This is a genomic window from Stenotrophomonas sp. Sm6012, assembly GCF_030985895.1.
GTDB classification, from domain to species: Bacteria; Pseudomonadota; Gammaproteobacteria; order Xanthomonadales; family Xanthomonadaceae; genus Stenotrophomonas; species Stenotrophomonas forensis.
The window spans coordinates 1-57671 of the sequence record NZ_JAPTFX010000010.1; the positions used below are offsets into that span (position 1 = coordinate 1).

Consider the following 57671-nt stretch of genomic DNA (forward strand, 5'->3'; position numbering starts at 1 on the left):
TGACCCACCGGAGCGGTATGCTCCCCAACCTGGACTCTACTAAGTAGCTAGTGGCCCTGAGAAAGGGGGCAGGTCAGCCCCTCTCTGGACAAGCGCATGCACTTGAAAGCGCAATCCGCTTCTGCGAGTCAAGCAATGAAAGTGAATAAGGCCGAGATGGCATTTATCGAAGCATTTGAGCGCCTGAAGGCGGGCAAACCCATCAAGTGCTCTATTGGAACAGCAGTATCTCAGGCCAGCGTCGCTCGCGAGGCAGGCGTCACTCCGTCAGCGCTCCGAAAGTCTCGCTTTCCGCGAGTTGTAGCCATGATCCAGCAATGGATTGATGCAAATGCACTACCGGATAGGCCGACATCCGGCTCCACGCTTCTGCAGCGGCAGAAGGCTCGAAGCCTTCGCAGGCGGATCGAGGACCTTACACAGCAGCGCGATAAGATGGCCGCGCTTCTACTAGAGGCAGATTCTCAAGTACTCCGACTGACACTGGAGTGCGAGAGACTTCGGGCCCTTGCCCCCAATACCAACATCACGGCTTTCCCACAGAGACCACGTGCCAGCAAGGATGAATGACAACGCTACTGGACCATGGCGACCGACGCCACCCTGCATTCTCGGGCCCGGCGGCTAGAGATCGGCAATATGGAGCAGGCTGGACGCCGATAGCCCTAAGGCATCGGCAAGCCTTATGACGGTGGAAAGCCGGCAATCCTTCTTCCCCTGCTCAATATGGCCAAGTTGAGTACGGTGCATGCCCAGTTCAGCTGCAAAATCCTCTTGAGACACACCCAGCGCCATCCGTCTCGCCTTCACGGCGGCTCCAAGAGCTTGCTGGGGCTTGGGGATGGTCACCCCCTAAGCTTTAGTTTTGTAGTATTTTTGGTCTACAGTACTTACGGTAGCGCTCCTGGCAGCGTCACGAGCCCGCACCGGCGGTGTGGACCACTTACAGACCTTGGCAGGCGGGAATGAGCTTCTTCTTAGTGGATGCTGAGTCAGAGTTCGCCTTGGAGCTGTCTCTCAGCCAAGAGTCAGCGCAGGACCTGCGACGCCAAATCGCAAAGCTCCAAGAGAGCACGGACGCGGAAGGGCTTTCAAGGCGCCTTGCTGCGGAGCTCTCTAGATTGGTGCCAGAGATGCTTGACTGGGACATCAAAAGGCCCACAAAGGCGCAGATCGCCTATGCACGTACGATCTGCTACCAACGAAAGATTGAACTACCGCAGCAAGCGATGGAGTCCCGTCAGGCCATGCATCTGTTCATAGCCTCCCGTGGCAACTGGCCATGAAGCTGTTGCCTTTGCGCTGCCAGTCCTTCTGATTGGTCCAGGCGCCACACACTAGCGTGGGATGACGATTACAAATGATAGCTACGACGCGTCGGACCAGCCTCACCCACCCGTTAAATATTGCTGCGTTGCCAGTGGGAGCGAATGGTGGGGCGATTGGTGTGACGTTTGCTCCAGGGAAGTTTCAAGAAAACGCCATGACAGGCGCTTGGGCGCGCGACCTCGATGCAGACTTGGCGGCGATTCATTCTTGGGGCGCCCGACATCTGATCACGCTACTTGAACCACACGAGTTCGACGAACTCAGGATCTCCTCTCTGCCAACTCAGGCCAGCGATCATGGCTTGATGTGGTACGGGCTTCCTATTACGGACGGCAATGCACCAGACAAACGCTTCCTGTCACCGTGGAAAGAGCTAGGTCCATATCTGATTCGCGAACTGCTCGACGGGAAAAGGGTGGTCGTGCATTGCAAGGGAGGATTGGGCCGTGCAGGAACGGTTGCTTCGCTTCTTCTACTGAGCACTAAGACGAGCAGCGATGCAGAGAGCGCTATGCTTGCCGTACGAACGGCGCGTCCAGGGGCTATAGAGACCCTCGAGCAGGAGTGTTTCGTCCGCAAGTGGGCTAAGGCGCTGGGTCAGTAAAGGATGGAAGGCGGATGGGTCTCGGTCCGCTCTCTACGACCGATCGAAGAACCTCTTCGAGGACTATCGGCTAACCGATATCACCGGGATCAAGAACTGGCAGCACAAACTTTGTCCATTCATCATCGCAGTTCAACGTCGGAACCATACGTCGCCAGCTAGCTTCTCTACGTCTCTAGCCACTTTGAGCACATCGGCTTCCCAACAGTGAGAAAGCGAGTCTAGAACGGGCTGGAGCTCTGGCACTCCATTGCCAATTGCATGGCGCTTGCTGAACGGAGCGTCCGTCTCCGTAAGGGTACGACTTGGGCCCGCCGCACGTGCTATAGATTGACCACGCGCGGTGCTTAGCAAATCCGCGTTGACCGATATGATGGCTCCCAGATCGAGAGCGCGTCGAAGCTCCGTCATTGATCCCGTGAACCAGTGAAAGATCAAGGTGTTCCGCTCGTGCACTCTTGAGCTCTCGATCAGGTCGAGAACGGCGGTGGCGGCTCGCAAACTATGCAGTGAGAGGGTTCTCCCCCCCACCTCGTTGCACACGGAGAAGACCCGCTGAAGTACTTTGGTTTGCTGCGCAATGCTACCCCTGTGCGCCGGCGAACCATCGAGACCAACTTCACCAACAAACGGACTTTCGGGAATTCCACGCTCAAGGGCGACGAGTTCAGAGACACGATCGTGTACCACCTGGGGGTGAAGTCCAATCCCAACGCGAACGTACCGATACTCGCGTACCATCTCCCTCTCGACTTGCCACGCCCGTGGCGTGGTCGTCACAGCAAAAGTGAACTGCTGCCTTGACTCTAGGAACTCCAAGGTCTCCTGCCACTTCGGTAGCAGGTCGACGTGGCAGTGGGCATCTACGAGCCTAAAGCCGCTCACTGAGGCACCTCCAGACCTGCGATGTCCGCCACTTCTAGCAAGCCGCTGCGTACGCAGCGCAGGAGCTCCTGCGTATGTCCTTCGACATCCGTCAATGGTGCGACCGTCGCCAAAGCCCACCGGAGTTGATCGTCTGGTAGACGCAGAATATTGAGGCCGTACTGGATCGAGCGAATAACATGCCCCCTAGCTCCTGGCTCTGTGTCTAGGTAGTCCAGTCCTTCAGTGACGTACTTCGTGGGATCTGAACGCGTCGGGTATGCATGCTTGATCGCTGCCCGCCTGATCAGGCATGGCCAGCACGTTCCGCAGTGGCTTGTTCCAAACTCCGCGCGATACCGCCGCACGAACTTCGGTTTTGAGCATGAAACGGTCAGGTCAAGGCCGTCCCAAAGCAGGCTCAGGTCCTCGCACTGAGCGAGCATTTCACCTTTAGTCTTACCCTGAAATGGATTCTCGAGGCGCGCGGGGAGACCGAGCTCGTCAAGGAGGTCATTGAACCTCGCGATGACGAATGGATGGGTAGTCCGGGTAGTCAGTGCACCCAGCCGCCAAGGATCGAGCGGAACGTTGAGTGAAATGAAGCCGTTCTCGGGTACAAGTACGCGAGCGCTCTTCCAGGCAGAAGCAACTACAGCGCTCGCTGCGAAGAAGAGGAATGATCTGGCTCGCATAGTCAGCTCGCCCTGCCCAGAGAATCCTGGGCCAAAGTCTGCTGCGCGCGAGGAAACAGCCCACTTAACAATCTCTACCGGGCGTCCCGTGCGCGTCGTAAGAAGCTCTGTCAACGACTCAACGGTCTGAGAGTTGCCGCCATCGACCTGGCTAACGAATACTGGGGCATGAGGCTCACGCCCGTAGGCGTCGATTGCGCCCGCGAAGCTATCCAACCCTCCTGAGAAAAGCGCAACAGGTGGTGCGGCTGCATCCAGCGAATCCTCGAGCGAGAGTCTCTCTGCATAGACCCCCATTTCGGGAGATGCGGCGTAGAAACTGATCGACCAGATGTCACCGCTTAGAGTACCTAGCAGGCGGCATATAAGCCGCGCACAACTCTGCCAGCGCGCCACATTGCGGACGGGAACTAAAAGGTGGATGTTGCGCGTCCAGTTGTCCTCTGAGTGCTGCTGGCGTGACAGCCGCGTATCAGCAAGCCATACGCCGAGCGCGACTAGAGCAAGCTCAAACGCTTGCGCACTTGGCTGTCGACCGGTGCGCAGCACTGTCTCCAAAAATTGATGCAGTCCGAAGCGAGGATTCCCACGGCGGTCGGTAAGCGTGACGCGCAGAGAATCTTCAGCAGTGCCTCCTGCAACGCTACTACCGTCCCATGAAAGAACGATTTCCAATCGGCTCATTCGTGCGCTCCCCAGTCTCCAACGGCGGTGATGGCTTCTCTGAGGGTATGACTGACGATCGCGTCAAAGCGGCCTGCATCGATCTGAGCTGGAAGAAATCGGCTTTGGCTGGCGGACAGGCGTTGACGTACTTGCACCACGACGAACGCCCTCAACGTAGATAGGTGAGTGAACGCGGCTGCGGCGGACACGCCGTTCTGCTCAAGCAAACTGCCGCCGTCCTGTGAAAGGCGCTCCAAAACGCACTCACCAATGAAGCGCTCAAAAAACGCAGATAGTTGCTCGGAGTTTGCCTCCAACAGATCGTCCAAGCCGTTCTCGATCTCAAAGCGCAGGGTTTGAAAGAAGGCGACGCGAACTATGGATTCGTCGATCGACGCGCCGTCTGAACAGACGAACTCAGCGAGTCGGTCCCATACTTGCGTGGTGGACAGACCGGCTAGTGAGTCTAGGCGCAGCACCCGTGCGAGCGCTTGCCCGCCGCCGGTAGCGAGAGCGCTGAACGCCTGCACCATACGGTCACCGGCGCGGCGAGCTGAGCCCATGCGACGGGTGCCCCTTTCGCCCCCTCCCATCGCGCTACTGGCGAAATGGCGGGCTGCTGCGCGCATGGCGCTGTCGTCAGATCCACCGGCTCGCGCGGAGCGGCGCACCGCTCTGCGCAATGGGGTAAGTCGTAGCGGGTCGGAAGCAGGCTCCGGTTGGACGCCGTCGCCACGAGAGTCGGCTTCAGCCCCCCCCTCATCGGCAGACTCGGCTCCTGCCTCGCCTGGAACCTCTCCCGGTAGCGGCAAGTCAGCCCAAGAAGGAATCAATGGATTGCTGCCCCTCGGGCCGGAATAGCTTGCAGAGGTACCCATCGTTACGAGCCCCGGCTCTGGAGGAGTGCTTGAATGAGGGTGACCAGCGGGCGCGGAGCATCCTCATCAAGAACCCGTTGCAGCCAAGCCCTGAGATTGTTGCCCGACTTAGCCAGCTCGCTGAAATGGGACAGCCACGTGCCGGCAGCGGCTGTCGGCATGCTGACGAAGCCGCGATCAATGATACCCGCCACCCCTTCGGCATCGAGGCGTAGTAGGTCGCCAAGGCTTTGGGCATAAGAATCTCGACGACCGTGATCGCTGGCTTGGATCAATCGCGTGATCAGTTCGGATGCAAGTAGCCCACGCCCCTCAGTTGACAGCTTGAGCACCTCAGCTTTGCGCGCAAGCAAGGACACTCCGCTTGCAGATGCAGCAAGCAGCTCGCCGACGTCATCTGGCAGCCCGGAGCTCGTCACCAGGCGCGCATCCCGAATAATGAAGAGATACGGACGCAGGTCAGTGCCCTCCAGCTTTGGCTCAAGTTTTGCCCACCGGGCGATCTTTGGATCATTTATGAAGTCCGTGGAAGGCTCCGGCTCTTCACCCTTCGTCTTTGAAGTTCGTACCTTAGGCGCCGCCTTTGGTGCCGGCGCGGGGCTCTTACTTCCCTCGAGCTGGCGCAGCAACGGACTATCACCGTTGCCATCGCGGGATTCCGATGCAATAGCATCGAACAGGTCTGGGTGGAAGTACTCAGCAAGCATCAGTTTCATCAGCGGAGCTACGGTGATGTCGTCCAAGCCGCGCGCGTGCGCTGCACGTAGGCGGACGAACACCGCATTGACGAAGCGCTTGATTTGGCGCGGATTTCCGTCAGTGCCCGCAGCTAGGACCGGCGCAATGCCCAGCATCAAGGATTGAAGAGGCTGCAGGGATCTATCTCGATCCATACTTCTCTTGACTGGCTTCAGATCAAGCTCTTGTTTCAGCCACGGCTTTTTCAGCAGCTCCTTGGCCTGGGCCAGCACCTGCGCGAATCCGGGATCGGAACTTCCTAGAACTCCCTCAAGGAGGAGAAGCTGAACGTAATGGCCAACTTCGACTGGCCCCAGAATGGGTAGCACGAAAGGCACTTGGATCAGTTTGTCCAAGTAGTTCCGAGCGTACTCGTCGGCCTTCAGTCCGGGACGTGCTGGAAAGTGCTCGCGAACCGCGTACTCGATCATTTGTCGGTCACAGCCAAGCACGAAAACAGTCCGCGGTCCCGATAGGAATAGACGTATCGCCTCTAGAGTACCAATGGCTGTCTGCGGCAAGCATCGATCCAGATCGTCCACCAGGACCACAAGTTGCTTAATCGCGGCCTTGTCCAACAACTCATTGAAATCACGGCGGAATCCGTGCAGATCTAAGGGATCATCCGCTGGATCGTCCTTGCCTAGAACGTCGGAGACCTTATCGAAAGTCTCTCCCGCTGCATCCTTCGATAGCAGTGTTGGCAGTAGCAGCGCCAGTCCGGCGGGACCAGCAACCATTGCACCGACGCCCGCGACCACGCCAGCCCTAGCCAGCTTCAGATAGTCGATCCGCTTGCGCAGACGACGGAACAAGTCCTTTGCCTTGGAAACGAAGGTCTTCTCTTGCTGAAGATGGCGAACGATACCTTCAAGGATTGCGATCTTGGCATCTTCGAATCCTTCATACTCCCAGCCATTGAACCATAGGGTGGTCACCCCCGACTGGTCCTTCAGTGAGCGCTCCACCAATGACAGCACTGTGGACTTGCCAGCCCCCCAGTCGCCATGCACTCCAAGCACTAGGCCATGGTCGGGATGGGCGCGAATCACTTCGGCGATCGTCCGAGCCAGCGGCTCAGCGTGCAGCAGATCTACGACTGCAACGTCGTCTGGAAAAATCAGCAGTCCTTGCATGTCCCCCCCCTGGGGCTAATAAGGCCGACTCCACCTATGCCATACGGCAGGCGTTCCCGTGCCTACTCGCGATTCAGATTGCTATAGATAATGCCCTATTGCAACCCTTGTAAAGGTCACGCCTGCGGAACTTCAACTGTCCAAGCACACCCTCTCCGCAAGGAACCGGAGGCTCAATAACGCCTGCTCACAGCTCAGCGTTACAAATAGCCAAGTTCACGCGAGGCCAGGCCCGCCTTGTACCACCTGCAATTGGGACCGACCACGGACGTTACCGCTTAGGCGTTCTGGCTCGATGTGCTTGTGCGACAAGGCTGGAGGTCGCATGGGACTAGCTCATCTTCCCGGAGGCCGCATTGAGCTCCTCAACGCGCTCAAGGAGGCGCCCAGAGGCCACGCTGAGCCCATCATCACTCATCGCGTAGGGAGAGGCGAACAGTGGAACTTCAACCCAGAGGTGCTCCTGTCCTAGATGGACATAGGGAGCGTAATCATCCAAAAGCAACGCATCACCGATCCTCTTTGATACGAAGCTGAGATCCTTGGTCTTTCCTGACCATTGGACGAAGTGAATATCTGCGAACCACTCCGGGGCGCTCCGCTCACGCACCAAGAGTTCCGCGATGCTCCGAAAGCGCGCTTCGGGAACCGTCGTGAACATCACCAGCGTCTCAAATTGAAGCCGCGCGCCGGCAAGGAATTCAGCCAGTCCAGGCCTTGCAATCTGACTAATAGCATTGGATATGAGCGTACCCTCAAGATCCATTGCGAGAATTCTCGGGCGCATAGAGTCATTACAGGTCAGGGCAGTAGTGCAAACACCATGCTCGCAACAGACGGCTTTGTCTACATCGTGAGCCTACTGGTGCAGCTTGTGAGCCTACTGGTACGGCCATGACGCGACAACGAAAAGCATCGTACTGCTGGCCACTTCTGAAAACCTCGAGAATACGAAAGGCAGACCGCATTTAACCGCTCCTAGCCCGCATCTATGCATGCATCCCAAGCAATGAGCAGCGCTGAGATACTATTGGACCCCAGAAAACCATGGCAGGCGTGCACCGCAGTGCGGCAAGATTGTTGCAAAGCTGTCCTCTTAGCACCGACGAGATTAGGAAGTCACAACGTCACAGATTCGACTTGAGCAAGCGCCATTGGTTCGATGTCCTAGTCAACAACTCGTTACCTTCGCTGTCGAACACCGACTCTAGGGATCGACCCTAATCACCCTCCATCCGTTTGACTCAAGTGCAGCAAGGTGTGCAGTACTGACGCGGTCCTTGTGAGTTGCAATTGCCAATAGGGTCGTCGGACGTGACATGCCAACGTAGAGACCCCGGTAAGCCGACTTGATGGACTTTGGCTTGCTTGGGATAGGACTCCCTAGTGCAATGCTGTCCATTGCGGCTCCAATATCGTGCCTTCTCAGATAGTGAACCATCGAATCAAGAACGAGCGTAGCAAGGTGCGTCTCACCTTTCACGGATGCAGTCGTCGCTATTTCAATCGACACAGAGCGGTCACCGTCATCAACCCGCATAACGTTGTCCGGGATGGAATGAGCCAGGCCGGCACCGGCACCGTCCTCCAATGCCGCAATGAAAGCTGCCTCGTCCACACCATCATCAAGATATGACCGCAACGTGTTGAACAGATGCGACATCGTGCCTTGCCAGCTATCTGTTCCGGCAAGACCGGTTGAGGTGACGAGGTGATGACGCAGACGACGGATAGGCTCTAGATCCACACCTTTGCTCTCTAGTGCTCGTATGAGCCGATTCGCATCTCGCAGGTCCTTCACTAGGGGACTGTTGCCGGCTCTCAGACCGAGGAGTAGTGCACGGGACACGTCCCGGGTACGTGAGGCCAAACCCAAAGGAGCGTCACCCCATCCTGCAGGGTCCGTCAGGAGGGTCCTGATACTCTCCTTCCCTCCACTCGTTGGGGATTTCATCGCATACACCGGGAAGTAGTCACCGACATGTCGGCCTAGCCCCGATCCAGAATCCCCCGCCTTGCGGGCGCAGATTGCCTTGACGGGCGCGCTCGCGAGCTGTGTGTCAGTCAGTTCTTCAAGAACAAGCCTCCCGAATCGCTCAATGACATTGGTGACTGTCGCATCATCGTAAAGAATGACCGTAGGTGGCTGCTCAGAAGGACGATGGGATACCACACTTGCGGGATAGTCCTGAACCGATGAAACGACAGAGGCGATGTCGGTCGGAAATCGCTTGGTCGAGCTGACAGTGAGAGCCCCATCCCTGGGGAATGTAAGCTTAGCCTCTTCCTTTCCGCCAGACAGGATGCGCTGATTCCTGTCACCGAAGCGTTGAACTATCACCTCGTCGCCGAAGATGGAATCGAGCATTGCCTCTTGCTCCGCATCCGTATCCTGCATTTCATCAATTAGCACCAGCGGAAACCTAAAAGATGCGGCGACACTGACCGCAGGGAAATCCCGCAGCAGACGGGTGGCGAACGCAAACATATCTGCGTGACGGAAGATCCCGCGCTGAGACAGCTCCCTTTTGATCTCACTCGCCTGCTTCCACGTCGGAGAATCCTTGCTAGGAAGCTGCCCTTTCTCGGTGCCAATCGCCAGATCCGCACCCACATGGATGAGCGTTCTGACGATTTCTTCACCGTTAGCCTGCCTCTTCAGCCAAGCACGAAGCGCCGGCTTCTTCCACATCAGATAGAGCGCATTCTTTCCGAATATTTCATTGTCGATCGAGTCAACATCGGTGCCCTGTGATCGAAGAAACGGCAGTGCGAGATGGGTATTTACAAATGAGTGAATAGTGCCAATGAAATGTGGGTGCCCCAAGAGGGACGCACCTTGCGGACTGCCAGCCAGACGCTTGGAGATCTCCGCTGCAGCCACATTGGTATGGCTGATAACACAGACTCCTCTATTGGAATGCTTCCACTTCGAAGCAAGCAGGGTCAACTTCGCTGCGAGAAGTGTTGTTTTGCCGCTGCCAGGCGCAGCCTGGACATCGCAGGACCCCATCATACGAAGAACTGCAGCCCTCTCTGGATCCGTGAAGTCCAGACCCGGCATCGCTTCCGATAACAGCGCCAAGTCTTCGTCTGAGATCGTTGGTAAGCTCATACCGCTGTCCCCTCATGCTCGGGCTCAGCGTCACCGGCCCTACCTACCCCGGAGGCATCGTCTGTCAAGGATGTCACGTGGACAAGCGCATGCCGAAGGTACGCCGGAAGTCGGTCGAGCAGGTCCCTGCCTTTTCCGTACTTCCCGCTCGCCAAGAGGCGGGCGGCAAACTGCGCCGTAACAGCCTTTGATGCATCCCCCGCGTACAGCGGCTCGTAGATCTCACACGCAAGGGCCACTGGCTTACCAACATGCTTCGCGCTCAAAATCATCCATTCTGCAGCGGCGTTTGCCACCATTTCATCGATCTTGGAATCGTCAAACCTTTCCCCTTGCGAGCGCTTGATGCATGCCAGCGCAATTGCCGTGAAGATGAGCTCCGAGCAGCCGCTGAGTGCAAGGTCATACTCAAGTGTCCAGTGATCAGAGACAAAGACCCTTACTGCATCGTCGCTGGCGATCTGAACCCTATCGACCTTCTTTTGGACAGCTGCAGCTGCTTGAGCAGAATCGTAGTCGTGCTCAAATCGCTTTACGCTCTTCTTCTTTGGCACGGCGACATAAGAGGCCATTGTTGGAACGATATCCCGGTCCGTAATGCACGCTACTGGCATTCCGATAGAGACCGCGCCCTCAGCTCGCTGAAAAATCCTAGCGTAGTGATAGAGGCCGACATCACCCACATTGACAATCGAGACTCCGTGGGCGGAGAGGGAGAGGCCAGCTGCTTCAGCAAGGGCGGGAAGAAGCAGCGCCTCGCCCGGCCCCTCAACCACCAGGACGCCCCGGGCGAAGAAGAGGTTAGCCTTGGTCGCATCCAAGAAGCGCTCAAGGTACTCGTAGTCCAGCCGGTCAAGACGCGTATCGGCTTGGCGGAGCGGATACGTCCGCGCCTTCCGTACCAGAATGAGCGACTCCAGCGGCGCAGTGGTCGCCAAGGATGGGCTGTGCGTAGACATTAGAATCTGAACTGGTGAGTCGACATCACCACTCTTCGCTTGCATCAGCTTGAGAACGCGATCCTGCAGTTGCGGGTGTAGATGAGCCTCCGGCTCCTCAATAAGGAGAAGCGGAAGCCCTTCGTCATCCCCGCTCAGCAGCACGAGCTCGGTGGCCATGAAGAGCGCGTTGTTGTACCCCAGCCCGCGCCCGCACTTCGCATCCTGATCAACTGTCGTGGGCGGAGTCAGGGACAGCTCAAATCGCTCGAGGATCTGCGTCAGGTTGCTTGAGCCGGCGATGCGAATCCGGGATGTGAGTTCCTCCCCGTCAAAAGACATCTTTGAGAGATAGTTACTATTGATGTCGTCCTGGACAACCCCGATTGTCGCGTGACGTTGAATGTCATACTGAGCCCGGCTCATCATGCCTACTAGAGTCTCAGGAGGGTCGGTCGCAGCGGGGTCGAAGTCGTTCCTATCTTGCGCAACCATTGATTTGTGCGCTCCCAGTATCTGCGAAAGACGCGACATGCGACCTGGCCGTAGCTCTGCTTCGGCATCCCGGAGAGGGCGCAGGTACGTAGCACGCACCAACTCTCTCACAGCGGTGCCGATCTCCGGCCCTGCGCCGCCAACGCCGCTGTGTGTGACCGCAAAGACCCTCGCGCGCTTTCCGGGTGTTACGGGTATGCGAGTAGCCTTAAGGTGAAGAATCAGCGATCTGGTTCCGTCACTCTCGTAGGTCAACCATTCGAGAACCGCTGCCTCCTGTGGAACAGACAGCCCCTTTAAACAGGCCTCGATGGTCAGAGTATCAACCTGGGACGTGCCGTGGGCATGGAAATCCGACTCTTGCAGCCGAACGTTCTCGTAGCTGGTCGTCCAGAGGAGTAGACGTATGGCATCTATGATCGTGGTCTTCCCAGCGTCATTCTCTCCGATCAGAAGGTTCAGGCCTTCGTTGAGAGTGAGATCCAAGCTGGGTGAGGCCGCTGTTCCCCCGAACGCTCTGAATCCTTTCGCCTTGATGCGGTGCAGGTGCATTATTCCGTTCCTTCTACGGCCTGTTGTACGAAAGAGCGTCAGCTGTTGGCGGTGCTAGGCGGTGGTTTATGGCCAAGTCGCTCTGCAATCTTCCGCTGCTGGGATGTTAGGGAAGGCCAGATGAGATGCACCCTGCCGGTCTGCATGACCCTGAGGTCTTCCTTGTGCTTGTCGGTTGCTAGCGATATCTTGAAAAAGCTAGGGTTGTGATCGATGTCGTGCGCTTTCAGACGCCAAAGCACGACGAAGGCATACTTCGGGGTCAGCCTTCCGTTCTTCCGATAGTAAGCAAGTGCATTGGACAGAATGTCCTCTTTGCCACTTTTGCCCTTTTGTTCTGCGTCGCTAACACGCTGCAACTGCTCAATGCAGCTATCTTGTCGCATCTTTTCAGTCAGCTTGCTGAGCTTGGCCCGCGCCTCCACCTCGCTCAGCCTTCGACCTTCGTCGTAGACGGCAACTTGGAAGCGAAGTATGCACGTGGAACCCACGAGCATCTTGTTCCCATTATGCTCGTTGGCAATCTCGAACTGATATCGAAGCTGCTCCTGTTCACACAGCTCGCAAGTTTCGGATGGCTGCTCGTGATCGTATGTGTTCTCAGTGAATCGCCACTCCTGGAACGCAATCGGGAGACTCTTGGCGACAGACAGGGGGAGGATGTTGTCCCTAACACGTTCAATGAACTGCTGCATTCAATGCCCTCCAATATCATCGCAGGTGACGTCTGGTGCGGAGTTAGATTCAGCTATGCGATCTGAGGCACTACATATCCAGTTCAGGCTCATCCCGTGAGGGCTCTGGCGAGCAACGTCGCGTTACCCCTTTCCCCCTTGATGGCGAGCTGTACCCTCGATTAGCAAGCTTGCTAAGCACATGCTGAGGACCTCGGTCATAGTCCGTCATGGAGACGACCACCACGTAGCTAGGCAGCTCAGTTGCCCCGCCGGAGCTAAGCACGTCTAGCGCGTCTTGCTCAGGTAGGACATCTTGCCCCAGGCCCTCCCCAAGAGGCCTGCACAGTCCGAAGGCCACGAAAGATGCCAAGTCTGAGCCTCGCGTTCGAGTGTCGACCGGAATGTGTTCTCGCGCCATCCCCGCCTCGTCGAGATTGTAGGTCTCTATAAAGTGACGCACTGGGCTGACGGTGGGGAGCATGGCCGGAGAGCCACTCTTCGCGATGTGATAGAAGAGGAAGTGGTCTTTGCTTGCGTTCGTCAACTTCTGCAACTGAGTAAGTTTACGCGCGCCAGAGGGCTTGCTTCCAATGTTGGCCTTCCCACGCTCACTAATCTTGGCTTGCAGTAAAGCTACCTTGTGAACGCGCAGGTCCCCGACGTCTACTTGCACGATGACGCCAAGATCGGCTCCAGTCTGACGCTCGCCCCGCGTACCGGCGATCTGGACCAATTCCAGCTCGGCCTTTGCTCGGGGGTAGCCGAGATCCTTCAGGCGATTTTTGGCCCAACCTCGCAGCTCTTGCCTAAGCATTCCGGTGACAACCCCGGTTAGCACGTCCTCATTGGCAATGGAATCATGCAGATCCTCGGTGAACACTTGGGTCTGACTCAGAATTGCCCAGTAGAGAATCCACTGCACGGGATCGGCGAGATGTGCAGGCGAGAGAAGACATCTTGGGATCGCATGCCAGCGATCCGACCAATGTTCGAATTCTGCCATTGAGGCCTCCCAAGGTGGTCCCGGGCAGCCTTTCTGAATGATTTCTAGCGTAGTGCTTACCAATCCCCGGAATGGCGCGATTGCCGAGAAGCCAGGTCGCAAGTGCTCCATCCTGACAATGAGTTCCTCTCGCTCTTGTGCCCATGCACTCAGCGTTGACTCAGTGGGAAGTCGTTGGTATTGCGCACTTCCAAGCAGTTCAAGTGCATTGTTGAGCAGTCCCTTTTTCATCTCGCTATTGACTTGGGCTAAGAGATTCCCCAGCCCTGGCGCAATCCATGCGTTGCGTTCGATCGCATCTGCTAGCGGCTCAATCAAAGTTCTTAGTTGAACCTGAAACTGGCTCAATATAGCGAGTTTTGTGGCCGCCTCCTTAGCAGCCTTCTTACGACTTATATGGAGCGCGTGCTGATCTCGCATGCCGGCCGCAACCGCCTCTCTTTGGGCCGTGACTTCGAGCTGGGTGGCGTGCTCGTACCGCTCGTTGAATTTAGCTTTTGCCTCACTTAGTGCCCGCTTCGCCTTAAAGGCCGCAATTGGGCGGCGCAGCAGGCTAGCCTCGCCACTGGAACGCACAAGTTCTTGCGCGGCAGTCAGTTCCTTCCGCGCTCCACTGAGGAACTCCTCCAGTAGCTCTTCAGCTGATTTGAGGTTAGGAACGCTTGGTGCGTTGCATAGATCCTGTCTCGCGATTTCATGCGCGCCACGGCTGCGTGCCACCGCCTGCGATGTCGCGTCCAGCATCGATTTTAGTTGCGCCCCGTAGCCGCCACGACCGTGTTGTGGTACTTGGTCCATCAAGGCAGTTCCTTTGTAGTCTCTATTCACCCGTATTGGTTACATAGCGGCAATGCTCATTAGTTCTGAAGCCTACACTCTTCTACAGGTAACAGCTTGCAGCATCCCCAGTATTCGCCCGCTGTCTGCTTTGTTCGCGCTAAGGGCTCCCACTCTGATGCAACGCTGGCAAGCTTGCGTCGAATTTCAAACTATACGTAATCCCGTAGAGTCCGAAGCGAGGAGATCCTCATGAAAAGCGGCATCCATTCCAGAGGGAAATCACCGGCCAGACCACGGAAATGTGGCTAAGACTGTCCATCAGAAGTCTGCCCCTGCAGTGGACACAGCGGGTGTTACATAAATAACTGATTTATAAGATCATTTCCTGGCGTCTATGCAGCGACTGTTACATGTGCACAAGTGGCTGGGCCGGTGACCGCAGCAACCGCTGCCTGTGCACGGATGAACGCATCACCCGCTATCGCGCGCGGGTGTCAGGGCCGCTGCTGGACCGCATCGACCTGCATATCAGCGTGGCCAGGATGGATGCAGTGGAGTTGCGGGAGAGTACGCCGCTGGGCGAGCCCAGTGCATCGGTACGTGAGCGGGTGGAAGCTGCGCATGCCCGGCAACAGGCGCGTGGCGGGCTGAATGCCCATCTGCCCCCGGCGGCGCTGCGCGCCTGCACGAAACTGAGTGAAGCCGATCAGGATTTGCTGGAGCAGGCGATCGAGCGCCTGCAGCTTTCGGCACGGGCGATGCACCGAATCCTGCGGGTGGCGCGCACGATTGCGGACCTGGCGGGTTGTGAAGCGATCCAAACGGCGCATCTTTCTGAAGCAATCGGGTACCGGCAGTTGGATCGGGGGAAGCCCGGAGGTTGAAAGAACTCCCAGCGTCTCACTTTGGATCAAGTGCAAAACATGTCGCTTATGCCCTCCCTTTCTGTCAGGAGCAGGCATGTGGGGCAAGACGAGCGCACCGCCATATGCAGCTCACGCCCCAATTGCATTCCGGCGATAGTTCAAGAGGACCGTTCCAGCGCTCACTGCGCCATGCCTTCGTAGTCGCCAACATTGAACTACCGCCGTTTGCAATCAGCGGGGCAACAGCACGTGTACTCTTGATCATTCAAAGACTCCTGCCTTCCCGGCCAACCTAGGAGTTCTTTGAATCTTACGGAGATGCGTTGTCACTTCGCAGAAAGAGCATGGTAGAAAAAGCCGTCGCAGCCGGCAGTCACGACAGAGCTATTAATTGATCTCGCTCCGAAATGGAACTTCGCATTTTTACAATGAGGTTGCGACGTGTCACTGGACCAGCACCTTGCTTCTCGCACCATCACTATAATCACGACGCACGAATTCACCACGGAGCGCCGGCAGTTCCGTTTCGAGTCGCGGCCATCGCAGGACTGCAGAAGCCTGGCCTCAGCACGAGCTTCCAGATCTCCTGGAGCCAACGCCAGGCTTCATTGAGAAGTCGATCGGAATCAGCCAGGAGGCCTGAACACATGCAGTGCACCATTCCCGTTACTCTGTTCAATCGCGGCGCGCTTCTCCAGGAGCTTGCCCCAGCAATCATCCTCTTCATCTGCGCCATAGGCCTCGCATTCCATGGCGGCCTGGCCCCGAGGAAGAAGGCGGCTGCAATTGCCATCCTTTGCATGATCGGCGCCGCAACTTCAGCCTCCACAGCAATGCTGGCGCTGCGTTCGAAGATCGTAGTCGAAGGGGATACTTCCACTTTGCAGGCGGGCTTCTGGAAGGCCGAGCTGCCAACGGTCGCGCTGGTGGGTATCGGCGCAACTGAACCGGTGGGTGATTCACTAGGGAAGCGCAGGAACGGTATGAGCTCGCGCGGTGTCAATGTGGGCTGGTTCGAGGATCCGAGCGGGAGGCGTGTCTTCGCCCTGTCCGCTGGGCGTAGCCCCGTTCTTCTGCCCATCAGCGGCGGCTTCAGCGTGGTGTTGGACCAATCGACAGTTGATGATCTTTTGCAGTGTGATCGCCGCATACCAGCTCGCTAGGTCCGCAGCCGGACCGAGTCCCATGATGCCGTGATCATGAGGAAGTGATTGCCAACCGAGATCAACCACTGGAGGAACCGGCCCAGATTCTGTTGGAAGCGAAGCCTGGTTGGCGGGTTTTGTCGGCGTCGGCGGTGTTCCGCCGGGCATGGCCCGGCGCTACCGGATTGCAGACATTGTGGGGGATGCCTCAGAACGCCATCGAGGTACTGAACATCAGCTGCCGGGGCGCGCTGCGCTGCAGGGTCTGGTAATCCCCCGAGAACGACGAGCCGGCGATGGTGGCGGTGCCGATGTTGTGGCGGTTGAACAGGTTGCTCACGTCCAGGCGCAGCTCCAGGCCGGGCACGGCGCTGTCCGCACCGAAGCGGTAGGCGGCATAGGTGTTGACCTGCCAGAAGGTCGGCACGCGGATGTCGTTCTCGTAGGTGAATGGCTGGCGCAGATAGGAGGTGCTGGTGGCACCGAAGCGCCAGTCACCGAAGTGCGCGGAAAGATCACTCACCAGCGAAATCTGCGGGTAGCCCGGCTGCGCGTTGCCCTTGATCGGGTACACCGTGTCGCCCACCACGAAATCGCTGTCGTAGTACGAACGGGCCACGGCCACGCCTTGGTAGAACTGCAGGTGGTCGGTCAGGTCGGCGGTGATGCCGAGGTCGGCGCCGATCACGTGCATCTTCGGCATCAGCCGCACGGTGTTGATCTGCGCGAACTGGGTACCGATGGCGGCCGACAGCAGGCGGTTGCGGATGTCGTTGTAGAACACATCGCCGGTGATCGTCAGCCGGTCGAAACGATGCGACGCGCCCACGGTCAGGTTCCAGTTCTTCTCCGGGCGCAACGTGCCGGCCACGCGGTCGAACTCTTCCTGGTCGGTGATGGTCCACGCCGAGGCGGTGTAGCCGATGTTGCCGCGCTGGGCCACGCGGTAGCCGTTCATGGTGTTGGCCAGGTCGATGAAGGCATCAGTGGATTCAGTCGGGCTCCAGAACAGCGAGACGTGCGGCAGGAAGTTGCTCTTCGCGCGCAGCGTGCCGTTCACCGGCCGGTCCTTGGCATCACCCAGGCCGCCGCCGCTGGTGCGGAAGTCCACGGCCTTGAAGCCGACGCCCAGCTTCAGCGTGTCGTTCAACACGATGTCGTCCTGCAGGTAGAACTGGCGCGAGCGTGTGATCCAGCTCGACGCGTTGTCGGTCTTAAACGCGGGGCCGTACACATCGAACGGACCGGTGGCCTTCAGCGGCGGGCCCTCGCCCAGCAGCGGCTGCTGGTACCACTCGGTCTTGGCCGCGGCCTTGCTCTTCTCCTGCCAGAAGCCTGCGGTGAAGGTGTGCGCGCCGGTCTCGAACTGCAGGTTGAGCATGCCACCCAGCCGATTCACGCGCGGCGTCTGCACCTGTTCGGAGAACGGTGCGCCGTTTGGCGACGGCACGGTCGGGTCGGTCAGCGTGGCCTGGGTGTGGCTGTTGGCGTTGTACAGCTGCACGTTGCCGCTCAGCGCCGGGCTGATCTGGAAGCGATGGTTGATCGAGGACACGCGATCGCGAGTGGTCTGGCCGGTGTCGTACGGAATCAGTTCGGACAGCTCACCGCAGGTGTAGGCACCGCAGGATTTGTCCGCGTTTTCCGGCGAGGCCACGTACCAGGCCCACGCGTAGTCCGGATAGAAGATGTCGGCCTTCCAGCCCAGCTTGCGGATCATGTCGAAGGAGATGTTGTTGTAACCCCAGACCTTGGCCTTGCTGTCGGACAGGAACACGGTGAAGTCGCCCCAGGCAACGTCCTGCTGCAGCTTCAGGTCGCCGCGCAGGAAGTTCTGGGTGCCCTCGCCCTGGTACTTGTCGGCCGAAACCCTCTGCAGGTCGACCAGCACTTTCGGGCCGTGCTCGCCGAGCTGGCCGCTCTGCCCGGACACGGTGGTGACCAGCGTGCTGTTGCTGCCCACGCCCTGCTTCACACGCAGGCTGGGCGTGTCCTGCAGCTCGCGCAGGCGGTATTCCAGGCTGCCGCCGTTGACGCTGCTGGAAAACACGCTGACCGGCGCACCACCGGGGCTGACCGTGATCGCGCCGATGCCATCGGGCACGCCCACATTCACCACGCTGGTGCCGGTGAGCGAGAGGAAGCCGTTGTCGTTCAGCGGCACGCCTTCGAAGGTGATGCCCATTTCATTCATGCGGAAGCCGCGCACGAACAGGCTGGTGGCCGAGATGTCCAGGCCCAGGCCGTCGGTGGCGGTGTAGCTGGCGCCGGGCACCTGCTTGAGCATGGCCAGGCCGTTGTTGCCGGTGACCATGGCGTCGAGGTCTTCGGCCTTGATGATGTAGCGGTTCGGGCCGACCACCTGGGTCGGCGCGACGGCGGCGCCACGCGGCGTGGCGATCACCTGCAGCGCGTTCAAGGTGGTGGGCGTGTCGTGCGCGGTGTCGTGGGTCTCGGCGGCATACGCAGGTGCGGCGATGGCGGTGATGATGGCCAGGGCGAGGCGCGGCGTGGGTGGGGTGTTCATGGGCAGATCCAGGTGCAGGGAGAGAGCGGCGCAGGCGCACGCCCAGCGCGACGCAGCACCGGTGTCGGCGCCCTGGCTGGCGATGCGATTGCGTTGAGGGAGTGACGGCGCAGCGCGCGCCGGTCAGCAGACGAAAGCGATCATCTGCCGTGGAGTTCGGTGGGGTGATTTCGACGTGCGAAATTCTTGCATCGCACTGCCGCATCCGCCATTGCGCGGTGGTACAGCGGCAATGGCAATGGGGATGGGTGCGCTATACGTGGGTATAGGCCGGCGCGTGCCGATTGCGTGTGCCAACCAATGTTGGCACCAACCGGGGCACGGGGACGTGCGGTTACTGCAGGACGAAATGCTCGATCGCACGCGCGACGCCTTCGTCGGCGTTGCTGGTGGTTTCAAACCGCGCCACCGCCTTCACCGCATCGATGGCATTGCCCATCGCCACACTGGTACCGGCGTACTGCAGCATGGTCAGGTCGTTTTCCTGGTCGCCGATGGCCATCACGTTGGCGCGGTCGATGCCGAGGTGCTCGGCCAGCTTCTGCAGGCTCGGCCCCTTGCCGGCGCGGTGGTCGAACACCTCCAGGAAGAACGGCGCGCTCTTCAGCACCGCGAAGCGCTCGGTCAGTTCGGTGGGCAGGCGCGCGATGGCGGCATCCAGCACGTCGGGCGCGTCGATCATCATCAGCTTGATGAACGACATGGACGGGTCCATGTCGGCCACGCGGCGATAGGACAGCGGCATCCGCGAGAGATGCGAGTCGGCCACGGTGTAGTAGCTGATGTCCTGGTTGGGCGTGTACATGCGCCGGCTGTCCAGCGCCTGGAAGTGCACGCCCAGTTCGCGGGCCACCTGCTCGCAGAACAGGAAGTCGTCGAAGCTGAGCGGATACTCGACCACGGTTTCGCGCGTGCCGATGCGCTGCACCAGCCCACCATTGCAGGCGATGCAGTAGTCATCGTCGCCGTCGATGCCCAGTTCCTGCAGGAACGGCGTCAGGCCGGGAACCGGGCGGCCACTGGTCAGCACGATGTGCACGCCCAGCGCGCGCGCCTGCGCGATCGCCTGCCTGGCCCGGGCGGTGAGCTGGTGGGCTGGATCCAGCAGGGTGCCATCCATGTCGATGGCGACCAGTTCGATGGTCGATTGCCTGCGGCCCATGTCCATTGCGTTCAACTCGTGCGGGGCACGCCAGTTTAACCCCTCATGCCCGGTTCACCTCTTTGCCGGCGTTGGCCGGGATACTGAAGGACCCTGTGCGTCCCCCACCGCAGGACGGCCCGCTGACCGCCCTTCCCTGGAGAACCTTGCGACGCATGACCTACCGTGCCCCCGAAACCAACGACAGCGCGCCGCTGGCCCAGCAGATCGAGCAGATGATCGACGAGCTGCCCGGCGACCAGGTGAGCGTCGGCACCCTGCTCAGTGCGCTGGGCGATGAGGGCCTGCTGCTGATCGTGATCCTGCTCTCGGCCATCTTCATCATTCCGGTGTCGATTCCCGGGCTGAGTACGGTGTTTGGCGCCTCGATCCTGCTGATCGGCCTGAGCCGGGTGCGCAACCGCCCGCTGTGGGTGCCGCAGAAGCTGGCACGTCGCGAGATCGCCACCGACAAGCTGAAGGCCAACCTCGGCCGTGCGCTGAAGTGGGTGCACCGCATGGAGCGGTTGTCGCGGCCGATGCGGCTGGCGGTGATGGTGCGCTCGAAGAAGATGATGCGGTTGAACAACCTGATGCTGGTGTTCGCAACCCTGCTGCTGATGGCGCCGGCCGGGCCGATTCCCTTCAGCAACACGCTGCCGGCGCTGGCGCTGATGTCCTTTGCGATCGGCTTCATCCAGCGCGATGGCGCGGCGGTGGCGGCGGGCTACGGCTTCGTGGTGGCCACGGTGGTGTATTTCGGTGTGCTGCTGGGCGGCGTGGGGTTTGCCGCTGAGTCGGTGTTCAGCGGGTTGCGCGCGGCGCCGTCGGAAGTGTAGCGCCGAGGCGATGCTCGGCTGATTCAGGCTTTTTGTAGAGTCGAGCCATGCTCGACTGCTCCTTGCAAAAGCAGTCGAGCATGGCTCGACTCTACAAAAGCCAGATCCACAGCGGTCGAGCATGGCTCGACGCTACACAGCTATTTCGCGGACACCCGCCACACCACATCACCCACGTCGTCGGCCACCAGCAACGCGCCCTCGGCATCCATCGCCATGCCCACCGGTGCGCCCATCAGCGTCTTCTCGTCCTTGGAGGTGAAGCCACTGACCACGGTCTGCGGCCGACCGGTCGGCTTGCCGTCCTTGAACGGCACGTACACCACTTCGTAGCCGCTCAGCGGCGAGCGGTCCCAGCTGCCGTGCTCGCCGATGAAGGCGCCACCGTGGTACTGCGCCGGCAGCGCCTGCCCGGTGTAGAACAGCAGCCCCAGTGGTGCCACGTGCGAGCCGATGGCGTAGTCGGGCACGATCGCCTTGGCCACCAGATCCGGCCGCTGCGGTTGCACGCGCTCATCCACATGCTGGCCGTAGTAGCTGTAGGGCCAGCCGTAGAAGCCGTCTTCCTTCACCGAGGTCAGGTAATCCGGTACCAGGTCGGCGCCGATCTCGTCGCGCTCGTTGGCCACCGCCCACAGCTTGCCGGTGCTCGGCTCCCAGTCCAGCCCGGTCGGGTTGCGGATGCCGGACGCGTAGATGCGGCTGCCACGGGTGGCCACGTCCACTTCCAGCACCACCGCGCGGCGGTACTCGACCGCCAGGCCGTTCTCGGTGATGTTGCTGTTGGAGCCCACGCCCACGTACAGCTTGCTGCCATCGCGGCTGGCCAGCAGTTCCTTGGTCCAGTGGTGGTTGATGGTGCTGGGCAGGTCGGTGAACTCGCGGCCCTTGTCGGACATGCGGGTTTCGCCCGGCACGTAGTGGTACTGCATGATGTTGCCGGTGTTGGCCACGTACAGCGTGTCACCGATCAGCTGGATGCCGAACGGCGAATGCAGGCCTTCGATGTAGACATGCTGGGTCCAGGTGGTGGTGCCGGGCGTACGCCGCAGCAGGGTGACCCGGTTGCCGCCCTTGCCGGCCTTGCCCGAACGGGCCTTCACCTTGCCGGCGATCCACTGCTTGGGCGTGGTGACCGGCTCTTCGCCGGGGCCGTTGCCTTCCACCACCAGCACGTCGCCATTGGGCAGGGTCAGCAGGCGCCGCGGGTGCATCAGGTTGGCAGCGATGCGCTCGATCTTCAGGCCGTCGGCCACCGCCGGTGACTGGCCTTCGGCCCAGCCGACGCCCTTGGGCACCTGCATTGGCGGCATCAGGAAGTTCTTCGGCGCCGGCAGCGGCGGCTTCGTACCGGACTGGTCGGCGGGGTGGTACTCGGCCTTTCCCGCACAGGCCGACAGGGTGACGGCCAGTGCCAGGGCGGCCACGGCGGGCAGGATGTGCTTAGCCATGACGGCCTCCCTGCAGCACCGGCGGCTGCAATGACAGCAGGATCAGGCCCAGTGCGATCAGGGCCACGGTCAGCGCGGACAGGATCGTGCCCGGTACCGCAACGGCATAGGCATCACGGCTGTGCACGAAGGCGTTCCAGATCGCCAGCAGCACGGCCACCAGGTTGAGGAAGAAGTCGATGCGGTCGATGCGGGTGGCCGTGCCGTTGCGGCGCCAGACCGCGAACAGGTTGATCAGCCGCGGCACGATGGCGATCAGCAGGCCGAAGGTGATCAGCCAGGCCGCGGCCTTGCCCCACATCACCTCGGCGCTGTTGAGGTAGATCGCGTCGAAGATCAGGGCGCCGACGAAGAAGCCGAACGGTATCGGGTTCAACAGGCTGAACAGCGTGGTGCCGAGGCCGCGATGGGCCTGGGCCAGGGGGTTGACCATCTGGGTGCTCCGGTACGGAAGGGTGCACGGGCCGTAGTAGCACAGGCGGACGTGAGGGCGCGCGATGACGCAGGTTCCAACCAGGGTTGGCATCTGCCGGATGCGGGCAGCAGATCCACGCCATGCGTGGATGCGAGTGCCAGCCAAGGTTGGCATCCCTCAGATGCGAGCCAACACCGTCGTCATTACCCCACGGCATAAGTGTTTGTGACGCAATTGGCACATCCGTATATTGCTTGTGTGAAGAGGTAGGGGGTTCTTCGTTGTGTCGCGTTTGGCTCGTTGCGATGGGGCAGTCCCGCCCCGCCGTCTGCCATGCCGATTCACAACAGAAGGATTCGTGTATGAAGCGACACACGCAACGCTCCGCGCCACCGCGCTCCGCGCGCCTGGCCCTTGCCACTGCCCTGGTGCTGGGCAGCCTGGTGGCCACCGCCCAGGCCCAGCAGGCCGATCCGCTGGCGGGACGGCAGTGGCACCTGCTCAACACCGGGCAGGCGGTGCTGGGCGATACCCTGCCGGTGGCCGGCAACGATCTCAACGTGGATGGCCTGTTCCGCAATGGCATCCGCGGCCAGGGCGTCACCATCGCCATCGTCGATGATGGCCTGCAGATCGCCCACCCGGACCTGGCGGCCAACGTAGCGGCAGTGGCGGGCAAGAACTTCGCCAACGGCTCCAACAATCCCACCCCGTCCAATCCCGACGTCGACAATCACGGCACGATGGTCGGCGGCATCGCCGGTGCGGTGGGCGCCAACAATCTGGGCGTGCGCGGCGTGGCCTCGGCGGCCACCCTCAAGGGCTTCAACTTCCTGGCGTCCAACGCGCAGGGCAATTCAACGTCCAACATCGAGTATTCCTGGTGGGACGGTGCCGAAGTGGCCGACGTGCAGGTGTTCAACAACAGCTGGGGCTCCATTCCCGGCAATCCGAACCTGCCGCCGGCCTACAGCCAGAACGAAATCGCTTCCTATGAGCAGGCGATGTCCGGCACCCGCGGCGGTCGCGGCGGCATCTATGTGAAAGCGGCCGGCAACAACCACGACAACGGTTATCGGCCGGACGGCAGCGATATCTGCTCGGCTGACACCAAGAACCGCAACACCGGCTGCGTTCCGGCTGGCCGTGACCCGCGCAACAACCTGTTCACTGTGATCACCGTGGGCGCGGTGCGTGCCGATGGTGTGCGCTCCTCGTACTCGTCCACCGGCTCGGCACTGTGGGTGTCCGGCTTCGGCGGCGAGAACGGCTGGCAGCGGCAGGTCGTGCCCGGGCAGCTGGCGATCCGCTACGATCCGGCCATCCTCACCACCGACGTCACCGGCTGCCTGCAGGGCAGCAACAAGAACTCCAGCCTGCGCAACACCCTGGACGGCGCGCAGTCCGCCATCGACCGCACCTGCAACTACACCGGCAAGATGAACGGCACCTCGGCCGCCACGCCGATGGTCTCGGGTGTCGCGGCGCTGGTGCTGGAAGCCAATCCGAACCTGTCCTACCGCGATGTGAAGTACATCCTGGCCACCACCGCCACCCGCAACGACCCGAACCGGGCAGCGGTGACGCTGGCTGACGGCCGCGTGCTGGTACCGGGCTGGACGGTGAACGCCGCTGGTCGCGCGTACAGCAACTGGTACGGCTTCGGTGTAGTCAATGCCGCACGCGCGGTGCAGGTGGCGGAGAACTTCCAGTCGCTGGGCGCACTGGTCGACAGCGGCTGGCGCACCACTACGCGCACCGTGGCCATCGGCAACACGCCAACGGCCGCAGCACGCCTGACCTTCCAGGTGGCCAACGGTGCACGCAACATCGAGAGCGTGCAGCTGGGCTTCCGGGTCAACCACAGCAACACCCGCCAGCTGCAGTTCGTGCTGGTCTCGCCCAGTGGCACCCGCAGCGTGGTGCAGCCGGCGTTCACCGCGATCGGCTCGGGCACCGGCGGCGTGCAGCGCAACTTCACCAACTGGGACCTGCTGTCCAGCAATGCCTTCCTGGATGAGAACGCCACGGGCACCTGGACGCTGGAAGTGACCGACCTGGGGCAGGCCGCGAACGCTGCATCGCGTGGCAACCTCGAATCCTTCAAGATCCGCGTTCTGGGGCACTGATGATGAAGAAGACCATTCTGTTGAGCAGCCTCGCCCTTGCGGCGATGACCACCACTGCCTGGGCCCAGAGTTCCGGCCAGGCCCCTGCCACGAGGACCCTGTCGACCGTGGATGCACAGGCGTTGAAGGCGGCGGCTACCGGCCGTTCGTTCGATGTAGGCGGTTCGCGATTCCAGCTGGCACCGTCAGCAACCGTGCAGCCCGCCAGCGGCGGCCAGTTCAAGATCACTCCCGCGGCTGATGCCGGGGCGGCGGCCACCAGCACGCGCAGCAAGCGTTCCACCGATGCCAGCGGTGCCGGCGCCGCAGCGCGCGTGGATGCTGGCGCCAGCAAGTTCGCTGCCGCCGTCTCCAGCGACGGCGCACCGGTGGTGGCGACCTCGCGGGTCAAGGTGTTCTTCACCGACGCGGCCTCGGCGCAGCGCGCGGCCACCGCAACCGGTGGCACCGTGGTGAAGGTGTCCAAGGCCGCGGGCCGGGCGATCGTCGAGTACCCATCGGTGAACGCGGCACTGGATGCGACCACCAAGCTGTTGTCCACCGCCGGCATCCGTGCGGCCGAACCGGACGTGGTGCAGTGGGAAGAGACCAAGTAAGGCGTTGAGTGGTGCCCCCGGCCGGTTGGCTCTCCTGGCCGGCCGGGGGATCAGGGGTGTGCCAACCAAGGTTGGCACCCACCCGCGTCAGCGAGCGGCGAGGGCGCCGTTGTGGGACAGGCTGCAGCTGGCCAGCGGGTCGCTGCCGGCCGCCGGGTGCGCGGGCTCGAGCAGCAGGCGCTGCACGTCGGAGAACAGCTTGTCCACCGGCATGCCATACGGGGCGAACAGCCGCAGCCGGCCCTGGCGATCGAACACGTAGCCACCGGCAATGTGGCTCATCGTGTAGGTCTGCGGGATCGGGCCGGGTTCCTTTTCATAGAACGCCTTGAAGTCGCTGGCCATTGCGGCCAGCTGCGCTTCGTTGCCGACCAGCGCGATTGCCTTGGGGTCGAACGCTTCCACGTAGGTGCGGGCGACCTCGGGCGTATCACGTGCCGGATCGACGCTGACGAACACCACCTGCAGCTGGTCGGCATCCTTGCCCATCAGGTGCTTGACCTGGCTCAGCTCGACCATCGTGGTCGGGCACACATCCGGGCAGCTGGTGAAGCCGAAGAACAGGTAGGTCACCTGCCCCTGCAGATCCGCCGGGCCACGCACGGTGCCGTGGCTGTCGGGCATCGACCAGTGCTGGCCGAGCTCTTCGCAGGCGATGTCCTTCGCGTAGAAGTCCATGCGCGACTGCGCGCTGCAGCCGGCCAGCAGGCCGAGCAGCAGGCCTGCGGCCAGCCGCAGGCCACGATGGGGGAACGCAATGCCTTTCACGGTGCGCAGGCTCAGTTGATCATCATGTGGTAGTGCATGCTCCAGATGATCCAGACCGACAGTGCGACGACGATGAACAGGATCACCAGGGTGAACACGAAGCTGGCCAGGTTCCAGCCGCCTTCGGACTTGCGGTCCATGTGCAGGAAAAAGACCAGCTGCACCAGGATCTGCGTCACCGCGAAGCCGACCAGCAGGAACAGCGTGAGCGGCCGTGACAGCACCGGGTTCATCACCAGTGCGAACGGCACCACGGTCAGCAGCGCGCACAGCACGAAGCCGATCAAGTAGGACTTGGTGGAGCCATGCGCATTGCCGGCGCGCGAGGTTTCGACGTGGGCCATGTCAGAAGGCTCCGATCAGGTAGACGAAGGTGAAGACGCAGATCCACACCAGGTCCAGGAAGTGCCAGAACAGGCTCAGGCACGAGACACGGGTGATGTTGGTGGGGGTCAGGCCACGGCGGTAGACCTGGTGCATCACCACCGCCATCCAGATCAGGCCACTGGCCACGTGCAGGCCATGGGTGGCCACCAACGCGAAGAACGCTGACAGGTAGGCGCTGGTGCTGGGGCCCGCGCCTTCGTGGATCAGGTGCGAGAACTCGTAGATCTCCATGCCGATGAACGAGGCGCCGAGCACGAAGGTCACACCCAGCCAGCGCAGCACTGCCGAAGCGTCATGGCGGTGCATTGCCAGCACGGCCTGGCCGTAGGTGATGCTGGAGACCAGCAGCAGGAAGGTCTCGGCCATCACGAACGGCAGCGAGAACAGCTCCTTGCCGGTGGGGCCGCCGGCGTAGGCGGTGCTGAGCACCGCGTACGAGGCGAACAGCGAACCGAACAGCACCAGGTCGGACATGAGGTAGACCCACATGCCGAACACTTTCATGCCGCCCTGCTCGTGGCCATGGTCGTGTGCGTGGTGGTCCTGGTGCGCCTGCGTATCGCTGGCCAGCTCCGGGCGGGTCAACAGGTTCATGCGCGTACCTCCTTGAGCTTGGCCAGGTTGGCCGCTTCGGTGCGCGCCACCTCTTCGGAACTGACGTAGTAGTCCACGTCCTCGTCGTAGGACCGCACGATCAGGGTCACGATCATGGCGATGAAGCTGGCGGCGGCCATCCACCAGATGTGCCAGACCAGGGCGAAGCACAGCACCAGGATCCAGATGTTGAGGATCAGCGGCACGCCGGTGTTCTTCGGCATGTGGATCGGCGCGTACTTCTTCGGCGGCGGCGGCAGGCCGCGCTTCTTCGCTTCGTGGAAGGCGTCCAGCTCATCGGCCTTGGGCACCACGGCGAAGTTGTAGAACGGCGGCGGCGACGGCGTGGCCCATTCCAGCGTGCGTGCATTCCACGGGTCGCCGGTCAGGTCCAGGTTGCGCTTGCGGTCGCGCACGCTCACGTAGATCTGCACCAGCATCAGGATGATGCCGGCGAACACGAACAGCGCACCGATGAAGGCAGCAATCAGGTACGGCGTCCAGGCCGGGTTGTCGTACTGGTTCATGCGCCGGGTCATGCCCATGAAGCCGAGCATGTACAGCGGCATGAAGGCCAGGTAGAAGCCGATCACCCAGCAGGCGAACGACCACTTGCCCAGGCGCTCGTTGAGGGTGAAGCCGAACACCTTCGGGAACCAGTAGGCAAAGCCGGCCAGGTAGCCGAACAGCGCGCCGCCGATGATGGTGTTGTGGAAGTGCGCGACCAGGAACAGGCTGTTGTGCAGCAGGAAGTCCGCACCCGGAATGGCCAGCAGCACGCCGGTCATGCCACCGATGGTGAAGGTGACCAGGAACGCGATGGTCCACAGCATCGGCACGCTGAACTCGACGCGGCCACCGTACATGGTGAACAGCCAGGTGAAGATCTTCACGCCGGTAGGAATGGCGATGATCATCGTCATGATGCCGAAGAAGGCATTGACGCTGGCACCGGAGCCCATGGTGAAGAAGTGGTGCAGCCAGACGATGAACGAGAGGATGCCGATCGCCAGCGTGGCGCCCACCATCGACTTGTAGCCGAACAGCTTCTTGCGCGCGAACGTGGCGGTGACTTCAGAGAAGATGCCGAACGCCGGCAGCACCAGGATGTACACCTCCGGATGGCCCCAGGCCCACACCAGGTTCACGTACATCATCGGGTTGCCACCCAACGTGTTGGTGTAGAAGTTGAAGTCCAGGTAGCGGTCCAGGGTGAGCGCGCCCAGCGCCACGGTGAGGATCGGGAAGGCGGCGATGATGATCACGCTGGTGACCAGCACCGTCCAGGTGAACACCGGCATCTTCATCAGGGTCATGCCCGGCGCACGCATGCGCAGGATGGTGATGAACAGGTTGACGCCGGTCAGCAATGTGCCGATGCCCGAAGCCTGCAACGCCCAGATGTAGTAATCGACACCCACCCCTGGACTGAACTCGATACCCGACAGCGGCGGATAGGCCACCCAGCCGGTCATGGCGAATTCGCCAACGCCCAGCGAGATCATCATCAGCGCGGCGCCGACCACGAAGATCCAGAAGCTGAAGGCGTTGAGGAACGGAAACGCCATGTCGCGCGCGCCGATCTGCAGCGGCACGATGATGTTCATCAGGCCGACCACGAACGGGGTGGCCACGAAGAAGATCATGATCACGCCGTGCGCGGTGAAGATCTGGTCGTAGTGTTCCGGTGGCAGGAAGCCGTCACTGCCCGGGCCGGCCGCGGCCAGCTGCGCGCGCATCATCAGCGCATCGGCAAAGCCACGCACCAGCATGACCAGCGCCACCACCACGTACATGATGCCGATCTTCTTGTGGTCCACGGTGGTGAACCAGTCACGCCACAGCGGGCCCCACAGCTTGAAGTACGTCACCGCGCCGAGCAGCGCGAGGCCACCCAGCACCATGGCCGCCAATGTGACCACCACGATCGGCTCGTGCAGCGGCACGGCCTCCCACGTCAATTTACCCAACATGTTCGTTACTCCTGGGAAACCTGGGCACCACCGGCAACGCCCGCCGGGGTGGCGGCAGCGGTGTTCTCACCCACGCCGATGAACTGGTCGATGACCTTCTTGAACAGCAGCGGCTCGACACTGGAGAAGTGCTGTACCGGTGCGTTCTTGGTTGGTGCGGCCAGCGCCTTGAACTGATTGAAATCCAGTGCCTGCGGCGCGCTGCGCACCTCGGCCACCCAGCGCTCGAAGTCTTCGTTGCTGCTGGCGGTGGCGATGAACTTCATGTTCGAGAAGCCATGCCCGCTGTAGTTGCCGGACATGCCGCGGAACTGGCCCGGCTCGTTGGCGATCAGGTGCAGCTGCGTGCGCATGCCGGCCATCGCATAGATCTGCCCACCCAGCTGCGGGATGAAGAAGGTGTTCATCGTCGAGTTGGAGGTGATGTTGAACGCCAGCGGGCGGTTGGCCGGGAAGTTGAGCTGGTTGACCGTGGCGATGCCCAGGTCCGGGTATACGAACACCCACTTCCAGTCGGTGGCGATCACGTCCACGTGCAGCGGTTCGCCAGCCACGTCCAGCGGCTTGTACGGGTCCAGTTCGTGGGTGGACTGCCAGACGATCACCGCCAATACCGCGATGATGACCAGCGGCACGCCCCAGACCACGATCTCCACCTTGGTGGAGTGCGACCAGTCCGGCGTGTATTTCGCCTTGGTGTTGCCGGCGCGGAAGCGCCACGCGAATACGAAGGTCAGCACGATGGCCGGTATCACCACGATCAGCATCAGGCCGATGCAGATCAGGATCAGGTCGCGCTGGGCGAGCCCGACCATGCCCTTCGAATCCAGCAGCACCCAGTCACAGCCCGACAGGCCGACGCAGGCCAGGGCGACCAGCGCCAGGCGGATGCGGTTCCAGCAGATATTCATTGGAGGTCAACCCTGTTGAAGAAGCGCACTTGACCGGCTCGCCTGCGCGCAGCGCCCGGGCGTGGAGCGGCTACACTGTGGGTACGAGGTCACCTACAAAAAGGCGATCCACTCCAATCAAGCCCATACAAGATACATTATTGTATGGACTTGTGCATCTGCACGTATGGAAAAATCTGACCGATGACGCCTCCTGCCGCCGGCCGCCGCCTGAAACACCCCAACCGCACCTGGGTTCGCCCCTTCCGCGAGGGCGCCGGCCCGCTGTACCTGCAGATTGCCCAGCAGGTGCGCGAGGCGGTGGACGACGGCGTGTTGCGCCCGGGCGACCGCCTGCCGCCGCAGCGCGACCTGGCCCAACAGGTGGGCGTGGACCTGACCACCGTCACCCGCGCCTTTGCCGAGCTGCGCCAGGCCGGCCTGCTCGATGCGCAGGGCGCCGGCGGCACCTTCATTGCACTGTCGGCCGGCAACCGCAGCACCTCGGTCGACCTGAGCATGAACATCCCGCCGCTGCTGGGCAGCGCGCCGTTTGCACAGGGCATGGAGGCGGGCTTCCAGCACGTGGGCCAGCAGCTGGGCCAGGGCGAGCTGATGAGTTACCACGTCGGTGCCGGCACCCGCGAGGACCGCGCCGCCGCCGTGCAGTGGCTGGCACCGATGCTGGGCACCGTGGGGGCCGACCAGGTGGTGATCTGCCCCGGTGCGCAGACCGCACTGTGCGCATTGATCCTGGCCCGTACCCAGCCGGGCGAGCTGATCGCCGCCGAGCAGCTGACCTACCCCGGCCTGCTGGCCGCCGCGCGCGTGCTGCAGCGGGGCGTGCTGCCAGTGGCGATGGATGCCGAAGGCATGCTGCCGGACGCGCTGGAAGAAGCCTGCCAGCTGCGCCGCCCGCGCCTGCTGTACCTGGTGCCGACCATCCAGAACCCGACCACGGCGACGATGTCGGCACAGCGCCGGCAGGCGCTGCTGGCGGTCGCGAAGCGCCACGATCTGACCGTGATCGAAGACGATCCCTACTGGTTGCTGGCCGGGGACGCCGCGCCGCCGCTGGCCGCCCATCGCGACGCCGGCTGCCCGGTCTACTACATCTCCACCCTGTCCAAGTGCCTGGCGCCGGGCCTGCGCACCGCCTATCTGGTGGTGCCGGCCGGCGAGCCGATGGAGCCGGTGCTGGATGCGCTGCGCGCGATCGCGCTGATGCCGACCCAGTCAATGGTGGCCGTGGCCTCGCAGTGGATCCGCAGCGGCCAGGCCCAGGACATGGTGCAGCGCTTCCAGCAGGAACTGCGCGAACGCCAGGCGATTGCCGCGCAGTACCTGCCGTCGCGTGCCCGTGCCCATCCGGCCGGCCTGCATGTCTGGTTGCCGCTGCCGCCACGGCTGGACCAGTACCGGCTGATCCAGGCCGCGCAGGAACAAGGCCTGGGCATCGCCAGCTCCGGTGCCTTCAGCGTGGAGGAACCGCCACCGGGCAACGCGATCCGCCTGTCGTTGGGCGGCGCGGTCGACCAGGGCGCGCTGGCCGGGGCGCTGGCCAAGCTGAACGAGATCCTGTCCGAAGCCCCCGAAGCGCGGCACAGCGCCATCGTCTGAACCGTGCGCATGGCGCGCTATCCATACAAGATGATATTTTGTATGCAATGTATGGATGAAGGGACGAGCGTCGATGCGCGCCGAGAAACTGAAGTTCCACTTGGTGATGGCCGGGTGCGGTGGCTTTGTGGTGCTGATGCTGGCCGCGCTGGCCTGGGTCTGCCTGCAGCCGCAGACGCTGGATGTGCAGGCCGCCGAGCGCCACGCCATCGAGCAGTGCGTGCAGCGCAGCGAGGATCCGGCGCGTAGCGAGATCCAGCGCCGCGCGCAGGCCGACTCCTGCCGCGAGATGCGCAAGCAGTACGTGCACAAGTTTGGCGGAGACGCGTCCTGATGGGCGCAGCCGCGCCGCGCCGCCGCTGGCTGCTGCCGATGATGATCGCCCTCGCCTGCCTGTTCATGGCCGGCGTGGCGGCGGCGTTGTGGCAGTACTTCGGGTACAGCGCGCAATCCACCTTCACCGAACAGGCCATCGTCTTCGACGACTCGCAGCTGCGCCTGCCCGCCGATCTGGCCGGTGACACCGGCCGTATCCGCGTGGTGCATTTCTGGGACCCGGCGTGCGGCGTGTGCAACCGCGAAACCGGCGCACACCTGAGTTACCTGATCAGCATGTACCGCCGCGCCGGCATCGACTTCTATGCGATCCGCCGCCCGGGTACCCACGGCGAGCTGCCCGAGCCACTACGCAGCAAGGTGATCCACCTGCCGACCATCGATGGCATCGAACACATCCCGGCCAGCCCTGCGGTGGCGATCTGGGACCGGCACGGCCATCTGGCGTACGCCGGCCCGTACAGCATCGGCATGGTCTGCAACTCGGCCAACAGCTTCGTCGAACCACTGCTGGACAGACTGGTACGCGGCGAGACCGTGCGCCCGAAAGGACTGCTTGCCGTGGGCTGCTACTGCCCGTGGCAGGCCAAGCGCTGAGGACGCGCAATGACTTCACCGAGGCTGGCCGGCGCGACCGCCGTAAACAACAACGGCGGTCACCTGTCCGAACCGACCGATGGTTATGGACAGGCTCCCGCCGTTGGAAGCAACGATACGCCCCGACATGCCCCCTACATGCCGCGACCGGATGTCGCAGCGCGCGAATGGGTGCAGGACGTGCTCGCGCACACTGGGCCGATCTACCTGCGCATCGTCAATTCGCTGGAACGCACGGTGCGTCGCGGCGGCCTTGCACCAGGGCAACGCCTGCCTTCGCAGCGCGCGTTGGCGCTGCAGCTCGGTGTCGACCTGACCACGGTCACCCGTGCCTTCGATGAAGCACGCAAGCGCGGCCTGATCGAGGCGCGTGGTCCGCAGGGCAGTTTCATCGCACCGCCCAAGGCCGGCTTCGAGCAGGTGGTGGACCTGAGCATGAACGTTCCGCCGGTGCCCGATGCCGATGCGCTGGCCGAGACGCTGCGCCGTGGCGCCGCCGCCGTACTTGCGCGCAGCAACGCGCCGAACCTGATGACCTACCACCTGGGCGGCGGCAACCCGACCGATCGCCATGCCGCGGCGCGCTGGCTGCGGCCAATGCTGGGCACCGTGGACGACAGCTGCCTGCTGCTGACCGAAGGCGCCCAGGTCGCGCTGGCGGCGATCCTGCTCAGCCAGAGCCGCGATGGCGATGCGATCCTGTGCGACACGCTGGTCTACCCGGGGCTGCTGCAGGCAGCGGCCGCACTGGGCCGGCGCCTGCTGCCGGTGAACAGCGACGAACACGGCATGTGCCCCGAGGCACTGACCCGGCAGGCACGCGAAAGCGGCGCGCGGCTGGTCTATCTCAATCCCACCTGCCAGAACCCGACTGCATTCACCCTGCCGCCGCAGCGGCGCGAAGCGCTGGCGCGCATACTGGAACGCGAAGGCCTGCTGGCGATCGAAGACGATCCGTACTGGCACCTGGCCGAGGACGCGCCGACACCACTGGCAACCCTGGCGCCGCGCCACGTGTTCTACGTGGCCACACTGTCGAAGGTGATCAGCCCCGGCCTGCGAACCGCGTTCGTGCAATGCCCGGATGCGGCGCATGCGGAGTCGATGACGGCCGCGCTGCGGGCGACCCGCTTGATGGGTCATCCGCTGGTGTCGGCGCTGGCCAGCCAGTTGTTGCTGGATGGCTCGGCGCAATCGTTGCTGGCACAGGTGCGCAGCGAGGCGCGTGAGCGCGTGCGCATGGCGCGCTATCTGCTGGCGCCGTCGCTGCTGCAGCGCGCCGAGGGCCTGCATGCCTGGTGCCGCGTGCCGGCGCCGTGGACCGATGCCACCTTGGTGCGCACCGCGCAGCTGCAGGGGCTGGCCATTGCGCCGTCATCGGCGTTCTGCCCGCCCGGGGTGCTGCACCAGAACGGCGTGCGGCTGTCGCTGGGGCTGGCGGCGGACCGCCGGCAACTGGAAAGTGCGCTGCGGCGGATTGACCGGTTGTTGTTGTCGGATGCGTTGCCGGCGATCGAGCGGTAGGTGGGGAACATCCACGCCATGCGCCGACGGAATGTGCCAACCAAGGTTGGCACCCACCAAAGCAGGGTCAGGCCAGGGCGGAGAGCGCTTGCACCAATGCATCCATCTGCTCCGGCCGGGTGAACACTGACGGCGTCACCCGTACGCATGCACCGGAATCGAGGCCGTCGCGGTGCGTGGTGAACACCCGATGCTCATCCAGCAGGCGCTTCTGCAGCGCGATGTTGTCGGCCGTGCTGGTGCGCCCGCGCAGGCGGAAGCTGGCCAGCGCACTGGCCAGCCCCGGGTCCGGCGAGGACAGCACTTCGATATGTGCCATCTGCCGTGCCGGCGCCGTCCAGCGCTCGCGCAGGTAGCGCAGGCGCGCCTGCTTGTTGGCCGCACCGATGCGCTGGTGCAATGCGATCGCTTCCGGCAGTGCCAGGTAGGCAGCGAAGTTGACCGTGCCGGTGTGCACCCGGCTGCCCACGCGGCCATCGTCGGTCTCGCCCATGTACGGGTCCAGATCCGCCACGCGGCCCTTGCGCACGTACATCGCGCCGACGCCGACCGGCGCACCGATCCATTTGTGCAGGTTGATGCCGACGAAGTCGGCTTTCAGGTCCGGCACCGCGTAGTCAATCTGGCCGAAGCCGTGCGCCGCATCGACGATCACATCGATGCCCCGAGCCCGCGCACGCTCGGCGATTTCCGCCACCGGCAGCACCAGCCCGTGGCGATGACTGACCTGGGTCAGCAGCACCAGCTTCAGCCGCGGCAGGCCCGCGAACGCGGCCTCGTAGGCCTGCAGGATCTGCGCGTGGTCCGGCACCGCCGGCAGTACGATGCGCTCCACCTGCACGCCGCGGCGCTGCTGCAGCCAGCGCATCGCGCCGATCATGCTGTCGTAGTCGATGTCGGCGTACAGCACCTGCTCGCCGGGCTGCAGGCGGTTGTAGCCGCCGATCAGGGCCAGCATCGCCTCGGTGGCACCGCGGGTCAGCGCAATCTCATCGTCCGCCACGCCCAGCAGTTCGGCCACCTGCCGCTGCACCGCCATGTACTGCGCCGGGAACTCACGGCGGCCATACCACGCGTTGCCATGGTTCACCTCGGCTGTGTGGCGCTGGTAGCTGGCCAGCGTCTCGCGCCCCATCGCGCCCCAGTAGCCGTTCTCGAGGTGGTTCACCTCGTCGGTGATGTCGAAGTGGCTGGCCACCGCGGACCAGTAGGTTTCATCGTGGGCCAGCTTTTCCGGTGCCACGGTCTTCGCGGGTATCTGCATCGGGCCAGCGTAGCGCGCGGCCGCCTGCGCAGGCAGTGAAGGCAGTACAGCGGCGGCCGGCAGCAAGGTGCCGGCGCGCAGCAGGGAACGACGGGTGCGGTCCATCAGAAGCTCAACCGGTACTGTGCGTACAGGTTGGCACCATCGGTGTCGTACGGCGCGTTGCGCGAGTAGACCAGGCCACGGCTGGCCTGGAAGGTGGCCTCATCCGGATAGCGGTCGAACACGTTGTCGGCACCCACGCGCAGGCTGTGGTGTTCGTTGATGCGATAGCCCACGGCCAGGTCGAGGAAGCTCATCGCGCCGAAACGCTGGTAGATGTCGCCCGCTGCATTTCCGCTGGAGTCGGTCCAGGCGCCGTAGTAGCGCATGCGCGCCATCAGCGACCACGCGCCGATGTCCCAGCTGCCGGTCAGGCTGCCCTTGTGCTCGGGCAGGCGGTCTTCGAACAGCACGCGCTGGGTCTCGTTGGTGGCCACCGAAGTGCTGCCATTGTCCACGCGGGTGCGGTTGTAGTTGTAGGCCAGGGTCAGCGTCATGCGGCCCGCGCCGAGGTCACGCAGGTAGTTGCCGACCACGTCCACGCCGGTGGTGGTGGTGTCGAAGTCGTTGGTGAAGTAGTTCACCGAGGTGTAGCCCAGCGGGTTGGGCGTGCCGGCCGGAATGGCGAAGCTGGCCGACTGGCTGAAGCGGTCGGTGAGCTTGATCTGGTACACATCCACCGAGCCGGACAGGCCCAGGTCGGTGCGCCAGGTCAGGCCCAGCGACGCGGTACGCGATTCTTCCGGCTTGAGCGGCTTGGCACCGAGCAGCTGGGCCAGCGGATCATTCGGCGACAGGCGACCGCTGGTGAAGATCTGCAGCGTGCGCGTGTCCAGGCCCTGCGTGGTGCTGGTGGTGTTGAGCTGCGCCGGCGTCGGTGCACGGAAGCCGGTGGACACGGTACCGCGCAGGGCCACGTCCGGGGTGATCGCAAAGCGCGCCGAGAGCTTGCCGTCCAGCGTACTGCCGAAGCTGGAGAAGCCTTCATAGCGACTGGCCGCGCCGATGCTCCAGCGCTCGCCCAGCGGCACCTCCATATCCAGATAGGCGGCCTTGCTGCGCTGGCTCCACTGCCCGGCCTGGCTGGCCGAGAAGCCCGGTGCGCCGTTGGAATTGGCTTCCAGGCCCGCGGCTGCGCCCGGACCCACCGCATACGAGGCGGGGTCACCGGCGCGCACCTGGTAGGTCTCCTGGCGGAACTCGCCACCGAAGGCGACGTTGATCGGCTTGGCCAGCGCGGCCACGTCCCACTCGTAGTTGAAGTCGGCGTTGGCGTTCTTCTCGGTCTGGGTCAGGCGGCCGAGATCGAACGCGGTCGGGCTGGCCGGGCCGAGCGAGGCGTTGATCGAGTTCTTCAGGCTGTAGTCGATGGCGTTGCGGCCATACGACGCGCTGACATCCCAACGCAGCTTGGGCGTGATCTCGCCACGCAGGCCACCCACCAGCTGCAGGTCGTTCTGCGTGTTGCCGTACTGCGGGCTGAAGCCCACCGGATAGATCGAGCGCAGGTTCCAGCCGGGGAAGATCGTGGTCGTACGGTAGGCGCCGGTGGTGGTATCGGGGTTGCGCCAGTTGAAATCGCTGACGCCATCGCTGTGGCTGTACAGGCCGAAGGCATAGAGCTCCAGCGTGTCGCTGGCGTTGCCCTTCACGTTGAAGCCGACGCGGCGGCTTTCAAGGTCCGGCTGGCCCCAGCGCTGCACCGGGTTCGGCACCTCCAGGTCCGGATGTGCAGCCTGGAAGGCGATGGCATCCGGGCGCTGGCGGGTGCGCGAGGTGGCATCGGAATTGGACGATTCGGCGAACAGCACCAGGCTGCCGTAGTCACCCAGTGACCAGCCGGTGCGCGCACTGAAGTCGCGCGAGGCACCGTCGCCCTGCGCATACTGCGAATAGCCGGCGGTGATCTCGGTACCGGGGCCATCCTCGAGAATGATGTTGATGACGCCGGCGATGGCGTCCGAGCCGTACTGCGCCGACGCACCATCGCGCAGCACTTCGATGCGCTTGATCGCACTGGTCGGAATCTGCGCCAGATCGGCCGCCTGCGCACCGCGGTTGCCCAGCAACGCGCTGCGATGGAATCGGCGGCCGTTGACCAGCACCAGCGTCTGGTCCGGCGACAGCCCACGCAGGGTGGCCGGGCGCACGAACACCTGGCCGTCGGCCATCGGCAGGCGCTGCACCACGAACGACGGTACCAGCTGGGCCAGCACGTCCTTCAGGTCGGTGGATTCAACCGACTTGATGTCTTCGTTGGTGAACACATCCACCGGCGCCAGCGTTTCGAACTGGGTGCGGTTGGAGGCGCGGGTGCCGGTGACCAGCATCGCATCGAGCTGGGTGGGCGCCGCGCGGCTGCCCGCGGTGGCATCGACCGCATCGGCCTCCGCTGCGATCGCGCCTCCTGCGCTGGCCATGGAAAGGGCAAGGAGGATGGAACGCGAAAGCTTCGAACGATGCACGGCAGGGCTCCGGAAAGGCACGACAGGGCCAGCACCTGCGCAGGCACAACAGGGCTGGACAAGGCGCGCAGTCTCGGCGCGATCTGTGAAGGAGCCATGACGTCAGTACGACAGCTTGATGCCGCTGGAGCGCAAGAACTGCTAAACGCCGCGCCGCCCGATCCGCTACTGTGCCCGGCATCGGCTTCTGGGAACGGCGGGATGAGCGCGGCAGGCAAGGCATTGTGGTACATCGAAACCCACGCGGATTCACCACTGGCCCTGGCCGATATCGCAGCGGCGGCCGGGCTTTCGCCGTTCCACCTGTCACGCCTGTTCCAGGCCCGCACCGGCACCTCGGTGGTGCGCTACCTGCGGGGACGGCGCCTGAGCGCCGCCGCGCAGCGACTGGCCGAGGGTGCGGGTGACATCCTGCCGGTGGCACTGGCGGCGGGCTACACCACCCATGCCGCGTTCACCCGCGCCTTCTGCGAACAGTTCGGGCAGACGCCGGAGCGGGTACGCGAGAACGGCATCGCTGGATTGGCACTGGTGCAGGCAATACGCGTGGATGAAGCGCCGGCCGCCTGCACGGAAGCCCCGCGCCTGCTCGACACGCCCGCCTTCCAGGTCGCTGGCATCGGCATGCGCCACACCCGTGACAGCAGCGGTGCGATTCCCGGGCAGTGGGCGCAGCTCAACCGCGAATGGCCAGCGCCGGCGCCGATCAGCTTCGGCGTATGCTGCAACAGCGATGACGACGGCGGCTTCGACTACATCGCGGCACTGCCGGCCAGCGCGCTCTCGACTGTGCCCGCACACTGGCAACGCGTGGCGGTACCGGCGCGTCGCTATCTGGTGGCCTGGCACGGCGGGCACATCTCCAGTATCCGCTCCACCTGGTTCTGGCTGCTGGACCACTACCTTCCCCACTCGGGCCTGAGCCTGGCCGATGCGCCGGACCTGGAACGCTACGACGCCCGCTTCGATGAGCACACCGGCCATGGTGGCGTGGAAATCTGGTTGCCGGTGGACCAACGCCCTCGCTGACATGGAGTTGAAGATGCGCATGAAGGCCACTGTGCTGGCAACGATCCTGATGGGCGTGGCGACCATCGCCGCCGCCGACGAAACCGGGTTGGCCGGCGAACGCAACGGCACCACGACGGTGGACAGCGCCGCGGTGCGCGATGTGCAGCACCGCGACGCGCTGCGCTACACGGTCTGGTATCCGGCGCAGGCCGGCAGCCGCGAAACCGCGCTGACCATCGGCCCACCCGATGCACCCCTGTTCGACGTCGGACGTGCAGCGCTGGATGCACCGGTCGCAGGCAAGCGTCTGCCCACCCTGCTGCTCTCGCATGGAAATGGCGGCAGCGCGCGCATGATGGGCTGGCTGGGCACGGCGCTGGCGCGCGCCGGGTATCTGGTAATCGCGGTCGATCATCCCGGCAACAACGGCGCAGACGCGATGACCCTGCCTGGCAGCGTGCTCAGCTGGCTGCGCGCGGATGATCTGCGCGCCGCGCTGGCGGCGGTACAGGCCGATCCGGTGCTCGGCGCACACGTCGATCACAGCCGCTTGGGCGTGGTCGGATTCTCGGCCGGTGGCTACACCGCGCTGCTGGCCGCCGGTGCACGACCCGACCTGCAGCGGTTGCTGGCGTTCTGCCGTGCACATCCGGATGACGGCGTCTGCCGGCCCCAGCAGGAGGCCGCCACGCACACCATGGAAGCGCGCCGGGCCGCCGCGGCCTCCCCTGCACTGGCACCCTGGATCTCCCACTCTGACGACGCGCGCGCCCTTCCCGGCGTGCGCGCGGTGTTCCTGCTGGCACCCGCGATCGTGCAGGCGTTCGCGCCCGGGCAGCTGTCCTCGTTGCAGCTGCCGGTGTCGATCGTGCTGGGCGATGCTGACAAGGTTGCCCCGCCGACGAGCAATGGCGAAGTTGCGCAGGCATTGATTCCGGGTGCGAGGTTGCTGCGCCTGGCGGGTGTCGGCCACTACGATTTCCTGTCCACCTGTACGGCTGCCGGCGTGCAGCGGCTACCGGACCTGTGCACCGCTGCGGCGTCAAGGGCGGGAACCCACCGGCGGACGGTGGATGCAGCGACGGGGTTCTTCGACGCTGCGCTGCGTGAGCCGCACGATAACGAACCGTTGCATCTACGGTGACGCGTGCGCAATCCCCGCAGGATTAAACTCGGCGCATGCGCTCCACGGAGGATCGATCATGCGCCTGCTCCACCTGACCCTGCCGGTGTCCGACGTGGCCACCGTCGCCGCGTACTTCCACGACGTGCTGCAGCAGCGCGTGGTCGGCAACCACGTGCACGTCGGCTGGAGCACGATCGAACTGCAGCCCGCCGCTGATCACCCGGTCGGCGGCGTGCACCTGGCCTTCAACGTGCCGGACAACCGCTTCGGCGAGGCGATGGCCTGGCTGCGCGGGCGCACCCCCTTGCAGCGCAATCCAGCGGGGCTGGACTACTTCGCGCTGGAAAGCAGCTGGCAATCGCAGTCGGTGTACTTCACCGGTCCCGATGGCCTGATCCTGGAACTGATCGGGCGCCGCCGCCTGCCGGACAGCACGCGCCAAGGTGCTTTCCACGGCGGCGAGCTGACCTGCCTCAGCGAAGTTGGCCTGCCCAGCCACGATGTCGACAGCGTGCGCGAGCAGGCCAGCCAGCGGTTCGGCCTGCAGCCGATCAGCCCGCCATCGCCGCAGTTCGCGCCGATGGGCGACGACGAGGGCCTGCTGATCGTGGTGGCGGCCGATCGCCGCTGGTTCCCCGAGCAGAAGGATCTGCCCAACGCCCAGGGCCTGCAGCTGCAGGTCGGCGATGTGGGCGGCGCGGGTGTTGTGGAAGACGCTTCGCTAGGGTGGCGGGTGCAGGCTGCCTGAACTACCAGCTGCCCGACGCGCCGCCGCCGCCGCTGCGCCCGCCGCCACCGGACCAATCGCTGGAACTGCTCGAGGATGAACGTGACGACGCGCTGCTGGACGCGCTGCGAAAGCCACCGGATGAGCGCCGGCCGCCGCGTGCCCTGTCAGCCGGCAGCAGGGTGAAGATCCACACGAAGTACAGCACCAGCGTGCCCGCACTCCACCCGATCGTCGCCGCAAGGCGCGCCGCCGGCTCGGCCCGATCGATGGCCAGCAGTGCGAAGAGTGCGTAGCCGGCACTCAGCAGCAACAACACCGTGAACCTTACCGCGAAGCTGCTGCGATCCTTGTGCCAGCGCGCGCGGCCGGCCTGTACGATGAAAAACACCAGCATCGCGGCAATGCCTACGGCCAGGTCCAGCAACACGTGCAGGGCCAGGCTGGGCGGCAATTGGCCGCGCAGCAGCATCACCCCGAAAAACACCCCATTGGCCCCGAGCAGACCCAGCAATGCAACGCGCAGCCCCCGGCTGCGGCGCCAGCACCAGCCGAGCAGGCTCGCCACCGGTACGCACAGCGCCAGCACGAAGCAGAGCGCCGCCATTGCCTGGCGGGGTGCCCACAGCGCCGCCGCCAGCACGCCGGCAGCGATCACCACAGTCACCAGCACCGGGCGGCCCCAGGCCGGCAACCGCTTCGGTCGTGTCTGCGGCGTGGCGGCCGCACGCGATGTTCCGCGCCGGCGCTGGCGATGCCTGCGCGCGAAGTCGTCCGGCGTCTTTGCCTCGGGCCGCGAGGGCGGCGACCGCCACAGCCCGGCGAGGAAGCCGGCCAGCAGCGCCAGGGCAACCACCGAATCGGCGCTGCGCCAGTCCGGCGGCAGCACGTTGCGTGCCGACGGGTCTTCCCAGCCCGGCAACGCCTCGCCATCAATCAGCGCGACCACGACCTTCGTTCCATCCAGCAGCCCCTGGTCGAGGTCACCCTCGCGGAAGCGCGGCACGATCGCCTTGTCGATGATGCGCGCGGCATAGGCATCGGGAATCGCACCCTCCAGGCCATAGCCGGTCTGGAAGCGCACGCGGCGGTCCTGCACGGCCACCAGCAGCAGCACGCCATCATCGACACCGGCGCGGCCCAGCTGCCATTGCTCGAACACCCGCTGTGCATAGGCTTCGATGCCCTCGTCGCCAACCCGGTCGACCACCAGCACCTGCAGCTGCGCGCCGGTGCGCGCCTGCAGCTGTAGCGCCTGCGTGCGCAGCGCGTTGCGGGTGTCCGCCGACAGCGCATGGGCGGTGTCCACCACCGGATCTTCCAGCGCCGGCACCGCCTCGGCGGCCATCGCCATCATCGGCAACAGGCACAGCAGCAACAGCCCTACCGTGGCCCAGGTCCGCCTGACCGCGCGCAGCCCGCTCATGCGCCCTGCCCCTGTTCGATCCGCGCATGCAATGCCCGCAGCTGTGCGGCCAACTGGTTGAACACCTGCAGATCGGCATCCACCAGGGCCGGCCAATCCGGCGCCTGCCCCAGCAGCTGTGCCATCTGCTCGTTCGGCGCGCGATCAAAGCCTTCGCCCAGCACGGCCAGATAGCGCTGGCCGAACCGCTCCGGGTCGCGCTGGTCCTGCACGTAGAGCTGCACGGCCAACAGCCCTGCATACAGGTAGTTCACCAGATAGTTCGGGTCGTCATACATCAGGCGCTTGCCGATCCAGCTGTTGCGCAGCTGCGGATAGTGCTCCGGATCCTGGCCGAAGCGCGCCAGCACCTGGCCGGTCAGCGCATCCAGGTCATCGGCGGTACCCAGCGTGTTGTCGGCCACGCCCCGGTAGATCGACTGTTCCAGCTGCGCCTCCTCGGACGCGGTGAACAGTTGCAGCAGCATGTCGTCCAGCAGCGACTTCAGGTAGTAGGCCTTGGCCCGCGGGTCCTGCGCCTGCTGGTACAGCTGGTCGCGGAAGCGCAGTTCGTTGTAGATGGCGAACGCCTCGGTCAGCCATGGGCTGCCATTGCGCTGCAGCGGCGACGCATGGCCACGCTGCATCCACTCGCCATGCAGCGCGTGACCGGCTTCGTGCGCGATCTCGACATCGCTCTCCAGCTCGCCGCTGCGCACGCCGACGAACAGCATTGCCGGTACGCCAGGTGCGCTTACCGGGAAGGCATCCAGGCTGCGGTCACCGCGCTCGGTGGCCAGGTCCATGCGCCGGTTGGCCGGATCGAGCAGCGCGCGCAGCTCGCCGACATATGCCGGGCCCAGGTGCTGCATGGCATCGGCGGCGGTGTCGCGCAGCTGCGGCAGCGTCAGCACCGGCGGCGCGTATCCGGCATCGGGCACCGTGGTATCCCAGAGCTGCGGCGCATCGATGCCCGAGCGCGCGGCGTGGCGCAGCAGCATCTGCTGGTAGGCGCGCCGATCGGCAGCGTGGCCTTCGATCGCCACCAGCGTGGCATCCACCGCCGCTGTATCCAGGCCCATGCGCTGGTAGCCACGCGCCGGGGCCGAGCCATCGCCCTGCAGGCGTGCAGCGGCATCGTTCACCTGCACCAGCCCCAGCAGTACCGAGGCCATCGGCTCCCGGCGTGATTGAAGACCTTGCCAGTAGCCCTTCCAGCCGGCCTCGCGCAACGCGCGGTCCGGATGCCGGGCCAGGGCCTGCTTGTCGTGCCCGGTATCCCAGTGCCGTCCATCGCGCTCGATCTGCGGGTATTCGGCGCTGCGCAGGATCTGCCCGCGCAGGCGCGCGAAGCTGTCCAGCGCCGGATCAGCCAGGGCGTCCACCGCCTCGTCCAGCGCGGCATCGGCCGGGATGGCGGCTTCCTTCAGCGCACGCGCGCGCAGGAACGCATACGGTGCCGCCCACGCCGCGTCCATGGGCGCCTCGCGCAGTGCTGCGCGGCCGGTACGGGCAATGCGGCTGCACAGCCCCATCACCTGGTCCAGCGCCTGTGCCGGCCGGTGGTCGCGCGCGTTGCGGGCGGCCTGCAGGTGCAGGTAGGCATGATGGCGCAGGCACTGTGCCTGCATGGCCTCGGCCTGCTGGAAACGTTGCGCGGGCGCAATGCCGGCCGCGTGCTGCAGGGCCTCCAGCTGCTTTTCCAGCGCATCACGCGCGCGCTGCTCGGCCGCGGCATCGGCGAAGTAGGCACGATCGTCGGCCTGCAGCGATTCCGCCCGGATACCGGTAAAGGGGGCCATCACCAGCACGACGGCCATGGCGGCGGTGATGGTGCGCATCCTGCGAGCCTGCATCGGCGTCTCCCTGCCTGGACCAGGCCTTGAGCCTAGCAGCCACTGCCGCCCCGCGCCTGTGCCGGATCAGGCGTCCTTCAGATCGACTCGTCCTCGCGCTTGACCAGCGTCCAGCACGGCGCCTGCGCGAAGGTGTAGGTCTGCTGGTCGCTGCTGTCCGGCGTGCGGATCTGCACCTGGCGCTGCCCATCGGCCAGCGCAGTGACCTGCATCTCGCGCCCCTGCCCTGCCAGCGCGGCGGGATCAGGCATCACCGGCCACTCGACGTCGGCCAGTGCCAGGCGGCTTTCGACCTTGCGCGGTTCCGGCTCGGCCTCGGCATCGATGTAGCTGTCCAGCAGCGGATCGGCGGTGGCCTTTTCCTGCAGCGCGATCTCGTGGCCGAAGTGCTTCAGGAACGCATCGAACTGCGGATAAGGGCATTCAGCACTGGCCGGCGCCGGCGCAGGTTGAACCGCTGCGGCCGTGGATGTCGGCGCGGGGGCGGCCGGTGCGGTTTCCGTGGGCGTTGGCGGCGGCTCGGGCGTGCAGGCAACCAGTGCCACGCCACAGGCCAGCGCCAGCACTGCGACAGAACGGTATCGACGCATGGGCTCATCCTGAATCCGGTTGGGTCGCCCCATGCTACCGCGCACCCTACACTTCCCGTATTCCGCCCGTCCGAGAATTCCATGCATCGCGTCCTGCTCCTGATCGGCCTGCTGCTACCTGCCCTGTGGCCGGCCGTGGCAATGGCCGTCGATGTCCGCGAAGGCGACCTGCTGTTCGTGACCGCCGGCCGCAGCGGCCTCAGCGCGGCCATCGACGATGCCACCGGCAAGCAGGGCGCGCCCAGCTTCGATCACGTCGCGCTGGTCGCTTCCGCACCGAAGGGCTGGGAGGTACTGCACGCCGACGAGAAGGGATCGCGCCGGCAGTCACTGCCTGCGTTCCGCCAGGACGCGCGTGCCAAGCATCGGCAGATCGTGGTCTATCGACTGCGTGCGCCGCAGCAGGCGACCATCAAGGATGCGGTCGCCACCGCACGCACGATGCTCGGCAAGCCGTACAACACGTCATACGTGTTGAATGAGGACAGCTACTACTGCTCGGACTTCATCGAACGCGCCTTCCGCGCGCATCACGTGTTCGCGCTGCAGCCGATGAACTTCCGCAATCCGCAGACCGGGCAGATCGCCCAGCACTGGGTGGACCTGTACCACGGCATGGGCATGCAGGTTCCGCAGGACCAGCCCGGCACCAACCCCAACGACATGTCGGCCGCGCCGGTGCTGCAGCGTATCGGCGTGCTGGAATAAGCGAAGCCCCGCACGAGGCGGGGCTTCACCGGTCACGCCGCGTACCGCGCGTGGTCATTCTTCTTCGTCGTGGCCGCCCTGCTGCTGGTTGCGCTCTTTGCGCTGCTGATCCTGTTGCTGCTGTTGCTGCTGGTCACGACGGCCCTGCTGCTGATCCTGCTGGTTCTGCTGACCCGGCTGCTTCTGGTTCGGGTTCTGGTTCTGCTGTGCCATGTCCGTTCTCCGAAAGCCACGCGCGAAATGCGGTGGACGGGGCCATCGTCCGCAGCGATTGGTTAATCACGCGTGCGTGGGCGGCTACATCTGTGTGTACGCGCGTGAATGAACACGCCAAGGCCCTTGCAGCACAAGCCCATGAAGGATTCATGCGGGTTCGGCATGTGCTCATGCCAGCGTCGGGGCAACGCGCATTCATGGCTGCCTCGGCCGGAAACGCGCGCTGAACGTGGCGGGTGTGCCCTGCTGCAGGGACACCCGCGCTGGATTCAGGGCATCACCGGCGGCACATACGCCAGGGTCATGCCCAGCAGCCACAGCAGGCCCAGCACCAGCGGGATGTGCACCAGCAGCTGGATGAAGGTGAAGCCGACGATGTCGCGTGCTTTGAGTCCCAGCACACCCAGCAGCGGCAGCATCCAGAACGGGTTGATCAGGTTCGGCAGCGCTTCGGCGGCGTTGTAGACCTGCACCGCCCAGCCCAGGTGCGCCTTCAGTTCGTTGGCGGCCTGCATCACGTACGGCGCCTCGATGATCCACTTGCCACCGCCGGACGGCACGAAGAAGCCCAGCACCGCCGAATAGACGCCCATCACCAGCGCGAAGGTATCGGTGCTGGCCACGTGCACGAACAGGCTCGACAACCGGTGCGCCAACGTCTGCCCGTCACCGCCGGCAGCGTGGGTGAGGATCATGGCGATGCCGCCGTACAGCGGGAACTGGATCAGCACGCCGGTGGTGCTCGGTACCGCCTTGGCCACCGCATTGAGGAAACTGCGCGGCCGCCAGTGCAGCAGCAGGCCCAACGAGATGAACAGGAAGTTGTAGGTATTGAGGTTGGCGATGGCGGTGACCACCGGCTTGTTGGCGAACTCGTTGAACAGCCAGCCGAACGCCAGCAGCGAAAGCAGCACGGTCAGCAGCGGGCTGTATTCGAGCCACTCGCCGGGACGCGTACGCCGCTGCAGCGGCTCCGGCTCGGCCTGCGCGGCACCAGGGAAATCCTCGGCGGTACGGGCGCTGCCGGCGGCCGGCGCGGTCAACCAGGCGATCAGCAGCGAGACCAGGATCAGCACCGCGGTCAGCGCGATCGACTGCCACAGGAAGATGGTTTCGGTGAACGGCAATACACCGGTGATCTCCACCAGCCCCGGCGGCATGCTGGCCGGGTTGGCCTGCAGCTGCGCGGCCGACGAACTCAGCCCCATCGCCCACACCGCACCCAGGCCCAGGTACGCCGAAGCGCCGGCCGCGCGGTAGTCCATGCGCAGTTCGGTACGGCGCGCCAGCGCACGTACCAGCAGGCCGCCGAACACCAGCGAGAAGCCCCAGCTGAGCAGCGAGGCCAGCATGCTGACCAGGCCCACGTACACCACCGCGCCACGACCAGTGCGCGGCACCCGGGCGAGGAAGTCGATGAAGCGCGCGACCACCGGCGCAGTGGCCACGGCATAGCCACCGATGACCACGAAGGCCATCTGCATGGTGAAGGGAATCAGGCTCCAGAAGCCGTCACCGAAGGCGCTGGCGGTAGCCTGGGGGGTCGAGCCGAAGCCCATCGCGGCCAGCGCGACGATGACCACGCCCAGCACCGCGAACACATACGCATCGGGGAACCACTTTTCCGCCCAGGCGGCCGAGCGCAACGCAGCGCGCGCCATCCAGCCGTCCTGTACTGCTGCCTTCGAGGCCATCATCCACCCTCCCAGGTTCGATCGCTCGATTCTGGGCGGTGGGGTGCAGGCTGTCAGCCACCTATTGGTCGTAGGTGGGAGGCTGGTCGCGCCGGCCGCTGGCCGGCAACCTCGGGATCGCACACGTGCACAGCCGGCCAGCGGCCGGCGCTACCTCACCCAGGGGTCAGCGCAGGGCCAGATCGACTGCGATGCCGGCAAACAGCGCGGCACCGACCCAGTTGTTGTGCAGGAACGCCTTGAAGCACGGCCCGCGCTCGCGGTTGCGGCAGATCCAGAACTCGTACACCACCAGCACGGTGGCCACGGCCACGCCGGCCAGGTAGTAGCCGCCCAGCCCGCCGCGCACACCGACCAGCGCCATGGTGGCCAGGAACAGCGCATACAGCACGCCCTGGATGACCAGATCGAGATCACCGAACAGGATTGCGGTGGAGTGCGAGCCCATCTTCAGGTCGTCCTCGCGGTCGACCATGGCGTACCAGGTGTCGTAGGCGGTGGACCACAGGATGTTGCCGGCGTACAGCAGCCAGCCCAGCATCGGCACCTCGCCCTGTACGGCAGCGAATGCCATCGGGATGCCCCAGCCGAACGACATGCCCAGGTAGACCTGCGGCAGATGGGTGTAGCGCTTCAGGTAGGGGTAGCTGGCGGCCAGGAACACGCCGATGAAGCTCAGGCCGATGGTCAACCCGTTCAGGGTCAGCACCAGCCCAAACGCCACCAGCATCAGCACCGCGAACAGGATGAGCGCAGCGCGGCCACTGATCGCGCCGGTGGCCAGCGGACGCGCCTTGGTGCGTTCCACATGCGGGTCGAGCCAGCGGTCGGCGTAGTCGTTGATGACGCAACCGGCCGAGCGGGTCAGCCACACGCCGGCGGTGAACACGAACAGGGTCCACAACGGCGGCAGGCCGCCGGCGGCCAACCACAACGCCCACCAGGTGGGCCACAGCAGCAGCAGCGTACCGATCGGGCGATCAGCGCGCATCAGACTCCAGTAATGCCGCCAACGCGGCGTCGCCGACGACTGCGGCGAAGTGAGGGGGGTATCAGCCATGCCGATAGGATACTCCTGCCCCTCCGGCAGGGCTTTGCCTGGCGGGGGGAGATTTGTTCGGCGAAACTGGATAGAATGCCCGTCCCGCACCGCTTCATGGCGCGGCGATGCCCGCCCCGGCACTGGTCGGCGGCGCGGCGGTTCTACAACGCGCCCGTAGCTCAGCCGGATAGAGTAGTGGCTTCCGAAGCCATTGGTCGGGGGTTCGAATCCCTCCGGGCGCGCCATCTTTACGTTTTTTGACAGATTTGACCCGTCTGCAAATGGCGAGGGCAAGTGACGGCGTGCCATCTGTCTCAGTGAATGAGACCTGCTTGGCACAAGATGAAGAGCCAAATTCGTTGTTCCTCCTACATTGGGTAGACTCAGCCCCATGGGAATCGCCCTGCCAGCTTCGGACGGCCTTGGCCTCGGCCTGTACTCATACGCCGATGCTGCGCGCTTCATTGGTGGCAAACCGTCCGAACTCAGGCGCTGGGTCAAGGGATACGAAAGCCGTTATCACGGTAATGTCCAGGCACACCCGCCACTGTGGTCGTCGCAGTGGGCGGGGTCGGACATTGATGGGATCGGCTTCCGCGACCTCATCGAACTCCGCTTCATACGTACGTTTGTTGCGTGTGGCGTACCACTTAATCTGATCCGACTGACCATTACCGAACTACGGGAGCGGCTGGGCAAGGACTATCCCTTCACCAGTACAACCTTCAAGACCGATGGTCGTCGCATCTTCATGGAACTTCTGGACGAGAGCGGCGATGGAGCGTTGGTTGACGTCGTGAAGAGACAGGACGTCATGCGCAAGGTCATCGCTCCCTCCTTGCGCGATGGAATCGAGTTGGGTATCGATGATCACGCAGAACGATGGTTCCCCATGAGGGGCTCAAGGGCGGTGGTGTTTGATCCGAAGCGAAGTTTCGGCCAGCCCATTCTCTCCGAGTCAGGCGTTCCCACGATTGCCATTGTTGAAGCGCTGCAAGCGGAAGGCGGCGACGAGCGGCGGGTCGCACGCCTGTATGATCTGCCTCTTGCTGCAGTCAGGAAAGCACTGCAGTTCGAAGGCCGAGAAACGCCTTGAAGGCGCAGATCGACGAGAATCTGCCGCCTGCGCTCGCCCGGGCCATCGACGCCATTGCGCGCAGTGATGATCACGAGGTTGTTCACGTAAGAGAGTTCGTGAAGCCCGGCACTACCGACCTCGAGTTGTTCGATGCCGCAATTCATCGCGGCATCCGCGTTCACGTCACTCAGGACCATCATCAGCGCAAACCTGCCGAACGTGAGGCTATCGCGCGGCTCGGTTTAACGGTTTTCGTACTGGCCAAGGGATGGAGCACGCTCAGCCACTATGATCGTACAGCACGCCTGCTCGAGTGGTGGCCCAAAATGATGCAACAAGCGCATCTGGTTCAACCCGGCGCCATGTTCCGCGTGCCGCACGCGAGAGCATCTGGCGGACGACTGGCACAGATCAAGTCGACCCGCTAAGCCAAACAACAACGCCGGGCATGGCCCGGCGTTGCATTCAGCTCAGTCGAGCATGGCTCGACTCCACAAAGAGCAGATCAGTACTTGCCGTCGAACGCGAAGATCGGCTTGCGCTGCTTCCACGCGCCGGCGGTGAAGTCCGGGAACTCCAGCGTCTGGAAACTGTTGGCGATCGACTGCTCGCTCAGCGGCGTGATCGCACTCCAGGTCACCGCATCGTAGATGTCGATCGGCATCGGCGCCTTGGCCTTCAGCGCTTCCACGAAGGCATGGATGACGAACCAGTCCATGCCACCATGGCCTGCGCTGGCGGCGGTGTCCGCGTTCTGCTTCCACAGCGGGTGTTCGTACTCGTCCTGGTACTTCTTGAACTCTTCCCACTGGTGCGGCGGGCTGCGGCCTTCAATATGGATCGAGTGGTTCACATCCATCCACAGGCCCTTGGTGCCCTGCACGCGGAAGCCCATCGAGTACGGGCGCGGCAACGAGGTATCGTGCTGCAGCAGGATGGTCTCGCCGTTCTCGCAGGCCAGCGTGGTGGTCACGACATCGCCCAGCTTGAACTTGACCTTGGTGCTGGGATGGGTGGTGCCGCCACTCTTGGCCACGGTGTATTCGTGCAGGCCGCGCGCCTTGGTCGCGAACGCATTGATGTGGGTGAAGCGGTTGCCGCGGTTGATGCCGGTGTACATCGCGCATGGGCCGATGCCGTGGCTGGGGTACAGCTCGCCGTTGCGCTCGACCGAATGCTCGGTGCGCCAGCGCGCTTCGCTCCAGCCCTTGGGGCCGAATTCCACGCCGCTGTCGTAAGGCTGGTTCGGATCGCCGGAGTTGAACTTCACGCCGCGCAGGTCGTGCTGGTAGCCGGCCTGCAGATGCACCAGCTCGCCGAACAGGCCCTGGCGCACCATCTGCAGTGCGGCCATCACGTCGCGGCGGTAGCAGACGTTCTCCAGCAGCATGTACGGGGTGCCGGTGCTCAGCTGGGTCTTCAGCACGTCCCAGTGGTCCTGCAGGGTGATGCCGGCCACCACTTCGCAGCCCACGGCCACGCCGGCCTGCATCGCGGCAATCGCCATCGGTGCGTGGTATTCCCACGGCGTGGCGATGATCACGCCATCGATGCCCTTCTGTTCCAGCAGGCGCTTCCAGGCGTTGGTGTCACGGTCCTGGCCATAGGTCTTCGGCGCCGGCTTGCCGGCCTTGCTGACCATGTCCACGGCGCGGCCGAGCATGATCGGCTCGATGTCGCACAGCGCGACCACTTCGACATCGTCGCGGCGCACCAGTTCCTTCAGCAGCACCAGGCCACGCATGCCGGTACCGATCATGGCCAGGCGCACCTTGCGCCCGCGTGCCCATGCCGGGGTCTGCGGCAGCAGGCTGCTGGCGGCGACAGCGGCGCTGGCCGCGATGAATTCCCTACGCTTCATGGCAAACATCTCTCCTCTAGGCAGCGTGCCGGCCGCAGCCGGCACGCCAGGTCACGCAAACGGAATTACTTGAACCGGTAGCCGATGGTCACACTGTAACCACGACCGAAGATGGTCGCGTAGTCACTGGAGTCACCCAGGAAGCTGTTCGGGTCATAGAACGGCAGGCGGTTGAACAGGTTCTTGACGGTGAAGCTCAGGTTCCAGGCATCATCCGGGCGCCAGGTGACGCTCATGTTGGCGGTCCACCACGACGGTGCACCGTCACACTTGCTCTTCTGCAGTGCCAGGTAACCGCCGGTGCAGGTTTCCTTGTTGTTGCTCACTTCGTCGACCTGGTCGGTGGCCCACTTGGTGCCGCCCACATAGTTGACGAACATGCTGGTGGTGACCTGCTTGTAGGTCCAGTCGGCATTGAGCGTGGCACGCAGGCGCGGGTTGTTGTAGTAACCCACCACATCGCCGTAGTACCAGCCGTTCTCCGCATCCATGTAGAAGCGGTTGCGGTTGGCGATGGTGGCGGCCAGGCCGATGTTCAGGTTGCCCCAGTCACCCAGCGAGAAGCGGCTGCGCGCATCGATGTCGAAGCCGTCGATCAGCGTCTTGCCGCGGTTCTTGTACTGGCCGACCACGCTGGCCACGTTGCCCGCCGAATAGCCCGGCAGGTTCGCCGGGCAGCTCACGCCGCTGGCCGGATCGGCGCACATTGCCGCCAGCTGCGCCAGGTTGGCCCGGTCGCTGTCGGTGATCGGCGAACGCGACATCGAGATGATGTCTTCCATGCGGCGGTAGTCCGGCGCAACGATCTCGTTGTTGCGGTAGATGAACCAGTAGTCGGCCGACACCGACAGCCAGCTGGCCGGCTCGTAGACGAAGCCGAGGGTGGCGATCTTCGCCTTCTCCGGCTTCAGGTCCTTGTTCGGCTGGGTCATGCGCGCCACGGTACGGCTGCAATCGACGTTCAGCAGGGTCTTGCCGAGGTCGACATCCCCCGGCCGCTGCGACTTCAGCAGCAGGTTGGCGATGGCGTTGGTCTCGTTGCAGCGCAGCTCGTCGCGGAAGCCGCCCAGCTGTGCGAACACGCCGCCGTTGCCGGACTCGGCCAGGCTCGGTGCGCGGAAGCCGGTGGAGTAGGTACCACGCAGCATCAGCTGATCGAAGGCTTGGTACTTGAAGCCGATCTTCGGCGCGATGTTGGCGCTGAAGTTCGGGTACTTGTCCACGCGCACCGCCGCATCCAGCTCCAGCTTGTCGGTGATCGGCGCCACGGTCTCGGCGAACAGCGCATAGGTATTGCGCTTGCCGTCGAACCACGAGCCGCCCTGCTGGGTGATCAGGCCGTTGGCCGCATCGGCGTTGCCCGGGGTGTAGAAGGTTTCGCGGCTGGCGTTGAAGCCGAACGCTGCACGCATTTCGCCGGCCGGCAGCTGGAACAGCGGGCCTTCGATCTTGCCGTCCAGGGTATGCAGGCGGGTCCACGACTGGATGTCGAAGGTCGGGAAGGCTTCACGGATCAGTGCGGCGTTGGCTTCGCTGATCTCGCCGAACTTGTACGCCGGATGATCGGAAATGATCACGCGGCCGGTGCCCGGATCGATCGTGTACGGGCCGAAGGCCTTCTCGAAGCCCTTGGTGTTGACGTTGATGGTCTGGTAGGTGGTGGAGTGGGTACCGGCGCTGGCGAACGCGGTCTCCCAGTTCCAGTCGCCCACGTTGCCACGCGCGCCGGCCAGCACGCGATAGCTCTTGTCGGTGTTGCGCTGGCCGAAGTAGTTGGCGCCTGCATCCTGCAGCAGGTACTGCAGGCCGACCACGCCGCCCATCATCGCCTTCATTTCCGGGCTGGCGTGGTTGTACTCGTTGTTCGGGCCCAGGAACGGATACAGGAACTGATTGACGTTGTTGCCGGTGTTGCGCGAGAACCAGCTGGTCGGGTTGCCGGTGGTGGTGCCGTAGGTGCGCGGGGTGCCACCGTTGGCGCGCAGGTCGATGTCGGTGTACGTCGCCTCGGCGAAGATCTCGGTGCTTTCGCCCACCAGGAAGGTGCCGTTGAGGTAGGCGGTGTTGCGCTCGGACTTGGCGCCGGCATCGATCTCGTTGTTCATCCAGGTTTCCCAGACGCAACGCGGGCCGGCCGCTTCACTGGTCAGCACGTTCTTGCAGCCCGGTGCCGCCTCCTGCACGCGGCGGCCGGTCACCGGATCAAACGCGAAGTAGCTGCCCGGGTTGAACTCGCCCGGCTTGCTGCCCACTCTCAGGCGCAGGTTGTTGAGGTAGTTCGGGTTGTTGACGTAGTACTGGTCCGGCCGCTTGTCGTAGAAGTCGCTCAGCGGAATCGCGTCGCGGCGGTACATGTTCACCGCGCCGTAGATGTTGAAGCGGTTCTCGGCCAGGTCGCCGAAGCCGGCGGTGATGCTGGCCTGGCGTTCGCCGTAGGAGTCGATGCGCGAGGAGGTGTCGTTGGTGAAGCTGACTTCGGCACCCTGGAAGTTGCGCTTGGTGATCACGTTGATCACGCCGGCCACGGCGTCGGTGCCGTACACCGCCGAGGCGCCGTCGGTCAGCACTTCCATGCGCTCGATGGCCGCAGCGGGAATCGCATCGATGTTGACGAACTGGGTCTGGAAGCCGGCCGGTGCACCGTAGTACGACAGGCGACGACCATTCAGCAGCACCAGCGTGCCCTGTGCACCCAGCCCGCGCAGGTTGGCCTGCGAAGCACCGTCGGAACCGGTGAACAGCGAACGCGCGTCCTGCTGTGCAGGGCGCGCGGCCGGCAGGTTGTCCAGCACCTGCAGCAGCGTGCGCGCACCCATGTTCTGGATGTCCTGCTTGCTGATCACCTGCACCGGCGATGCGGTTTCAACGTCGGTGCGGCGGATGTTGGAGCCGGTCACCTCGATGCGGGCCAGGTCGGTGGCCTTGTCCTTGCTCTCTTGTGCAACGGCAGGAACGGCGACCGAGAGCAGCACGCCGGCAATGGCCAGCGTCAGCGGAGCGATCGAGCGACAGGGGGGGCGGTGGTGGCGGGCGGGCAACATCGGGGTTCTCTCCTGGCAGGGGTGCGGCGCGAATGGTGGATCGGCGGGCAAAACGCTCCCGGGCCACGGCCAGCAGGGCCGTAGTCGGTATGGGCGGGGGGAGGAGCGGTGTTACGAGGCGGTCATGGGGCGACGATGCTGGCGGAGTCGCCCTCCTGGCCGATCAGCACGGCGTTGGCCCAGTTGGCACAGACCTGGGCGGGTTGGCTGCCCTGCGCACCCAGCGTGCGCAGGCTCAGGGTGGAAAGGCCACGGATGTCCAGCTCCGGTTTGACCACGCCGGGCGCCTTCACCAGGCCGCTGTCGTACAGCAGGCGGTTGTCGCCCCAGACCTGGAACTGCAGGCCACCGGCAGTGCGGCACGCGTCGTCGATGCCGAGGTCGGCGCGCAGCAGGTGCCAGCCGCCCTGCAGGCGCAGGTCGATGCGGCTGTTGGCGGCCACGCCCAGGCCACGACGGAACTGCAGGCCGTTCATGCGCATGCCGGCATCGCCACGGAACGACTGGTCGGCGCGCACCTGGCTGGCCAGCGCGGCCGGCACCGGCAGCTCGGAGAGATAGCGCTGCCGGGCCGGTCGCTCCGGTTCTTGGTGCTCGAGGATGTGGAAGGTGGACAGCGCGATCGGGCCGACGTCGCGCGGCTGCAGCGCATCGAAGGCGCGGGCACTGCCCTGTGCCGCGGTGACCATCGGGTCGGTGCTGCTGGCGCCGTCGCCCTCCGGGTTCTGCACGCTCAGCACACGGAACCGCAGCAGGCGGCCGGCATGCGCCGGGAAGTCGATGCGCTGCACGCCTTCCTTCAGCTGCAGGCGGCCACGGGCGATCGGCTCGCCCCACTCGCCATTGCTGTCGCCCAGGTACACCTCGTAGTCGCGCACCTGGCCGTGCTTCCAGTTCTTGTCGTTGCGCGGGGCGATGTCGATGCCATCGATCATCCTGCGCTCGCCAAAGCCGATCACCCACTCGTGTGCACCGGTGCGCACCGCCTGGTTGCGCACGCTGCGGAACCAGGTGGCGGGATCATCGTCGAAGGCGTTTTCCAGCGCATGGCCGGGCTCTTCGGCCGGGCGGTTGACCACCAGCAGGCTGTCGGCCGGCAGTTCGCGGCCGAGCACCGGCGCGGCGGGGTAGGCATCATCGGCGACGGCAGCGGCTGCCGCGAAGTCCAGCTGCAGCTGCAGCGGTTGGCGGATGTCCTGCGCGGTTGTGCGCACATGCAGCGTTCCGCGGCGCTCCTGGGCGTCGAAGTACCAGCCTTCGGCCGCAGTGTTGAAGGCGGCGGCATCAGCCAGCGCCGGCAGCGCGCGACCGCCGGCCTGCACCGCACGCGGCGCCTGCCGGCTGAGTACGCGCAGGCCATAGCGACGCTGCGCCAGCTGGCCGTTGTATTGGCCCTGCACCGCATCGATCTGAACCTGCACCGGGCCACTGCCCTGCGCCGGTGCCTGCACGCGGATCTGCTGCGTGCTCGATTCGCCCTGCTGGTAGCGGCGGGTGTTGCCATCGTCTTCGTACAGCGTGTACTGCGAATCGCCCTGCGGGTACAGGTCGAACGTCACTTCATCGAGAGGCTTCTCGCCGTCGAACAGCATCGACGGGTACATCGGCAGGATCGCACCGGCACGCACGAACACCGGCAGCGTGGCCAGGTCGACCTGGCGATCCAGCTGGCGTCCGTCGGCGGTGGCCTGCACGCGGCGGCCATCCCAGTAGTCAATCCAGCCGCCGGCCGGCAGGTGGATGTCGCGGCGCCAGCCACGACTGGCTGCCTGGCTGCGGTATACCGGCGCCACCAGCAGGTCGCGGCCGAGCAGGAACTGGTACTTGTAGGTCTCATCCTGCGCATGCGGATCGCGCGGGTTGTCCCACATCAGGCCACGCACCGGCGGCGCGCCGGTCTGCGCGGCCTCGTGCACCAGCCCATACATGTACGGGGTCAGGCGCATCTTCAGCTTCAGGTAATCGCGGTTGATGCTGCGGTAGGGCTCGTCGTACCACCACGGGTGCTTGCGCGCGTTCGACGACCAGCCGCTCATGCCCATCAGCACCGGGGTGAACGCCTTCCACTGCAGATCACGGGTAAAGGTCTCGGCGCTGCCGCCGAAGATCGCATCAACGTCGCCGCTGGCGTAGGCCATGCCGGACAGGCCCGAACCGACCAGGGTCGGCACGTGCCAGCGGATGTAGTCCCAGCTGCTGCTCTGGTCGCCGGTCCAGGCCACGGCGTAGCGCTGGATGCCGGCCCAACCCATCACCGTCCACAGGAACGGGCGCGAATCGGAATTGTCGAGGATGCCGTTGAATGCCTGGCGATTGGCGTCCATCGCGAACTGGTAGCCCTTGCCGGTCCAGGCCACGTCCAGCTTCTGCACGCGGCTGCCTGCCTTGCCCACTTCCCAGGCGATCTTGTCGACGCCGTTCTCGGTCCACAGGCCGGTGCGGAAGCCGTAGCCGGCCAGGCCCTTCACCGTTTCCGGCAACTGCTTGTAACCGCAGCCATACCCATCGTTGGGCAGGATCCAGCCACCGGGCATGTCGTGGGCGCGGTACTGCTTGGCCACGCTGTCGATCACATCGGGGGTGGTGCCGGTCGGGCCGTCGCTCCAGCCTTCGGGCACAGTGCCGGGCTTCTTGCTGTTGTCGCCGTCGTTGTAGCAATCGGCGTCGCCGTAGGACAGCGCCCAGCGCGCGACCATGTTCGGGCGGCCGGTCAGCTGGGTATAGCGTTCGATCAGCTTCGGCAGGTCGGCGCCGACGAAGTAGTAAGCATCGAAACGATCTTCGCGATGCAGCAGCGTGGCCTGGTCGGGCTGGCGCAGGTCGTAGCTGCCATCGCTCCAGGTGTTGCGCAGCATGCCCCAGCCACGGCTGCTCAGCAGCATCGGCGCCGGGCTCGGGCGGTCACCCTCTTCCCAGCCGCCGGAATAGGACACTTCCAGCTCGCGACCCTTGAACTGGTAGCGGCCGTTCTGCTGGCCACCACCGTAATAGCCTTCGTCGGCCTGCGAGGACAGCACCTGCACGCTCTGCGTGGCATCCAGGTCCAGCGGCTGCAGTTCCTGCCACAGCGCGGTGGGCTGGCCGTTGTCCAGGCGCTCCAGGCGCAGGCGCAACGGCTGCCGCTGCACATGCAGCACCAGCGCATCGGTACGCACGCGGATTTCCTGCGCGTCTTCTTCCAGCTGCGCCTTTACGTTCGCCTTCGGTTGCGGCAGTACGATCGGCGCGGCCTTGTCGCCGGCGCCGGTCAGCGTGCCATTGCGGCCGGCCTGCACGC

Annotated in this window: 44 protein-coding genes, 1 tRNA gene and 1 pseudogene (1 of these 46 running past the window's edge); 17 read left to right on the forward strand and 29 right to left on the reverse strand. The window is 64.0% G+C overall.

Translation table 11 applies throughout. The features are described from left to right. Positions 1-624 precede the first annotated feature (624 nt). Positions 625-849, reverse strand: a complete 225-nt coding sequence (locus O0J73_RS03435) for a helix-turn-helix transcriptional regulator (protein ID WP_220084291.1) — start codon at positions 847-849, stop codon at positions 625-627. A 511-nt stretch (positions 850-1360) separates the two neighbouring features. Between O0J73_RS03435 and O0J73_RS03440 the strand changes: the two genes are divergently transcribed. Continuing rightward, complete coding sequence (locus O0J73_RS03440) at positions 1361-1933, forward strand: cyclin-dependent kinase inhibitor 3 family protein (protein ID WP_308308004.1); 573 nt, start codon at positions 1361-1363, stop codon at positions 1931-1933. A gap of 881 nt (positions 1934-2814) precedes the next feature. On the opposite strand, the gene qatC is transcribed toward O0J73_RS03440, so the two are convergent. From qatC to O0J73_RS03480, 8 genes are all read right to left on the reverse strand, one after another. Then, positions 2815-4176, reverse strand: coding sequence for a Qat anti-phage system QueC-like protein QatC (gene qatC, locus O0J73_RS03445; protein ID WP_308308005.1), 1362 nt, complete (start codon positions 4174-4176; stop codon positions 2815-2817). Next, a complete protein-coding gene (gene qatB, locus O0J73_RS03450) occupies positions 4173-5036 on the reverse strand; it encodes a Qat anti-phage system associated protein QatB (RefSeq protein WP_308308006.1) in 864 nt (287 codons plus the stop codon). The genes qatC and qatB overlap by 4 nt, the downstream gene beginning before the upstream one ends. Before the next feature lie 2 nt (positions 5037-5038). After that, entirely contained in the window at positions 5039-6910 is a 1872-nt protein-coding gene (locus O0J73_RS03455; RefSeq protein WP_308308007.1) for a P-loop NTPase fold protein, read from the reverse strand. Positions 6911-7241: 331 nt separating this feature from the next. Further along, positions 7242-7676, reverse strand: coding sequence for an NIF family HAD-type phosphatase (locus O0J73_RS03460; protein ID WP_308308008.1), 435 nt, complete (start codon positions 7674-7676; stop codon positions 7242-7244). A 441-nt stretch (positions 7677-8117) separates the two neighbouring features. After that, positions 8118-10025: a UvrD-helicase domain-containing protein gene (locus O0J73_RS03465; RefSeq protein WP_308308009.1), complete on the reverse strand. Its 1908-nt coding sequence runs from the start codon at positions 10023-10025 to the stop codon at positions 8118-8120. Continuing rightward, the gene (locus O0J73_RS03470) at positions 10022-12010 is read right to left on the reverse strand and encodes an AAA family ATPase (RefSeq protein WP_308308010.1); all 1989 of its coding nucleotides are present in this window, start codon (positions 12008-12010) and stop codon (positions 10022-10024) included. The genes O0J73_RS03465 and O0J73_RS03470 overlap by 4 nt, the downstream gene beginning before the upstream one ends. Before the next feature lie 38 nt (positions 12011-12048). After that, positions 12049-12705 (reverse strand): hypothetical protein, encoded by a 657-nt coding sequence (locus O0J73_RS03475; RefSeq protein WP_308308011.1) that lies wholly within the window; start codon positions 12703-12705, stop codon positions 12049-12051. A 70-nt stretch (positions 12706-12775) separates the two neighbouring features. Next, on the reverse strand, positions 12776-14488 hold the full coding sequence (locus tag O0J73_RS03480; protein WP_308308012.1) for a hypothetical protein: 1713 nt from the start codon (positions 14486-14488) through the stop codon (positions 12776-12778). A 395-nt stretch (positions 14489-14883) separates the two neighbouring features. Here O0J73_RS03480 and O0J73_RS03485 point away from each other — a divergent pair. Together O0J73_RS03485 and O0J73_RS03490 are read left to right on the forward strand one after the other, a co-directional pair. Continuing rightward, positions 14884-15354: pseudogene (locus O0J73_RS03485) on the forward strand (ATP-binding protein); the annotation flags it as partial. Between the two features lie 629 nt (positions 15355-15983). After that, positions 15984-16499, forward strand: a complete 516-nt coding sequence (locus tag O0J73_RS03490; RefSeq protein WP_308308013.1) for a hypothetical protein — start codon at positions 15984-15986, stop codon at positions 16497-16499. Positions 16500-16689: 190 nt separating this feature from the next. Here the strand turns inward: O0J73_RS03490 and O0J73_RS03495 are convergent, their stop codons facing one another. Together O0J73_RS03495 and yidA are read right to left on the reverse strand one after the other, a co-directional pair. Continuing rightward, a complete protein-coding gene (locus O0J73_RS03495; protein WP_308308014.1) occupies positions 16690-19008 on the reverse strand; it encodes a TonB-dependent receptor in 2319 nt (772 codons plus the stop codon). Positions 19009-19342: 334 nt separating this feature from the next. Further along, the gene (yidA, locus tag O0J73_RS03500) at positions 19343-20176 is read right to left on the reverse strand and encodes a sugar-phosphatase (protein ID WP_197564493.1); all 834 of its coding nucleotides are present in this window, start codon (positions 20174-20176) and stop codon (positions 19343-19345) included. A 149-nt stretch (positions 20177-20325) separates the two neighbouring features. Here yidA and O0J73_RS03505 point away from each other — a divergent pair, with 149 nt between their 5' ends. Continuing rightward, a complete protein-coding gene (locus tag O0J73_RS03505) occupies positions 20326-20988 on the forward strand; it encodes an exopolysaccharide biosynthesis protein (protein ID WP_049421123.1) in 663 nt (220 codons plus the stop codon). 140 nt (positions 20989-21128) lie between these two features. Here O0J73_RS03505 and O0J73_RS03510 read toward each other — a convergent pair whose 3' ends face one another. Further along, entirely contained in the window at positions 21129-22439 is a 1311-nt protein-coding gene (locus O0J73_RS03510; protein ID WP_308308015.1) for a sorbosone dehydrogenase family protein, read from the reverse strand. After that, positions 22432-22872, reverse strand: a complete 441-nt coding sequence (locus O0J73_RS03515; RefSeq protein ID WP_049456483.1) for a DUF2231 domain-containing protein — start codon at positions 22870-22872, stop codon at positions 22432-22434. Before O0J73_RS03515 ends, O0J73_RS03510 begins: the two co-directional genes overlap by 8 nt. Before the next feature lie 344 nt (positions 22873-23216). Between O0J73_RS03515 and O0J73_RS03520 the strand changes: the two genes are divergently transcribed. Together O0J73_RS03520 and O0J73_RS03525 are read left to right on the forward strand one after the other, a co-directional pair. Continuing rightward, on the forward strand, positions 23217-24983 hold the full coding sequence (locus O0J73_RS03520) for a S8 family serine peptidase (protein WP_006474820.1): 1767 nt from the start codon (positions 23217-23219) through the stop codon (positions 24981-24983). After that, positions 24983-25579 carry a DNA breaking-rejoining protein gene (locus O0J73_RS03525; protein WP_197564245.1) on the forward strand — a complete coding sequence of 199 codons (597 nt, stop codon included), beginning with the start codon at positions 24983-24985 and terminating at the stop codon, positions 25577-25579. The genes O0J73_RS03520 and O0J73_RS03525 overlap by 1 nt, the downstream gene beginning before the upstream one ends. A gap of 87 nt (positions 25580-25666) precedes the next feature. Here O0J73_RS03525 and O0J73_RS03530 read toward each other — a convergent pair whose 3' ends face one another. Genes O0J73_RS03530 through cyoA form a run of 5 tightly spaced genes read right to left on the reverse strand, consistent with a single transcriptional unit; the run spans position 25667 to position 30212 of the window. Next, positions 25667-26347: an SCO family protein gene (locus tag O0J73_RS03530; protein ID WP_308308016.1), complete on the reverse strand. Its 681-nt coding sequence runs from the start codon at positions 26345-26347 to the stop codon at positions 25667-25669. Between the two features lie 11 nt (positions 26348-26358). Beyond that, entirely contained in the window at positions 26359-26691 is a 333-nt protein-coding gene (gene cyoD / locus O0J73_RS03535; RefSeq protein WP_308308017.1) for a cytochrome o ubiquinol oxidase subunit IV, read from the reverse strand. Between the two features lies 1 nt (position 26692). After that, a complete protein-coding gene (cyoC, locus tag O0J73_RS03540) occupies positions 26693-27328 on the reverse strand; it encodes a cytochrome o ubiquinol oxidase subunit III (RefSeq protein ID WP_006474875.1) in 636 nt (211 codons plus the stop codon). Then, the gene (cyoB, locus tag O0J73_RS03545) at positions 27325-29301 is read right to left on the reverse strand and encodes a cytochrome o ubiquinol oxidase subunit I (protein WP_006474876.1); all 1977 of its coding nucleotides are present in this window, start codon (positions 29299-29301) and stop codon (positions 27325-27327) included. Before cyoB ends, cyoC begins: the two co-directional genes overlap by 4 nt. A 5-nt stretch (positions 29302-29306) precedes the next feature. Continuing rightward, positions 29307-30212 (reverse strand): ubiquinol oxidase subunit II, encoded by a 906-nt coding sequence (cyoA, locus tag O0J73_RS03550; RefSeq protein ID WP_006474878.1) that lies wholly within the window; start codon positions 30210-30212, stop codon positions 29307-29309. A gap of 183 nt (positions 30213-30395) precedes the next feature. Between cyoA and O0J73_RS03555 the strand changes: the two genes are divergently transcribed. From O0J73_RS03555 to O0J73_RS03570, 4 genes are read left to right on the forward strand one after another with little or no spacing between them, the layout of a single operon-like run. Next, a complete protein-coding gene (locus tag O0J73_RS03555; RefSeq protein WP_308308018.1) occupies positions 30396-31811 on the forward strand; it encodes a PLP-dependent aminotransferase family protein in 1416 nt (471 codons plus the stop codon). Positions 31812-31866: 55 nt separating this feature from the next. Beyond that, positions 31867-32145, forward strand: coding sequence for a hypothetical protein (locus O0J73_RS03560; protein WP_308308019.1), 279 nt, complete (start codon positions 31867-31869; stop codon positions 32143-32145). After that, complete coding sequence (locus O0J73_RS03565) at positions 32145-32744, forward strand: DUF6436 domain-containing protein (protein WP_006474882.1); 600 nt, start codon at positions 32145-32147, stop codon at positions 32742-32744. The genes O0J73_RS03560 and O0J73_RS03565 overlap by 1 nt, the downstream gene beginning before the upstream one ends. A 9-nt stretch (positions 32745-32753) precedes the next feature. Beyond that, entirely contained in the window at positions 32754-34268 is a 1515-nt protein-coding gene (locus O0J73_RS03570; protein ID WP_308308020.1) for a PLP-dependent aminotransferase family protein, read from the forward strand. A 67-nt stretch (positions 34269-34335) separates the two neighbouring features. Here O0J73_RS03570 and O0J73_RS03575 read toward each other — a convergent pair whose 3' ends face one another. After that, positions 34336-35637, reverse strand: a complete 1302-nt coding sequence (locus O0J73_RS03575; protein WP_308308021.1) for an aminotransferase class V-fold PLP-dependent enzyme — start codon at positions 35635-35637, stop codon at positions 34336-34338. After that, entirely contained in the window at positions 35637-38039 is a 2403-nt protein-coding gene (locus O0J73_RS03580) for a TonB-dependent receptor (protein WP_308308022.1), read from the reverse strand. The genes O0J73_RS03575 and O0J73_RS03580 overlap by 1 nt, the downstream gene beginning before the upstream one ends. Before the next feature lie 201 nt (positions 38040-38240). Here O0J73_RS03580 and O0J73_RS03585 point away from each other — a divergent pair, with 201 nt between their 5' ends. Genes O0J73_RS03585 through O0J73_RS03595 form a run of 3 tightly spaced genes read left to right on the forward strand, consistent with a single transcriptional unit; the run spans position 38241 to position 40924 of the window. Beyond that, the gene (locus O0J73_RS03585) at positions 38241-39068 is read left to right on the forward strand and encodes an AraC family transcriptional regulator (RefSeq protein ID WP_308308023.1); all 828 of its coding nucleotides are present in this window, start codon (positions 38241-38243) and stop codon (positions 39066-39068) included. A gap of 13 nt (positions 39069-39081) precedes the next feature. Continuing rightward, complete coding sequence (locus O0J73_RS03590) at positions 39082-40194, forward strand: alpha/beta fold hydrolase (RefSeq protein WP_308308024.1); 1113 nt, start codon at positions 39082-39084, stop codon at positions 40192-40194. 58 nt (positions 40195-40252) lie between these two features. After that, positions 40253-40924, forward strand: coding sequence for a VOC family protein (locus tag O0J73_RS03595; RefSeq protein ID WP_006474966.1), 672 nt, complete (start codon positions 40253-40255; stop codon positions 40922-40924). A 1-nt stretch (position 40925) separates the two neighbouring features. Here O0J73_RS03595 and O0J73_RS03600 read toward each other — a convergent pair whose 3' ends face one another. The 3 genes from O0J73_RS03600 to O0J73_RS03610 form a co-directional block, all read right to left on the reverse strand. After that, complete coding sequence (locus O0J73_RS03600; RefSeq protein ID WP_308308025.1) at positions 40926-42329, reverse strand: TPM domain-containing protein; 1404 nt, start codon at positions 42327-42329, stop codon at positions 40926-40928. Next, positions 42326-44164 carry a M3 family metallopeptidase gene (locus tag O0J73_RS03605; protein ID WP_308308026.1) on the reverse strand — a complete coding sequence of 613 codons (1839 nt, stop codon included), beginning with the start codon at positions 44162-44164 and terminating at the stop codon, positions 42326-42328. Before O0J73_RS03605 ends, O0J73_RS03600 begins: the two co-directional genes overlap by 4 nt. Positions 44165-44241: 77 nt before the next feature. After that, positions 44242-44754, reverse strand: a complete 513-nt coding sequence (locus tag O0J73_RS03610) for a hypothetical protein (protein ID WP_308308027.1) — start codon at positions 44752-44754, stop codon at positions 44242-44244. A gap of 81 nt (positions 44755-44835) precedes the next feature. On the opposite strand from O0J73_RS03610, the gene O0J73_RS03615 reads away from it, so the two are divergent. Continuing rightward, positions 44836-45462, forward strand: a complete 627-nt coding sequence (locus O0J73_RS03615; RefSeq protein WP_308308028.1) for a YiiX/YebB-like N1pC/P60 family cysteine hydrolase — start codon at positions 44836-44838, stop codon at positions 45460-45462. A 54-nt stretch (positions 45463-45516) separates the two neighbouring features. Here the strand turns inward: O0J73_RS03615 and O0J73_RS03620 are convergent, their stop codons facing one another. The 3 genes from O0J73_RS03620 to ubiA all read right to left on the reverse strand — a co-directional run bounded on the left by O0J73_RS03620 (position 45517) and on the right by ubiA (position 48432). Then, positions 45517-45675: a hypothetical protein gene (locus O0J73_RS03620; protein ID WP_014038817.1), complete on the reverse strand. Its 159-nt coding sequence runs from the start codon at positions 45673-45675 to the stop codon at positions 45517-45519. 272 nt (positions 45676-45947) lie between these two features. Beyond that, a complete protein-coding gene (locus O0J73_RS03625; RefSeq protein ID WP_308308029.1) occupies positions 45948-47372 on the reverse strand; it encodes a TIGR00366 family protein in 1425 nt (474 codons plus the stop codon). Positions 47373-47538: 166 nt separating this feature from the next. Then, entirely contained in the window at positions 47539-48432 is an 894-nt protein-coding gene (ubiA, locus tag O0J73_RS03630) for a 4-hydroxybenzoate octaprenyltransferase (RefSeq protein WP_006475017.1), read from the reverse strand. A gap of 150 nt (positions 48433-48582) precedes the next feature. On the opposite strand from ubiA, the gene O0J73_RS03635 reads away from it, so the two are divergent. The 3 genes from O0J73_RS03635 to O0J73_RS03645 all read left to right on the forward strand — a co-directional run bounded on the left by O0J73_RS03635 (position 48583) and on the right by O0J73_RS03645 (position 49920). Then, positions 48583-48659: transfer RNA gene (locus O0J73_RS03635), tRNA-Arg, on the forward strand. A gap of 146 nt (positions 48660-48805) precedes the next feature. Further along, positions 48806-49510 carry a DUF433 domain-containing protein gene (locus tag O0J73_RS03640; protein ID WP_006475019.1) on the forward strand — a complete coding sequence of 235 codons (705 nt, stop codon included), beginning with the start codon at positions 48806-48808 and terminating at the stop codon, positions 49508-49510. Beyond that, on the forward strand, positions 49507-49920 hold the full coding sequence (locus O0J73_RS03645; protein WP_308308030.1) for a DUF5615 family PIN-like protein: 414 nt from the start codon (positions 49507-49509) through the stop codon (positions 49918-49920). Before O0J73_RS03640 ends, O0J73_RS03645 begins: the two co-directional genes overlap by 4 nt. Positions 49921-49997: 77 nt before the next feature. Here the strand turns inward: O0J73_RS03645 and O0J73_RS03650 are convergent, their stop codons facing one another. The 3 genes from O0J73_RS03650 to O0J73_RS03660 form a co-directional block, all read right to left on the reverse strand. Continuing rightward, entirely contained in the window at positions 49998-51353 is a 1356-nt protein-coding gene (locus O0J73_RS03650; protein ID WP_308308031.1) for a Gfo/Idh/MocA family oxidoreductase, read from the reverse strand. Between the two features lie 65 nt (positions 51354-51418). Beyond that, positions 51419-54394 (reverse strand): TonB-dependent receptor, encoded by a 2976-nt coding sequence (locus O0J73_RS03655; protein WP_308308032.1) that lies wholly within the window; start codon positions 54392-54394, stop codon positions 51419-51421. Positions 54395-54516: 122 nt separating this feature from the next. Then, positions 54517-57671 carry the 3' portion of a TIM-barrel domain-containing protein gene (locus O0J73_RS03660; protein ID WP_308308033.1) on the reverse strand. It continues 205 nt past the right edge of the window, so 3155 of the gene's 3360 nt are visible here — the last part of the coding sequence; its start codon lies off the right edge, out of view — the gene reads right to left on this strand; its stop codon occupies positions 54517-54519.

Bases quoted from the DNA above. Each gene is read 5' to 3' on its own strand.
- ubiA (WP_006475017.1), bottom strand. From the start codon at position 48,432: ATGGCTGATACCCCCCTCACTTCGCCGCAGTCGTCGGCGACGCCGCGT.
- O0J73_RS03590 (WP_308308024.1), top strand. From the start codon at position 39,082: ATGCGCATGAAGGCCACTGTGCTGGCAACGATCCTGATGGGCGTGGCG.
- O0J73_RS03470 (WP_308308010.1), bottom strand. From the start codon at position 12,010: ATGCACCTGCACCGCATCAAGGCGAAAGGATTCAGAGCGTTCGGGGGA.
- O0J73_RS03655 (WP_308308032.1), bottom strand. From the start codon at position 54,394: ATGTTGCCCGCCCGCCACCACCGCCCCCCCTGTCGCTCGATCGCTCCG.
- O0J73_RS03575 (WP_308308021.1), bottom strand. From the start codon at position 35,637: ATGGACCGCACCCGTCGTTCCCTGCTGCGCGCCGGCACCTTGCTGCCG.
- O0J73_RS03505 (WP_049421123.1), top strand. From the start codon at position 20,326: ATGACCTACCGTGCCCCCGAAACCAACGACAGCGCGCCGCTGGCCCAG.
- O0J73_RS03615 (WP_308308028.1), top strand. From the start codon at position 44,836: ATGCATCGCGTCCTGCTCCTGATCGGCCTGCTGCTACCTGCCCTGTGG.
- cyoD (WP_308308017.1), bottom strand. From the start codon at position 26,691: ATGGCCCACGTCGAAACCTCGCGCGCCGGCAATGCGCATGGCTCCACC.
- O0J73_RS03610 (WP_308308027.1), bottom strand. From the start codon at position 44,754: ATGCGTCGATACCGTTCTGTCGCAGTGCTGGCGCTGGCCTGTGGCGTG.
- O0J73_RS03605 (WP_308308026.1), bottom strand. From the start codon at position 44,164: ATGCAGGCTCGCAGGATGCGCACCATCACCGCCGCCATGGCCGTCGTG.
- O0J73_RS03625 (WP_308308029.1), bottom strand. From the start codon at position 47,372: ATGGCCTCGAAGGCAGCAGTACAGGACGGCTGGATGGCGCGCGCTGCG.
- O0J73_RS03650 (WP_308308031.1), bottom strand. From the start codon at position 51,353: ATGAAGCGTAGGGAATTCATCGCGGCCAGCGCCGCTGTCGCCGCCAGC.
- O0J73_RS03565 (WP_006474882.1), top strand. From the start codon at position 32,145: ATGGGCGCAGCCGCGCCGCGCCGCCGCTGGCTGCTGCCGATGATGATC.
- O0J73_RS03480 (WP_308308012.1), bottom strand. From the start codon at position 14,488: ATGGACCAAGTACCACAACACGGTCGTGGCGGCTACGGGGCGCAACTA.
- O0J73_RS03465 (WP_308308009.1), bottom strand. From the start codon at position 10,025: ATGAGCTTACCAACGATCTCAGACGAAGACTTGGCGCTGTTATCGGAA.
- O0J73_RS03560 (WP_308308019.1), top strand. From the start codon at position 31,867: ATGAAGGGACGAGCGTCGATGCGCGCCGAGAAACTGAAGTTCCACTTG.
- yidA (WP_197564493.1), bottom strand. From the start codon at position 20,176: ATGGACATGGGCCGCAGGCAATCGACCATCGAACTGGTCGCCATCGAC.
- cyoC (WP_006474875.1), bottom strand. From the start codon at position 27,328: ATGAACCTGTTGACCCGCCCGGAGCTGGCCAGCGATACGCAGGCGCAC.
- O0J73_RS03595 (WP_006474966.1), top strand. From the start codon at position 40,253: ATGCGCCTGCTCCACCTGACCCTGCCGGTGTCCGACGTGGCCACCGTC.
- qatC (WP_308308005.1), bottom strand. From the start codon at position 4,176: ATGAGCCGATTGGAAATCGTTCTTTCATGGGACGGTAGTAGCGTTGCA.
- O0J73_RS03460 (WP_308308008.1), bottom strand. From the start codon at position 7,676: ATGGATCTTGAGGGTACGCTCATATCCAATGCTATTAGTCAGATTGCA.
- cyoA (WP_006474878.1), bottom strand. From the start codon at position 30,212: ATGAATATCTGCTGGAACCGCATCCGCCTGGCGCTGGTCGCCCTGGCC.
- O0J73_RS03640 (WP_006475019.1), top strand. From the start codon at position 48,806: ATGGGAATCGCCCTGCCAGCTTCGGACGGCCTTGGCCTCGGCCTGTAC.
- O0J73_RS03570 (WP_308308020.1), top strand. From the start codon at position 32,754: ATGACTTCACCGAGGCTGGCCGGCGCGACCGCCGTAAACAACAACGGC.
- O0J73_RS03515 (WP_049456483.1), bottom strand. From the start codon at position 22,872: ATGGTCAACCCCCTGGCCCAGGCCCATCGCGGCCTCGGCACCACGCTG.
- qatB (WP_308308006.1), bottom strand. From the start codon at position 5,036: ATGGGTACCTCTGCAAGCTATTCCGGCCCGAGGGGCAGCAATCCATTG.
- O0J73_RS03585 (WP_308308023.1), top strand. From the start codon at position 38,241: ATGAGCGCGGCAGGCAAGGCATTGTGGTACATCGAAACCCACGCGGAT.
- O0J73_RS03525 (WP_197564245.1), top strand. From the start codon at position 24,983: ATGATGAAGAAGACCATTCTGTTGAGCAGCCTCGCCCTTGCGGCGATG.
- O0J73_RS03440 (WP_308308004.1), top strand. From the start codon at position 1,361: ATGATAGCTACGACGCGTCGGACCAGCCTCACCCACCCGTTAAATATT.
- O0J73_RS03475 (WP_308308011.1), bottom strand. From the start codon at position 12,705: ATGCAGCAGTTCATTGAACGTGTTAGGGACAACATCCTCCCCCTGTCT.
- O0J73_RS03510 (WP_308308015.1), bottom strand. From the start codon at position 22,439: ATGGCTAAGCACATCCTGCCCGCCGTGGCCGCCCTGGCACTGGCCGTC.
- O0J73_RS03555 (WP_308308018.1), top strand. From the start codon at position 30,396: ATGACGCCTCCTGCCGCCGGCCGCCGCCTGAAACACCCCAACCGCACC.
- O0J73_RS03455 (WP_308308007.1), bottom strand. From the start codon at position 6,910: ATGCAAGGACTGCTGATTTTTCCAGACGACGTTGCAGTCGTAGATCTG.
- O0J73_RS03620 (WP_014038817.1), bottom strand. From the start codon at position 45,675: ATGGCACAGCAGAACCAGAACCCGAACCAGAAGCAGCCGGGTCAGCAG.
- O0J73_RS03600 (WP_308308025.1), bottom strand. From the start codon at position 42,329: ATGAGCGGGCTGCGCGCGGTCAGGCGGACCTGGGCCACGGTAGGGCTG.
- O0J73_RS03520 (WP_006474820.1), top strand. From the start codon at position 23,217: ATGAAGCGACACACGCAACGCTCCGCGCCACCGCGCTCCGCGCGCCTG.
- cyoB (WP_006474876.1), bottom strand. From the start codon at position 29,301: ATGTTGGGTAAATTGACGTGGGAGGCCGTGCCGCTGCACGAGCCGATC.
- O0J73_RS03495 (WP_308308014.1), bottom strand. From the start codon at position 19,008: ATGAACACCCCACCCACGCCGCGCCTCGCCCTGGCCATCATCACCGCC.
- O0J73_RS03490 (WP_308308013.1), top strand. From the start codon at position 15,984: ATGCAGTGCACCATTCCCGTTACTCTGTTCAATCGCGGCGCGCTTCTC.